This is a genomic window from Xenorhabdus siamensis, assembly GCF_037996745.1.
Taxonomy (GTDB): Bacteria; Pseudomonadota; Gammaproteobacteria; order Enterobacterales; family Enterobacteriaceae; genus Xenorhabdus; species Xenorhabdus indica.
In genome coordinates, this window is record NZ_JBBMXE010000006.1 from 115,344 (window position 1) to 173,014 (window position 57,671).

The 57,671-nt window shown below is 40.5% G+C and carries 52 protein-coding genes, 3 pseudogenes and 1 riboswitch (1 of these 56 only partly in view); of the genes and pseudogenes, 20 read left to right on the forward strand and 35 right to left on the reverse strand.

Annotation, left to right across the window (positions count from 1 at the left end):
• The first annotated feature begins 133 nt into the window (after positions 1 to 133).
• Complete coding sequence (locus tag AAC852_RS06600; RefSeq protein WP_340620337.1) at positions 134 to 1,522, forward strand: L-cystine transporter; 1,389 nt, start codon at positions 134 to 136, stop codon at positions 1,520 to 1,522.
• Between the two features lie 217 nt (positions 1,523 to 1,739).
• Here the strand turns inward: AAC852_RS06600 and htpX are convergent, their stop codons facing one another.
• The 8 genes and pseudogenes from htpX to ftnA form a co-directional block, all read right to left on the reverse strand.
• Complete coding sequence (gene htpX / locus AAC852_RS06605) at positions 1,740 to 2,624, reverse strand: protease HtpX (RefSeq protein ID WP_340620338.1); 885 nt, start codon at positions 2,622 to 2,624, stop codon at positions 1,740 to 1,742.
• Between the two features lie 196 nt (positions 2,625 to 2,820).
• Positions 2,821 to 4,932 carry a carboxy terminal-processing peptidase gene (gene prc, locus AAC852_RS06610; RefSeq protein WP_340620339.1) on the reverse strand — a complete coding sequence of 704 codons (2,112 nt, stop codon included), beginning with the start codon at positions 4,930 to 4,932 and terminating at the stop codon, positions 2,821 to 2,823.
• A gap of 19 nt (positions 4,933 to 4,951) precedes the next feature.
• Positions 4,952 to 5,665 (reverse strand): RNA chaperone ProQ, encoded by a 714-nt coding sequence (gene proQ / locus AAC852_RS06615; protein ID WP_340620340.1) that lies wholly within the window; start codon positions 5,663 to 5,665, stop codon positions 4,952 to 4,954.
• Positions 5,666 to 5,760: 95 nt separating this feature from the next.
• Positions 5,761 to 6,258: a GAF domain-containing protein gene (locus AAC852_RS06620; RefSeq protein ID WP_340620341.1), complete on the reverse strand. Its 498-nt coding sequence runs from the start codon at positions 6,256 to 6,258 to the stop codon at positions 5,761 to 5,763.
• Positions 6,259 to 6,884: 626 nt separating this feature from the next.
• Positions 6,885 to 7,256 carry a YebY family protein gene (locus AAC852_RS06625; protein ID WP_340620342.1) on the reverse strand — a complete coding sequence of 124 codons (372 nt, stop codon included), beginning with the start codon at positions 7,254 to 7,256 and terminating at the stop codon, positions 6,885 to 6,887.
• A 150-nt stretch (positions 7,257 to 7,406) separates the two neighbouring features.
• Positions 7,407 to 8,313: pseudogene (copD, locus tag AAC852_RS06630) on the reverse strand (copper homeostasis membrane protein CopD).
• 2 nt (positions 8,314 to 8,315) lie between these two features.
• On the reverse strand, positions 8,316 to 8,702 hold the full coding sequence (gene copC, locus AAC852_RS06635; RefSeq protein ID WP_340620343.1) for a copper homeostasis periplasmic binding protein CopC: 387 nt from the start codon (positions 8,700 to 8,702) through the stop codon (positions 8,316 to 8,318).
• A gap of 219 nt (positions 8,703 to 8,921) precedes the next feature.
• Positions 8,922 to 9,425, reverse strand: a complete 504-nt coding sequence (ftnA, locus tag AAC852_RS06640; RefSeq protein ID WP_340620344.1) for a non-heme ferritin — start codon at positions 9,423 to 9,425, stop codon at positions 8,922 to 8,924.
• 329 nt (positions 9,426 to 9,754) lie between these two features.
• On the opposite strand from ftnA, the gene AAC852_RS06645 reads away from it, so the two are divergent.
• Positions 9,755 to 9,985, forward strand: coding sequence for a DNA polymerase III subunit theta (locus AAC852_RS06645; protein WP_340620345.1), 231 nt, complete (start codon positions 9,755 to 9,757; stop codon positions 9,983 to 9,985).
• Positions 9,986 to 10,031: 46 nt separating this feature from the next.
• On the opposite strand, the gene pip is transcribed toward AAC852_RS06645, so the two are convergent.
• The 3 genes from pip to AAC852_RS06660 form a co-directional block, all read right to left on the reverse strand.
• Positions 10,032 to 10,985, reverse strand: coding sequence for a prolyl aminopeptidase (pip, locus tag AAC852_RS06650; RefSeq protein WP_340620346.1), 954 nt, complete (start codon positions 10,983 to 10,985; stop codon positions 10,032 to 10,034).
• A gap of 79 nt (positions 10,986 to 11,064) precedes the next feature.
• Positions 11,065 to 11,436 (reverse strand): protein YebF, encoded by a 372-nt coding sequence (gene yebF / locus AAC852_RS06655; RefSeq protein ID WP_340620347.1) that lies wholly within the window; start codon positions 11,434 to 11,436, stop codon positions 11,065 to 11,067.
• Positions 11,437 to 11,537: 101 nt separating this feature from the next.
• Positions 11,538 to 11,720, reverse strand: coding sequence for a YoaH family protein (locus AAC852_RS06660; RefSeq protein ID WP_340620348.1), 183 nt, complete (start codon positions 11,718 to 11,720; stop codon positions 11,538 to 11,540).
• A 167-nt stretch (positions 11,721 to 11,887) separates the two neighbouring features.
• On the opposite strand from AAC852_RS06660, the gene pabB reads away from it, so the two are divergent.
• The 8 genes from pabB (at position 11,888) to mntP (ending at position 20,168) form a co-directional block, all read left to right on the forward strand.
• The gene (pabB, locus tag AAC852_RS06665; RefSeq protein WP_340620349.1) at positions 11,888 to 13,258 is read left to right on the forward strand and encodes an aminodeoxychorismate synthase component 1; all 1,371 of its coding nucleotides are present in this window, start codon (positions 11,888 to 11,890) and stop codon (positions 13,256 to 13,258) included.
• Positions 13,255 to 13,824, forward strand: coding sequence for a CoA pyrophosphatase (locus tag AAC852_RS06670; protein ID WP_340620350.1), 570 nt, complete (start codon positions 13,255 to 13,257; stop codon positions 13,822 to 13,824). The genes pabB and AAC852_RS06670 overlap by 4 nt, the downstream gene beginning before the upstream one ends.
• Before the next feature lie 172 nt (positions 13,825 to 13,996).
• On the forward strand, positions 13,997 to 15,361 hold the full coding sequence (locus AAC852_RS06675) for an L-serine ammonia-lyase (RefSeq protein ID WP_340620351.1): 1,365 nt from the start codon (positions 13,997 to 13,999) through the stop codon (positions 15,359 to 15,361).
• A 603-nt stretch (positions 15,362 to 15,964) separates the two neighbouring features.
• Complete coding sequence (gene manX, locus AAC852_RS06680; protein ID WP_340620352.1) at positions 15,965 to 16,930, forward strand: PTS mannose transporter subunit IIAB; 966 nt, start codon at positions 15,965 to 15,967, stop codon at positions 16,928 to 16,930.
• Positions 16,931 to 17,014: 84 nt separating this feature from the next.
• Positions 17,015 to 17,812, forward strand: a complete 798-nt coding sequence (locus tag AAC852_RS06685; RefSeq protein WP_340620353.1) for a PTS mannose/fructose/sorbose transporter subunit IIC — start codon at positions 17,015 to 17,017, stop codon at positions 17,810 to 17,812.
• Between the two features lie 13 nt (positions 17,813 to 17,825).
• Positions 17,826 to 18,683, forward strand: coding sequence for a PTS mannose transporter subunit IID (locus AAC852_RS06690; RefSeq protein WP_340620354.1), 858 nt, complete (start codon positions 17,826 to 17,828; stop codon positions 18,681 to 18,683).
• Positions 18,684 to 18,779: 96 nt separating this feature from the next.
• Positions 18,780 to 19,238, forward strand: coding sequence for a DUF986 family protein (locus AAC852_RS06695; RefSeq protein ID WP_340620355.1), 459 nt, complete (start codon positions 18,780 to 18,782; stop codon positions 19,236 to 19,238).
• 165 nt (positions 19,239 to 19,403) lie between these two features.
• A riboswitch (yybP-ykoY riboswitch) is annotated at positions 19,404 to 19,577 on the forward strand.
• Between the two features lie 6 nt (positions 19,578 to 19,583).
• On the forward strand, positions 19,584 to 20,168 hold the full coding sequence (mntP, locus tag AAC852_RS06700) for a manganese efflux pump MntP (RefSeq protein WP_340620356.1): 585 nt from the start codon (positions 19,584 to 19,586) through the stop codon (positions 20,166 to 20,168).
• 69 nt (positions 20,169 to 20,237) lie between these two features.
• Here mntP and rlmA read toward each other — a convergent pair whose 3' ends face one another.
• On the reverse strand, positions 20,238 to 21,053 hold the full coding sequence (gene rlmA / locus AAC852_RS06705) for a 23S rRNA (guanine(745)-N(1))-methyltransferase (protein WP_340620357.1): 816 nt from the start codon (positions 21,051 to 21,053) through the stop codon (positions 20,238 to 20,240).
• A 336-nt stretch (positions 21,054 to 21,389) separates the two neighbouring features.
• On the opposite strand from rlmA, the gene AAC852_RS06710 reads away from it, so the two are divergent.
• A complete protein-coding gene (locus AAC852_RS06710) occupies positions 21,390 to 21,620 on the forward strand; it encodes a hypothetical protein (RefSeq protein ID WP_340620358.1) in 231 nt (76 codons plus the stop codon).
• Here AAC852_RS06710 and AAC852_RS06715 read toward each other — a convergent pair.
• The 8 genes and pseudogenes from AAC852_RS06715 to guaB all read right to left on the reverse strand — a co-directional run.
• A pseudogene (locus AAC852_RS06715) lies at positions 21,617 to 22,195 on the reverse strand (MFS transporter); the annotation flags it as partial. The gene AAC852_RS06710 and the pseudogene AAC852_RS06715 sit on opposite strands and share 4 nt — an antisense overlap.
• Positions 22,196 to 22,479: 284 nt before the next feature.
• On the reverse strand, positions 22,480 to 23,088 hold the full coding sequence (uhpA, locus tag AAC852_RS06720) for a response regulator transcription factor UhpA (protein ID WP_340620359.1): 609 nt from the start codon (positions 23,086 to 23,088) through the stop codon (positions 22,480 to 22,482).
• Positions 23,089 to 23,240: 152 nt separating this feature from the next.
• Entirely contained in the window at positions 23,241 to 24,617 is a 1,377-nt protein-coding gene (uhpT, locus tag AAC852_RS06725) for a hexose-6-phosphate:phosphate antiporter (protein ID WP_340620360.1), read from the reverse strand.
• A 267-nt stretch (positions 24,618 to 24,884) separates the two neighbouring features.
• Entirely contained in the window at positions 24,885 to 26,048 is a 1,164-nt protein-coding gene (locus AAC852_RS06730; RefSeq protein ID WP_340620361.1) for an AAA family ATPase, read from the reverse strand.
• A gap of 144 nt (positions 26,049 to 26,192) precedes the next feature.
• Positions 26,193 to 26,948 carry an OB-fold protein gene (locus AAC852_RS06735; RefSeq protein ID WP_340620362.1) on the reverse strand — a complete coding sequence of 252 codons (756 nt, stop codon included), beginning with the start codon at positions 26,946 to 26,948 and terminating at the stop codon, positions 26,193 to 26,195.
• A gap of 278 nt (positions 26,949 to 27,226) precedes the next feature.
• On the reverse strand, positions 27,227 to 27,430 hold the full coding sequence (locus AAC852_RS06740; RefSeq protein WP_047684229.1) for a hypothetical protein: 204 nt from the start codon (positions 27,428 to 27,430) through the stop codon (positions 27,227 to 27,229).
• 311 nt (positions 27,431 to 27,741) lie between these two features.
• Positions 27,742 to 29,319 carry a glutamine-hydrolyzing GMP synthase gene (guaA, locus tag AAC852_RS06745; protein WP_340620363.1) on the reverse strand — a complete coding sequence of 526 codons (1,578 nt, stop codon included), beginning with the start codon at positions 29,317 to 29,319 and terminating at the stop codon, positions 27,742 to 27,744.
• Positions 29,320 to 29,400: 81 nt separating this feature from the next.
• The gene (gene guaB, locus AAC852_RS06750) at positions 29,401 to 30,867 is read right to left on the reverse strand and encodes an IMP dehydrogenase (protein ID WP_340620364.1); all 1,467 of its coding nucleotides are present in this window, start codon (positions 30,865 to 30,867) and stop codon (positions 29,401 to 29,403) included.
• Positions 30,868 to 31,038: 171 nt separating this feature from the next.
• Between guaB and xseA the strand changes: the two genes are divergently transcribed.
• Both xseA and AAC852_RS06760 read left to right on the forward strand, forming a co-directional pair.
• On the forward strand, positions 31,039 to 32,406 hold the full coding sequence (gene xseA, locus AAC852_RS06755) for an exodeoxyribonuclease VII large subunit (RefSeq protein ID WP_340620365.1): 1,368 nt from the start codon (positions 31,039 to 31,041) through the stop codon (positions 32,404 to 32,406).
• Between the two features lie 128 nt (positions 32,407 to 32,534).
• The gene (locus AAC852_RS06760) at positions 32,535 to 33,014 is read left to right on the forward strand and encodes an Hcp family type VI secretion system effector (RefSeq protein WP_047684239.1); all 480 of its coding nucleotides are present in this window, start codon (positions 32,535 to 32,537) and stop codon (positions 33,012 to 33,014) included.
• 26 nt (positions 33,015 to 33,040) lie between these two features.
• Here AAC852_RS06760 and AAC852_RS06765 read toward each other — a convergent pair whose 3' ends face one another.
• The 9 genes from AAC852_RS06765 to maeB all read right to left on the reverse strand — a co-directional run bounded on the left by AAC852_RS06765 (position 33,041) and on the right by maeB (position 44,199).
• Positions 33,041 to 33,460, reverse strand: coding sequence for a WapI family immunity protein (locus AAC852_RS06765; protein WP_340620366.1), 420 nt, complete (start codon positions 33,458 to 33,460; stop codon positions 33,041 to 33,043).
• A gap of 13 nt (positions 33,461 to 33,473) precedes the next feature.
• Positions 33,474 to 34,178, reverse strand: coding sequence for a hypothetical protein (locus AAC852_RS06770; RefSeq protein WP_047684244.1), 705 nt, complete (start codon positions 34,176 to 34,178; stop codon positions 33,474 to 33,476).
• A gap of 208 nt (positions 34,179 to 34,386) precedes the next feature.
• The gene (locus tag AAC852_RS06775; RefSeq protein WP_340620391.1) at positions 34,387 to 36,141 is read right to left on the reverse strand and encodes a TonB-dependent receptor domain-containing protein; all 1,755 of its coding nucleotides are present in this window, start codon (positions 36,139 to 36,141) and stop codon (positions 34,387 to 34,389) included.
• 80 nt (positions 36,142 to 36,221) lie between these two features.
• Positions 36,222 to 37,106, reverse strand: a complete 885-nt coding sequence (locus AAC852_RS06780) for an IS982 family transposase (RefSeq protein ID WP_340619422.1) — start codon at positions 37,104 to 37,106, stop codon at positions 36,222 to 36,224.
• Positions 37,090 to 37,614 (reverse strand): Plug domain-containing protein, encoded by a 525-nt coding sequence (locus AAC852_RS06785; RefSeq protein ID WP_422824261.1) that lies wholly within the window; start codon positions 37,612 to 37,614, stop codon positions 37,090 to 37,092. Before AAC852_RS06785 ends, AAC852_RS06780 begins: the two co-directional genes overlap by 17 nt.
• A 123-nt stretch (positions 37,615 to 37,737) precedes the next feature.
• Positions 37,738 to 39,927, reverse strand: a complete 2,190-nt coding sequence (locus AAC852_RS06790) for a S9 family peptidase (RefSeq protein ID WP_422824262.1) — start codon at positions 39,925 to 39,927, stop codon at positions 37,738 to 37,740.
• 23 nt (positions 39,928 to 39,950) lie between these two features.
• Complete coding sequence (locus AAC852_RS06795) at positions 39,951 to 40,712, reverse strand: energy transducer TonB family protein (protein ID WP_340620367.1); 762 nt, start codon at positions 40,710 to 40,712, stop codon at positions 39,951 to 39,953.
• 154 nt (positions 40,713 to 40,866) lie between these two features.
• Complete coding sequence (locus tag AAC852_RS06800) at positions 40,867 to 41,769, reverse strand: ChaN family lipoprotein (RefSeq protein ID WP_340620368.1); 903 nt, start codon at positions 41,767 to 41,769, stop codon at positions 40,867 to 40,869.
• 150 nt (positions 41,770 to 41,919) lie between these two features.
• Entirely contained in the window at positions 41,920 to 44,199 is a 2,280-nt protein-coding gene (gene maeB / locus AAC852_RS06805; protein WP_340620369.1) for an NADP-dependent oxaloacetate-decarboxylating malate dehydrogenase, read from the reverse strand.
• A gap of 553 nt (positions 44,200 to 44,752) precedes the next feature.
• On the opposite strand from maeB, the gene AAC852_RS06810 reads away from it, so the two are divergent.
• From AAC852_RS06810 to AAC852_RS06830, 5 genes are all read left to right on the forward strand, one after another.
• The gene (locus AAC852_RS06810; protein ID WP_340620370.1) at positions 44,753 to 45,388 is read left to right on the forward strand and encodes a response regulator; all 636 of its coding nucleotides are present in this window, start codon (positions 44,753 to 44,755) and stop codon (positions 45,386 to 45,388) included.
• Between the two features lie 456 nt (positions 45,389 to 45,844).
• Positions 45,845 to 46,306 (forward strand): ArsC family reductase, encoded by a 462-nt coding sequence (locus AAC852_RS06815; RefSeq protein ID WP_340620371.1) that lies wholly within the window; start codon positions 45,845 to 45,847, stop codon positions 46,304 to 46,306.
• A gap of 11 nt (positions 46,307 to 46,317) precedes the next feature.
• Positions 46,318 to 47,445 carry a succinyl-diaminopimelate desuccinylase gene (dapE, locus tag AAC852_RS06820; protein ID WP_340620372.1) on the forward strand — a complete coding sequence of 376 codons (1,128 nt, stop codon included), beginning with the start codon at positions 46,318 to 46,320 and terminating at the stop codon, positions 47,443 to 47,445.
• Positions 47,442 to 48,119: a M15 family metallopeptidase gene (locus AAC852_RS06825; protein WP_340620373.1), complete on the forward strand. Its 678-nt coding sequence runs from the start codon at positions 47,442 to 47,444 to the stop codon at positions 48,117 to 48,119. The genes dapE and AAC852_RS06825 overlap by 4 nt, the downstream gene beginning before the upstream one ends.
• A 30-nt stretch (positions 48,120 to 48,149) precedes the next feature.
• Positions 48,150 to 48,359, forward strand: coding sequence for a YpfN family protein (locus AAC852_RS06830; protein ID WP_340620374.1), 210 nt, complete (start codon positions 48,150 to 48,152; stop codon positions 48,357 to 48,359).
• Here AAC852_RS06830 and AAC852_RS06835 read toward each other — a convergent pair.
• Complete coding sequence (locus AAC852_RS06835; protein ID WP_340620375.1) at positions 48,289 to 50,565, reverse strand: tRNA(Met) cytidine acetyltransferase TmcA; 2,277 nt, start codon at positions 50,563 to 50,565, stop codon at positions 48,289 to 48,291. The genes AAC852_RS06830 and AAC852_RS06835 overlap by 71 nt on opposite strands.
• Positions 50,562 to 51,014, reverse strand: coding sequence for a DUF441 domain-containing protein (locus AAC852_RS06840; protein WP_340620376.1), 453 nt, complete (start codon positions 51,012 to 51,014; stop codon positions 50,562 to 50,564). Before AAC852_RS06840 ends, AAC852_RS06835 begins: the two co-directional genes overlap by 4 nt.
• A gap of 263 nt (positions 51,015 to 51,277) precedes the next feature.
• Here AAC852_RS06840 and AAC852_RS06845 point away from each other — a divergent pair, with 263 nt between their 5' ends.
• Positions 51,278 to 51,655, forward strand: a complete 378-nt coding sequence (locus tag AAC852_RS06845; RefSeq protein WP_340620377.1) for a hypothetical protein — start codon at positions 51,278 to 51,280, stop codon at positions 51,653 to 51,655.
• A 134-nt stretch (positions 51,656 to 51,789) separates the two neighbouring features.
• Here AAC852_RS06845 and purC read toward each other — a convergent pair whose 3' ends face one another.
• From purC to dapA, 3 genes are all read right to left on the reverse strand, one after another.
• Positions 51,790 to 52,503: a phosphoribosylaminoimidazolesuccinocarboxamide synthase gene (purC, locus tag AAC852_RS06850; protein ID WP_340620378.1), complete on the reverse strand. Its 714-nt coding sequence runs from the start codon at positions 52,501 to 52,503 to the stop codon at positions 51,790 to 51,792.
• 104 nt (positions 52,504 to 52,607) lie between these two features.
• Positions 52,608 to 53,654, reverse strand: a complete 1,047-nt coding sequence (gene bamC / locus AAC852_RS06855; RefSeq protein ID WP_340620379.1) for an outer membrane protein assembly factor BamC — start codon at positions 53,652 to 53,654, stop codon at positions 52,608 to 52,610.
• A 16-nt stretch (positions 53,655 to 53,670) separates the two neighbouring features.
• A complete protein-coding gene (dapA, locus tag AAC852_RS06860; RefSeq protein WP_340620380.1) occupies positions 53,671 to 54,570 on the reverse strand; it encodes a 4-hydroxy-tetrahydrodipicolinate synthase in 900 nt (299 codons plus the stop codon).
• A 246-nt stretch (positions 54,571 to 54,816) separates the two neighbouring features.
• On the opposite strand from dapA, the gene AAC852_RS06865 reads away from it, so the two are divergent.
• Complete coding sequence (locus AAC852_RS06865; protein ID WP_340620381.1) at positions 54,817 to 55,374, forward strand: glycine cleavage system transcriptional repressor; 558 nt, start codon at positions 54,817 to 54,819, stop codon at positions 55,372 to 55,374.
• Positions 55,375 to 55,487: 113 nt separating this feature from the next.
• Here the strand turns inward: AAC852_RS06865 and AAC852_RS19935 are convergent.
• Positions 55,488 to 57,671, reverse strand: a pseudogene (locus tag AAC852_RS19935) (amino acid adenylation domain-containing protein); its annotated part runs 6,342 nt beyond the window's last position; the annotation flags it as partial.

The window sequence follows — 57,671 nt, forward strand, 5'->3', positions numbered from 1 at the left end:
TTATAAGAAAGCTAATTCTTATATTGATACCATGCATAGTTAATAGAATATATGGTGCAACTTCTTGTTATAACCTGAAGTAAGCATATCCCATACAAAAAAATCATATTAGTCAGAATATTGGAGACTGGGGATGAATTTACCACTCATTATTAATGTGCTGATTTTCGCAGCACTGCTCGTAGTATTAGCTAAAACGAGTTCAGATCAATGGAGCCTATCCAAGAAAGTGCTTATGGCCCTGATTGTAGGCGTTTTTTTCGGATTGGCATTAAATGTGATTTATGGTGCACACAATCCTATTGTGAAAGAATCAATTAAATGGTTCAACATTGTCGGTAATGGTTACGTACAATTGTTACAGATGGTCATTATGCCGTTGGTTTTTGCCTCCATACTGAGTGCAGTTGCACGTCTGCATAAGGCGTCTTCTTTAGGCAAAATCAGCTTACTGACTATCGGTACTCTACTGCTCACTACCGCCATTTCCGCTTTAATTGCTATTGTTATCGCCAATATGTTTGGCTTGACCTCTGCTGGATTAATCCAAGGAACGCAAGAAACTGCGCGTCTGTCGGCGATTGAAGCAAACTATATTAATCGAGTATCAGATCTGAGTGTACCGCAATTAATCCTCTCTTTTATTCCTAAAAATCCATTTGCAGATCTCACAGGAGCAAGTCCAACTTCAATTATCAGTGTAGTAATTTTTGCAACATTCCTGGGAATTGCTGCATTACAAATGATAAAAGATGACCGCGAGCGTGGTGAGCGAGCGCTTATTGCTATCGATACTATGCAGGCATGGACAATGAAACTTGTCAGACTGGTTATGCGCCTCACTCCATATGGTGTAATGGCTTTAATGACTAAAGTTGTTGCCAGCTCCAATATTCACGATATCGCACAATTAGGTAATTTTGTTGTTGCTTCCTATGTCGCTTTAGCTCTCATGTTTGTTGTACACGGCGTTCTTCTGGCATTAACAGGCATTAATCCACTGAAGTTCTTCAAAAAAGCAGGCCCTGTACTGACATTTGCCTTTACCAGCCGTTCGAGCGCTGCCAGCATTCCGTTAAATGTTGAGACACAAAGCCGTCGTCTTGGTGTTCCGGAATCTATAGCCAGTTTTTCCGCTTCATTCGGAGCAACTATCGGTCAAAATGGCTGTGCCGGTATTTATCCTGCTATGTTAGCAGTAATGGTTGCTCCAACTGTTGGAGTTGATCCTCTTGACCCACTATGGATCGCAACTCTCATTGGTATCGTGACAGTCAGCTCTGCTGGTGTCGCGGGTGTGGGTGGTGGTGCTACATTTGCTGCACTTATTGTTCTACCTGCAATGGGATTACCTGTAACTTTAGTCGCCCTGTTGATCTCTGTTGAACCTCTTATTGATATGGGCCGCACAGCATTAAACGTCAACGGAGCAATGGCAGCTGGCACAATTACCAGCCAATTAATGGGTAAGACTGATAAAAAAACATTCGAACAAGATGAAGTAATATTGCGTCAATCTTAATCAAGATCAATTCATTATTCTCTTCCCTCATCTTTGTATTTCAGTACAAAGGTGAGGTTCAAAATCTTATCCTCTTCTTTTTCCTCCAACCCAACTTTCTCAGTTCAATTCCATTTTTTTCTGATAAACACCATCAAAAAAGCCGGGGTTCAGATGAACGCCGGCTTTTACTTTAATTAATTTTTTAAAGCTCTCATCTAAAAATCAGAGAAGAACGTTACTTTAAATACTCACCGCTACGCAGAGCTTCAATGCGTTTATCTAATGGAGGGTGAGATAAAAATAGCTCGCTAAAACTTTTAGATTTACCATTAATACAAAACGCCATCATGCTGCCTTCTTCCTGAGGCTCATAACTGGTTTTGAGACGTTGTAATGCAGCAATCATTTTTTCACGTCCAACAAGTTTTGCTGACCCTGCATCTGCGTGAAATTCACGGTAACGGGAGAACCACATGGTAATAATGCTTGCAAGAATACCAAATACAATCTCCAGAACCATAGAAAGGATCATATAAACAATAGGATTACCGTTACTGCTGCTTTCGCTCTCATCATCGCTGCTGGACAGGAAGCTTGCAGCCGCTTGTGCGATGATACGAGAAATAAAGATAACGAATGTGTTTACAATCCCTTGCAATAACGTCATTGTTACCATGTCACCATTAGCAATGTGGCTAATCTCATGAGCAATTACAGCTTCCGCCTCATCACGACTCATGTTATTCAGTAATCCAGTACTAACAGCAACCAAGGAAGCATTACGACGAGCTCCTGTCGCAAATGCGTTAATATCAGGTGCATCATAAATGGCAACCTGTGGCATGGTAATACCAACCTGATTAGACTGGCGACGGACGGTTTCCATCAGCCAAAATTCCATTTCGTTAGATGGCTTTTCAATAACCTGACCACCAACAGAACGTAATGCCATCCATTTCGACATTAACAAAGAAATAAATGCACCACCAAAACCAAACAATCCAGCCATTATCATGAGACCAGCTACACTACTTCGCTGAACTCCTGTGAGTGAAAGTATTATCCCAAACACTATCATAACAGCCAGGTTAGTGAGCAGGAACAAAGCAATTCGCATCATATAAATTGGCTTCCTATAATAATCAAACAGTTCAACTAAAAGTAAATCATAAGATGGGGGCTGAGCCCATATTATTCAATTTTTTTAAGATATTAAGCGACAGAATCGACGTAACTTTACAATATTATATAAGATCCAGCCAGTAATAGAAAAGCCGACTATCAAGCCGGCTTTTTATCCATAACGAAGTTTGAAATCACTTCGCCTGAGTCATTTCAGCAGGCTGATGAGACAAATCTAAAGCAATCTGTACTGATTCATCTAAATAAGGATCTGGATCTTTATAATCTTTTGGCAAATCATCAAGTGATGTAAGTGACTTCTTCCCTTCACGTTTAAAACGCTCATTAATGCGATTTAATTTAATCAACTCATATTCTTTATTTTCTTTATCTCGCTCTGCATAGTTCAATGAATAAACACCATGACGCTCTTTTAGCACCTTATAATAGGCAATATCCTGATTGATATATTTGAACTCAGGGTCATTAGTGATACGCTGATGATGCAATTTGGTCAATAGTGGTACTAACTCTGAAATTTTCTTTGAAGAAGTATAACTTGCCGGTTGAATACTATCCCACGGCAGGGCATTGTCTTCCTGACTTTCACTTATGTCAGATGGCTCTTTCCCTGTTGGCATAAGGATATCAGGTGTTACGCCTTTAAGTTGAGTACTACCACCATTCACCCGATAAAATTTCTGAATAGTATATTGTACCGAGCCAATCTCCGGCCAATCAGGACTTAGCATCTGATCATAAATGCGATTCAAAGAACGATATTGTTGAACAGTTCCTTTACCAAAAGTAGGCTCACCAACAATTAATCCACGCCCGTAATCTTGCATAGCAGCCGCAAAAATTTCAGATGCGGAAGCACTTCGGTTATCCACTAAAACAACCAAAGGCCCTTTATAATAGATTGCCTCATCAGTATCCGAATCTTCTTTAATCCGACCTGTATTATCTCTAATCTGCACAATCGGCCCCTTTGAGATAAACAAACCAGAAAGTGAGACAGCTTCTGTTAGCGCACCACCACCATTAGCACGTAAGTCAATGACAATTGCAGAAACATTTTGTTTCGCCAATTTTTGCAACTGTACTTTTACATCATTTGTCAGACCAACATAAAAACTTGGTATATCAAGGATCCCAACCTTCTCTTTACCAACAGTTTTAACTGACATCTTAACTGCGTTATCTTCAAGACGGATATTTTCACGCGTTAAAGTGATAATGTGATTTTTAGCGCCTTTTGTACTTGGGATGACTTCAAGACGGACTTTACTACCTTTTGGCCCCTTAATTAGAGCAACAACATCTTCCAGACGCCAACCAACAATATCTACAATTGGTTTACCAGCCTGCCCCACTCCAATAATTTTATCTCCAACTTTGAGTAAATTACTTTTAGCGGCTGGCCCTCCCGCAACCAGTGAGCGGACAGATACATGTTCATCATCATACTGCAAAACAGCCCCAATGCCTTCAAGAGAAAGGCTCATCTCTGAATTGAACTGTTCTGTATCACGAGGAGAGAGATAACTAGTATGCGGATCTATTTCACGAGCAAAAGCCATCATAATTGTTCGGAAAACGTCTTCACTTTTACTCTGAGTAAGGTGTTTCAATAAAGTCCGATAACGTTTTGTCAGTACTTCTTTGATCTCTTTGTCATTTTTATCTGACAATTTGAGATTTATCCAATCGGATTTAATCTTGGCATCCCAAAGATTATTTAATTCTTCAACACTCTTAGACCAAGGTGCTTTATCACGTTCGGTTTCAAGTGTATCGTTACCATCTAAATAGATGGGCTTTTCCAATCGGGAAAGAGCATATTGATAGCGTTCAAAACGGCGTTTCTGCTGTAAATTAAATAACGCGTATGGAAGATGTAGATCACCATTTTCAAGCTCTTTGCCTAAGAGCCCTTTTTGCGCAGCAAATTGTGTAATATCTGATGCCAGAAAAACGTTGTGTCCATAATCCAGCATATTTAGGTAACGATCAAAAACCTTACCTGAAAAATCAGCATCCAGACTAAAATGGCGGTAATGAGAACGGAGAAAACGGGAAACGATCCGTTTACTCACTGTCGGATGTTGTAGCTCTGGCTTTAGATCGGGTAACTGATTGATAGTAACAACAAGGGGATTATTTCCACCTGCTGTACCAATACCAGCTACATCAGAATTAGTGGCATTGTTATTACGGCTTACACTGTCATTAACAGTGCTTGCGTGCCCTATACCAGAAAATGATAGTCCTAAAACGAAAGCCAAAGTAATGAGTTTGTTCATGCCCAAGTTGGCCTCCGTATCAGAACTTTAAGTGTTCTGCGCGTACAATCATTGCCAAACCAGTAGGTAATTGCACTCTTACACCATCTTTTGCAATTTCCAGCACAGAAGCATCCATGAGGCTTTTTCCTACATTCACTTTGATTGTCTGACCGACTTTCAGAGAGGAAACATCTGTTACTGACGTTAATTCAGGTTGTGCAATTTTTTTGGTCGTTTTATCTGCTGGCTTACGTGATTGTTGCAGATGATCCTGCGAACGTGATGGACGCTTTTCATCTTTTTTACCTGCTGACGGGCGACGACGAGGCGCTGCCTTTTTATTCACAGGACGTTCGCTTTTCTTATCAGATACGTTTTCTGTTTCACGTTTTTTGGCACGTTGTTCAGCTCGTTGAGCTTGTACCCGAGCTTTAGCTTCCGCTAATTGCTGACGCGCATGTTCAATATGTTCAGCTTCCAATTCGCCACACGCATTACCATCAAGGTCAACACGCTGAGCACCTTCTTTAACTCCATAAAGGTAGCGCCAACTGGAAGTATACAAGCGCAGAGCAGAACGGAGCTGTGTTTTACTTAAACACTCTTCGCCCTGAATACGTTCAACGATATCCTGAAAGATCCCGATTTTTAAAGGACGTGCTTCGCCTTCTGCGGCAAAACAAAGCGGGAATCGTTCAGCCAAAAAAGCAATGATTTCTTTACTACTGTTCAACTTAGGTTGATTTTCCATGAAATTTCCTGATTACAACGGTTTTGCCAACCAGCGCAGGCATGAACAGGCGACATTATAATAGTGTTGCTGATAAATGCCACGTCATACATAGGTTAAGTTACATTCTGTTGCAGATATTTTGGCACAACACATTGCCCCAAATGCTCACAAAGCCTGCTAACAAGCGCTTTTAAGCCATGTTCATCATGTTCGTCAAACCGATCAAAAACCGTGCTGTCAATATCCAAAACGCCAATAACTTGCCCATTAATTTCCAAAGGAAGGACAATTTCAGCATTACTGGCAGCATCACAAGCTATATGACCGGGAAAAGCATGTACATCGGAAATACGCTGGATACAATTCCTTGCTACAGCGGTTCCACATACACCTTTCCCTATAGGAATACGAACACAAGCAATTTTACCTTGGAACGGCCCTAAAACTAGGGTATCACCATCTACCAAGTAAAAGCCAACCCAATTAACATCACCCAAACGTTCATATAACAATGAACTTGTATTTGCAAGAGATGCGATCAAATTATATTCGCCTGATAATAGAGCTACCAAGCTATCTGATAGTTCCCGATAGAATTCACGTTTGTCCATACACACCTATACAATAGCCAGACAAGAAACAATTTAATAACAATAAAACAACAAGATAGGTTTCCCAAGGACTTCAAACCATTCTGATAAATCTTCAACTATCCTTATAGCACTGTCCCAGAATACCGCCTGAATCTCAGAATTAAAATTTTCTTTTAATATTTTACCAGTATTCACTTATGAAATTCAGTTAGTTATCACAGCTTATATTAGAAAAACACCTAATTTGCAGCCAAAATCGTGCTCCTGCTCATATTATTATCAAACACTTCACTAAAAAACGAGTAATTGGCCACTTGCTATTTAGGCATTTATTTACCGCCACGCTATATCTTGAAATCCATAAGGTATATTGAATAGATTATACAAGTTAAGAAAAAGAGATGATCTTGAGAAAAAAGAGTGAAATTATTCAATTCTCATGGAAAACATAACAAAAAAAGGCCAAGCTCACTCCTCTACTCGGCCTAGGGAAAATGGCTCTGTTTAGAGAGCCGTGCGCTAAAATGCCATTGAGACGTAGAACAACTTACCTCTTAAAGAGTAGTTGACACACGGTAAATTACCAAATTTTGTTAATTATTTAGCTCGTTAATTAACATATATATCAGCAGTAAAAATTACGGTTATTTTTTATCGCTTGCTTTACCATTATTTGTTTGATCATTGCATAGCACCATAGCCGCTTTCTGAAATGGCTCAATACTCATTTTTCGGTTGCGATGTTCAGGATCATCTAAAAGTATTGTACTTAGCGGGGTTGCAATAACTTGGTTATTTTTCATCATTTCTACTGCGCGCTCATTGAGTGGATATTGCATAAGCGTACTGGGGTTGATCACAAACAATGCATTTCCTGAACGACAATCGAGCATAACCTCCTCACGAGTAAAAGCCCATTGTTTCCCAAACTGTAATTTACTAATGGTTTGTATTGGAGCAGCAATCCCCTGGAAAGAGAAAAATAAAAAAGATAAAAACCAAAATATTCGTTTCATCATCATCCCCCTGATAAACATATATAAAACTGAATTCTACCGCCCTTTTTCTTGTTTATATACCCATTGTCTTACAAGTTGCAGCTTTATTGGTCACAACTTAAAAATCATACTTAAAAACCATATACGTATATCCAAGCTATTCAAGGATCACACAGGAGGCTCTGTCGCAAAGATAGCAACACACAATAAAGCAACAGTTCCCAGAATAATTTCCAACCAACTGTTCACTATTAGTAATTCATAACGTCCTTTCTGCTTTAATTTGGGCACCAGAATATAACGATTGATTAAGGCCAAAAGAACCATAGCTGTGACAAGTATGATTTTCAGCCATAGCATTGATTGATATTCGGAAGCAGAGGCATCAAAAGTCAGCCAACCAGGAATTAAAATGGCACTGCTTATAATTCCTGTGACAATCACCAAAAAAACAGCTATGTGCCCGTAGTCAGAAAATCTCCTCATTGCAACTACACTTTCAGCAAACAGGCTATTCTCCATGCTATAATTATCTATCTGGTGAAAAGCTGAGTTTGGTTTGGAAAAATCATTTAGTCGCAAAAATTGCAGGCATAGCAAAAAAGGCCATAGCCCTCCAAACCAATAGCCGGCACTAAGCAAATGAACAATCTGATTCACCTGAAGTAGCAAACCAAGCACCCCTTCATACATAGTAGCATGACCAATGAAAGCATGGCTTGAAAGCAAAATGACAGAGCAGCCTAATAATAAGAAATTCTTTGTCTTAGAATCTCCAGCATCAGTACGTAAAAAGAATATTCCCACAACAGCAAGTGCAGCAACCAATAATTGCCATTGCCATACTTTACCAAAGGAAGTTGCTAACACTGCCTGCCATATTTCAAACTGATAAACGTCGTGCCAGCCATCCCCCATTAACCCCAATTGCCAGACCGTCTCTCAACCGTTTTTTAATCAAAATTAAAAAATGGCCTGAGGCAAGTAGAGTAGTAAACAAGCTGAACCCAAACATCAGCATAACTACCACAAAATGCAAGAATCGGCAGAGTACGTATAACGCCTCAAGTGAAATCATTATCTTACAGTAAAATTGTAAACACCCTTCGTTTTATGACCGTCGACAGAAAGAACACTCCAGTCAACACGATATTCCCCTGCTGCTAGTTTGTCCTCTACAGGCAGGATTAGTTTGGTTTTAGTCGCAGGATCAAGTACTAGCTTACCTGTTTTAATCTCTTTTTTTTCTGGGCCAATTAATTTTACTTTACTAAACCCAAGTTCAATACGCTCTGAGAAACTCAGAGTTATAGCTTGTGGTGCGGCTTCCACCGTTGTATTTTCTGCCGGAGTCTGATCTTTCAAGTGAGCATGGGCTAAAGCCTGTTGGCAGGACATACCGACAAACAGAACAACCAAAGCAGACAAATTGCTCCAGAATGAACGGATATTAAAAATAGACATAATAGGCAACCCTTTAATATACAGATGAATTTTTATGCTTAAAGGGGATTTTATAACAAACGATAAATTTAATCTGTGGTGAAAGTCCTGACCTGTGAAGCACTGCGCAAAAAACAAAAATAGGAGATAAAATGAAAAAAGCGTAATTCCTGCTTAAAAATAAACAAAAAACAGGAATTACGGTAAAAATCATGCAGATTAATTTATCTTAGTGCTTTCTTAAGCATGAGCTGGAACTGAGAGCCCTTTCAAATCTTTATCCAGTAAAAATAAAGAATTACCACTTTCACCCACCATATCCAGTTTATCTAAGATAGATTTGAATAATTTTTCTTCTTCGTGTTGTTCAGCCACATACCACTGTAAGAAGTTAAATGTAGAATAATCCTGGGTTGTCATCGCTAAGTGCGCCAATTTATTGATCTCTTCCGTGATCAATTTTTCGTGTTCATAGGTTTGATTGAACACATCAGAAATAGAATTAAATTCAACAGGTGGAGCCTGAATAGCCCCCAGTACAGGCATTGCTCCTGTATCGCCCAGATAATCAAATAAACGCTGCATATGTTGCATTTCTTCTTGTGAATGGGTTCTCAGAAATGCAGCCGCACCTTCGTAACCTTTATCACCACACCATGCACTCATTTGCAGGTACAAATTAGCAGAATAAAACTCCAGATTTAATTGCTCATTTAATTTAGTGATCATTTCTTGTTTTAACATTAGCCCACCTCCTAGAACTTTATTAAATTATCCATATTATGCCCATTAAAAATCAATAAAACAAAGATAAATTTTTAAATTACAACCAGTTGATATTTAATAAAATATTTTTATTTTATAGCAAGAATAAATCTCATTAAATATAAGAAAATAAGAATCAGTTTTATTTGATTAAATATTTAATCAAAGAATTAATATTTAATAAAAATGAGAATTGATATTATTAATATTTAAGAGATGTTTTTTTATGCAAATAATGTCTTGCCAAATAAGGAAGACTCAATTAATTTTAACCTCTGGGAATGCATAGCACTTTGGGAGAGGAAATAGTGGAGCGTAACTTAGCCAAGTTATCTAAAAATGAGATGGATAAGGTCAATGTTGATCTGGCAGCATCAGGGGTTGCATTTAAAGAGCGCTATAATATGCCTGTCATTCCAGACACTGTTGAGCAAACTCAACCACAACACCTACGGGAATATTTTCAACAACGATTGAACCACTATCGCCAACAATCGAGATATTTGTCTCGCTTACCTTATGAGCCCAAAAACCGTTAAATATGAAAAAAGAGGTAACCACCGCATAAGCGAGTGGTTATCACACCTATTTTCCAATAAATTTATCAGTTGCTGCAATTAACTGATGCAAAATTCCCGGTTCATCAAAGGAATGGCCTGCACCTTCTACAATATAAAACTCTGCCTCTGGCCATGATTTCGCCAGATCCCAGGCATTCTGTAACTGGCATGCCATATCATAACGCCCATGAATGATGACTGCGGGAATATGCCTGATAACGTCAACATGATCTAATAACTGCTGTGTCTCATCTATAAAACCGTTATTGATAAAATAATGGTTTTCAATACGTGCAAACGCCAACGCAAACTGTTCTTCTGCAAATGAATCTGCATGTTCAGAAGGTAATAGTGTGACAGTTTCCCCTTCCCAGGTACTCCATAAACGGGCAGCTTCCAACTGCACTGCGAGGTCATTACTCGTGAGACGTTTGTTGTAAGCCTTTATCACATCAGTACATTCTTCTTCAGAAAGAATAGAAAGTGTACGTTCCCACTTTTCCGGAAAAAACCGGGAAGCGCCTTCCTGATAATACCATTGCAATTCTTGAGGCCGGAGTAAAAATATTCCCCTTAATATCAATTCTGATACAGAATTCGGATGTTTTTGTGCATAAGCCAGAGATAACGTTGACCCCCATGAACCACCAAAAACCAGCCACTTATCAACCCCCATCTGCTTACGTAAACGTTCAATATCATCAATCAGGTGCCATGTTGTATTATTTTCAAGACTTGCATGAGGCTTGGAACGGCCACAGCCACGCTGATCAAATAACATGACATGATAATGTTCCGGATTGAATAACTGCCGATGATAATTTGCTATTCCCCCTCCGGGCCCTCCGTGGATAAATACCGCAGGTTTACCTTCAGGATTTCCGCAAAGCTCCCAGTAAATTTGGTGCCCATCCCCAGTATCCAGATAGCCGGTTTTATATGCGTCATAAGCTGGATAAAGTTTTCGTAATTCCGTCATAAAGAAACCTCACTCATTAAATAAAACGGGATACATTTCTAGTATCCCGAATACATTTGAAGCTGTCATGACAATTTGTTTATTTAACTTCACGATAACTGATAGTCTCTTTTTGACAATCAATTGTGGCATTGTAACTTTTGTCTTTTTTGGAACCCCGGACAATGAGCGGAATCTGTAACGTATCTTTATCACCAGTAATATCATTGACATTTACCCACGCAACGGGTTTTCCTGTGCCCAGTTGTTGCCTGTCTTTATCCCAATGATTAAGACGATTTTGTAAAAAATCTCGCTTAACTTGCGCTGCAATTTGATCTTTAGTCAAGTTCTTACAGGAAACAAATTTAGCCACATGATCATTTTCAGCGGCTGATGCAGCAAACGAAAGGAAAAACGCAACAGTTACACTCAATAACCTAGTACGATGAATAAATTGATTTGTCTTCATATTACCTCCTATTACCATCCAAATCATATGGATTAAATGTTCGGTTAAACTAACATGTAATAGAAAGTAATTATGTGAGTTTTGTTAAAAATGCGTTACTGTTATTTTACATCATCCTCAAATAAAACATGGATCTGCTCTTTGTCCTGATGCTTTTCCCGCAGCGCCTGAGCAACAATAGCAATGGCTTCTCCACTTCCCATCCCTTCAGAAATAAGTTGATGGATCCTTTCTACCGCGACTTGCTGCTCTTCATGGGATAATGCTGGCATACCTGAAAACATAGCCTTAACCTCAAATATACGATAATAATTAGCGACAAGCTGTGATTATATACTCAATCAATTTCAAGTTGCAGTGTGACAACCCGTGAACAGGTATACCATTCTATGGTACTCTCCGCGCATTAATCAGTTATTTTTTCAATTGCCCAGCCAATACGGGTTCCTCCATGAAGATTGCATTACAAAAACGTCAGTTACCTTATTCTCCTAATCTTGCTACCTGTTATTTCGCTCCGCTCTCTGCCTCTCCCTGGGCAATGTTGTTGCATTCAGGTGCCGCCCAACATCCACATAATCGTTTTGATATTCTTGTGGCTGAACCTATTGTGACTCTTGTAACACACGGGGAAGTGACAGAAATCAAAAGTCATGATGCCGTTTCTTATTCGCAAGATGATCCCTTTCTATTACTGAAAAAGTATCTTCATGCCTGTAATCTTACTGCACAGTTTGATCCCGACCTACCATTTCAGGGGGGAGCACTGGGAATATGGGGATATGACCTCGGACGACGAATTGAAAAGTTACCCACCATGGCCATTAATGAACTGAATTTTCCAGATATGGCTATTGGGATCTACGATTGGTGTCTTATTATTGACCATCATCAGAAAAAAGTGACTTTACTCAGTTACCACGATATTGATAACCGCCTGGCATGGCTAAAATCACACACCAAAAATCAAGAAACCGATTTTGCTCTCACCAATTCATGGCAATCCAATATGAGTGAACAGCAATATCATGAAAAAATCGCTCAGATCCACCGTTATCTGCGTGATGGCGATTGCTATCAAGTCAACCTGGCCCAACGTTTTCATGCCGATTACCAAGGTGATGAATGGCAGGCATTCGAGCAACTGAATGAATGTAACCGTGCTCCTTTTTCAGCTTTTATTCGCTTGCCCGAAAATTGCATTATTAGTGTCTCACCTGAACGATTTTTATTGTTGGAAGATAAGAAAATCCAGACCAGACCAATCAAAGGAACGCTGCCGCGCGATCAAGATCCGGAAAAAGATCAATTGCAAGCTGAAAAATTATCCAACTCCCGAAAAGACCGCGCCGAGAATCTGATGATCGTTGATCTCCTGAGAAATGATATCGGACGTGTTGCAACACCAGGGTCCGTCAAAGTTCCGGAATTATTTATCGTTGAACCTTTCCCGGCAGTGCATCATCTCGTCAGTACCATTACAGCCACACTACAAGATAAGTATCACGCAACCGATTTACTACGGGCTTGTTTTCCTGGTGGTTCCATCACTGGTGCCCCAAAAATTCGCGCTATGGAAATTATCGAAGAATTAGAACCACATCGCAGACATGGATATTGTGGCGCTATTGGCTATATTAGTTTCTGCGGTACAATGGACAGCAATATCACTATACGTACTCTGTTGACAGAAAAAGGAAAAATATACTGCTGGGCTGGTGGTGGTATTGTTGCAGATAGCATTGCGGAAAAAGAGTATCAGGAAACATTCGATAAACTTGGACATATCTTGCCTAAATTAAGGGAACCCCAACTATCATGACATCTCTTTCTGATTTTATTCATCGGTTTCAATTGCAACTGCCTGTACAACCAAAGTATCTAAGCAATAATCAGCGGAATGCCGCTGTATTATTGCCAATTATTTGTAAGCCAGAGCCAACACTTTTATTGACTCAACGAGCCAAAAGCTTACGTTCACATGCGGGGCAAGTTGCTTTTCCCGGTGGCGCAGCTGATCCGGAAGATCATTCATTGATCGCTACAGCTTTGCGTGAAGCAGAAGAAGAAGTCAACATTCCACATCATCAGGTACAAATTCTGGGACAACTCGCCCCATTGGACAGTAGTGGCGGGTATCGTGTCACACCTGTCGTCGGGTTGGTTTCACCTCCTTTTTCTTTTCAAGTCAATCCAACAGAAGTAGACCGCGTTTTTGAAATTCCACTTTTTGATGCACTCTCTCTTCCTTGCTATCGATATTTGGATATTAAGCGGCGAAACCGACAGCATCGGATCTATTTTTACTGGTATCGTGAACAGATGATTTGGGGATTAACCGCTGCCATTATTTACCAACTGGCACAGCAAGTTCAAAAATCACTCTAGGAACGCTTGCGAGAGGTTATAAATTTGCTCATTTATCATCCAAAATCATATCAATAGCTATTATAATTAAAAAAAAACTGTAAACTCCTTTATCAACACCACTAAATAACAGTAAAGTAACGCGCTTTAATTATAAATATACTATATATCTTTCTTCTCTAAGGAGTCTGGCGTGATTAGCGTTTTCGACATGTTTAAGGTGGGTATCGGCCCATCCAGCTCTCATACTGTTGGCCCTATGAAAGCAGGAAAACAATTTGTCGATGATCTTGTAAACCAGGGGCTGATGTCCTCTATCACGCGTGTAGCTGTTGATGTGTACGGCTCACTTTCATTAACCGGGAAAGGTCATCATACGGATATCGCCATTATCATGGGGTTGGCTGGTAATATGCCCGCTACTGTTGATATTGATTCAATCCCTGGTTTTATTCGTGATGTTGAGCAAACTCAACGTTTGCCGCTGGCAAATGGTTTACATGAAGTCGATTTTCCTCGTGACGGAGGTATGAATTTCCGTAGCGATAACCTTTCATTGCATGAAAATGGTATGCAGATCCATGCAATTGCAGGTGACAAAAATGTTTACAGCAAAACTTACTACTCCATTGGTGGTGGTTTTATTGTTGATGAAGAACATTTCGGTAAGCCATCCCAGGATACCAAACCTGTGTCTTACCCATTCAGCTCTGCTGCTGATTTGTTGATGAATTGCAGCAAAACAGGGCTGTCTATTTCTGGCTTGATGATGAAAAACGAGCTGGATTTGCATAGCAAAGAAGAAGTTGCTGAATACTTTGCAGATGTATGGGACACCATGCGGGCCTGTATTGAACGAGGCTTGAATACAGAAGGCGTTTTACCTGGCCCTCTGCGTGTACCTCGTCGTGCAGCCGCTCTGCACCGTATGCTGACATCATCAAATAAATTGTCTAATGATCCAATGAATGTTGTTGATTTAGTCAATATGTTCGCTTTGGCAGTTAATGAAGAAAATGCCGCTGGTGGGCGTGTTGTTACCGCACCAACCAATGGCGCCTGTGGGATCGTGCCGGCGGTACTGGCTTATTACAACCATTGTATTGAGCCTGTGACTCCAGAACTGTATACGCGCTACTTCCTAGCATCAGGTGCAATCGGCATCCTGTATAAGATGAATGCTTCCATTTCTGGGGCAGAAGTCGGCTGTCAGGGAGAAGTGGGAGTTGCCTGTTCAATGGCAGCGGCAGGTCTTGCAGAATTACTTGGCGCAAGTCCTGAACAAGTATGCATCGCAGCCGAAATAGGCATGGAGCATAACCTTGGTTTGACTTGTGACCCTGTTGCGGGACAGGTACAGGTTCCATGTATTGAACGTAATGCCATTGCTTCAGTTAAAGCTATCAATGCTGCTCGTATGGCATTGCGCCGTACCAGCGAACCACGGGTTTCACTTGATAAAGTTATTGAAACCATGTACGAAACAGGTAAGGACATGAACGCTAAATATCGTGAAACATCACGTGGTGGTTTGGCAATAAAAGTACAGTGTGACTAATCAACTCTGTAACTTAATTAATATGTTTATAAGTTAAGCGGTTACCTATTTTAGGTAAAATCTGACTTATCTGAAAAAATCCCTGCTATACAGTAGGGATTTTTTTTGGCTGAAACGGATCAATTAAGTACATTTTTTCTTCTTTCCGGTCTAAGGTATCAAAATTTTTTTATCTAAAAATTAATAAAATGCCATCTAAAATAGTTACAAAAATCATAAAAACGAAAATTTAAAGAAAAATAAGTTAATTATTCCCTATAAGTAAAACAAAAATCTTATTTTAACCTCTCAAAATAGCCTATCTTGAATTTTCTGACTGATAGCAATTTTCTTAAATGCTTCCAATGATAATCTAATGACATATTTTCTTATGTAACGAAATATAAGGCCATGAGAAATGGAATATTTGAGAAGGATCCTCGATAAAATACGATGCTTGTAACTATCATATTCGTTAATAGTTGTCATGATTATTAATAGATATACCCTATGGATTTCAAGGTCTCATCTTGAAAGGTGATGGGTATAGTACAACATATTGGAAGTATTGAGTATGAGCTTGCAATAAATCCGAGTTCAATTGTTACAGAAAGGGGAAAACAAGTGAGTATAGCCATTATGATTGGCACACACGGGGCCGCTGCGGAGCAATTGCTTCGTACCACAGAGATGTTGATTGGAGAACAAGAAAACGTTTCTTATATCGACTTTGTGCCCGGTGAAAATGCCGATACGTTATTCGAGAAATACAATAAGAAACTGGAGTTACTTGATACAACACAAGGGGTCTTATTTTTTGTCGATACCTGGGGTGGCAGTCCATTTAATGCGGCGAACCGTATCGTAATGGACAAAGAAAACTACGAAATCATCACTGGCGTGAACATACCAATGTTGGTTGAAGCCTTTATGTGCCGTGATGATAATCCATCAATGGAAGAATTGGTTTCTGTTGCATTGGAAACAGGGAAAGAAGGCATTCGAGCCCTTAAGACAGAGCCAGCCAAAGAGGCTGATAAACCTGAACCACCCCAATCGGCAGCCCCCATGACTTCCCAGGTTACTGAACCTGTTGCTGGTGGTCACATGAAAATTGCCCTTGCTCGCATTGACGATCGCCTTATTCATGGCCAGGTTGCAACTCGCTGGACAAAAGAGACTAACGTCAAGCGTATCATTGTAGTCAGTGATGAAGTAGCACAAGATACTGTGCGCTCTACGTTATTAAAGCAGGTTGCACCTCCTGGGGTCAGTGCACATGTGGTCGATATTGCCAAGTGTATTCGTGTTTACAATAACCCTAAATATGCCGGTGAACGCGTTATGCTGTTATTCACCAATCCTACTGATGTACTGCGTATTGTAGAAGGCGGTGTTTCACTGGAATCTGTCAATATTGGCGGTATGGCTTTCAAACAAGGTAAAACCCAAATTAACAATGCTATCTCTGTTGATACAACAGATATTAATGCTTTCGAAAAGCTGAATTCTCGCGGTATCGAACTTGAAGCACGCAAAGTTGCCAGCGATACGCGTTTAAATATGATGGATCTGCTCAAAAAAGCTTAAAACAATCAAAACAGATATTTTTTTATTAACCATTACTCAATAACGAAATTCTTACCAAATTACATTTGGTTACAGGAGAAAACAATGGAAATTACCGTTGTTCAACTTTTATTGATATTCATCGTCGCCTGTATTGCAGGCATGGGGTCCATTCTTGATGAATTTCAATTCCACCGCCCATTAGTTGCTTGTACATTGATCGGTCTAGTGCTTGGTGATATGAAAACCGGCATTATCATCGGCGGTACACTGGAAATGATCGCCCTGGGCTGGATGAACATTGGTGCAGCAATTGCTCCTGATGCAGCTCTGGCATCCATTATTTCGGCCATTCTGGTTATCGCCGGCGGACAAGATGTTGGTGCAGGTATCGCGCTGGCAATTCCACTGGCTGCTGCGGGTCAGGTTCTTACCATTATCGTCCGTACCTTAACCGTTGGTTTCCAACACGCAGCAGATAAGGCTGCTGAAAATGGTAACCTACGCGCTATTACCATCATTCACATTACTGCTTTAATACTGCAAGCAATGCGTATTGCTTTGCCTGCACTGGTTGTTGCATTGTCTGTCGGAACCTCTGAAGTTCAGAATATGCTGAACTCTATTCCAGAAGTTGTCACCACTGGCCTCAATATTGCTGGCGGTATGATCGTCGTTGTTGGTTATGCAATGGTGATTAACATGATGCGAGCTGGCTATCTGATGCCATTCTTTTATCTCGGTTTTGTGGCCGCTGTATATATCCAGAATCTCGTTATACTCGGTGTCGTTGGCGCTGTTCTGGCAATCCTGTATATCCAACTCAGTCCTAAATACAACCAGTCACAGACCGCTGCTCCTGCGGGTAATACCCCAAATAACCTTGATAACGAATTAGATTAAGAGGATGAACAATATGTCAGATACAACTAACATGGGGCAGAAAAAACTGACACAAAGCGATATCCGTGGTGTCTTCCTACGCTCTAATTTATTACAGGGTTCATGGAACTTCGAACGTATGCAAGCATTGGGTTTCTGTTTCTCAATGGTCCCAGCTATTCGTCGTCTCTATCCCGAAAATACCGAAGAACGCAAACAGGCTATCAAACGCCATCTTGAGTTTTTCAATACGCATCCTTATGTCGCGGCCCCTATTCTGGGCGTTACGATGGCGATGGAAGAACAACGAGCCAACGGAGCTAATATTGATGATGGTGCAATCAACGGTATTAAAGTTGGTTTAATGGGCCCCTTGGCAGGTGTAGGTGATCCTATTTTCTGGGGAACTGTCCGTCCTGTTTTTGCAGCACTTGGAGCAGGAATTGCTATGAGTGGCAGCATACTTGGCCCTATTCTGTTTTTCTTTTTGTTCAACCTGGTGCGTTTATTGACCCGCTACTATGGAGTCGCCTATGGTTATAAAAAAGGAATGGATATCGTTAAAGATATGGGTGGCGGTTTCCTGCAAAAGATGACAGAAGGAGCGTCAATCCTGGGGCTATTCGTGATGGGCGCGTTGGTTAATAGCTGGACGAAAGTCAATATTCCACTTGTTATTTCTAAAGTACCTGATCCCGTCACAGGAGTCGAGAAGGTAACAACGGTCCAAACAATTCTTGACCAGTTGCTACCCGGTATTGCCCCGCTATTGCTGACCTTTAGCTGCATGTGGCTATTACGGAAAAAAGTAAACCCTCTGTGGATCATTATTGGTTTCTTCGTAATCGGCATCATCGGTTATCATTTCGGTTTTCTGGGCTTAGTTAAATAGTTTTATTAGAAAATTGATTTATTAAAAATATAGGGAGGAAATTTCCTCCCTCATTGATAAAAACAAGAGCTATAAGTTAGAGAATCAGAGGTAACAATGAGCCTGAATGACATCATATTGATGATTTCAATTTTATTAATGCTCGCTTTTGCTGTTTATGACGAAATTATCATCCATCATATCAAAGGCAAGACTCTGTTAAACATAAAATTAAAAAGAAAACATCGAATTGATGCTTTAATATTTATCGCCTTAATTATTATCATTATTTACAATAACGTGATAGCGCAAGGTACTCCATTAACGACGTATCTATTATCTTTTATCATTTTAGTGACAATATACCTTAGTTATATTCGTTCACCTAAACTCATATTCAAAGAAAAAGGCTTTTATTATTCCAACCGATTCTTTAATTATGACCAAATTAAAGCAATGAATTTATCTGAAGATGGTATTTTAATGATAGATTTTGAGTCAAATAAAATATATATTGCTGTAACAAAACCAGATGACTTAGAAAAGATTTATCAATTTCTGCTGAATAAAAAATAACGCTTCCCTGATTCATATTAATTTTAAATAAGGCTGCAACACTATATCAGCCTTATTTTCATCAGCCTTATTTTTTTACCACAAAAGATAATGATAACTATTATCAAGCCATTATTTAACGTATGTAAAATATTTTTGCCTTTTATGCCAAATATGATATTGTCCACCCCAGTCATTGGGGAGTAGCCTGTTCCAGAATTCTTCTGGAAAATTCGTATCAACATACTCGTTTGCATAAAACGTGGTACGAATGCCAAATCGGTTGGCAAGACCATAGACACATAACATCACCATTGGTTGGGGGTGATTTATGTGTATGTGGAATACCCAGCCGAGGTTATTTTAATGAATCTCTATACAACTCTTACCCTCGCATTAGCTCTATCCATGGATGCCTTCGCTGCTGCCATCAGTAAAGGAGCAGCTCTTCATCGCCCACATTTACGTGAAGCAATCCGCACTGGCCTCATTTTTGGTTTAGTTGAAGCCAGTACTCCTTTAATCGGTTGGTCTCTGGGGCTTTATGCCAGCCAATATATTATGGAATGGGATCATTGGGTGGCATTCTCATTATTGTTTATCCTTGGTTGCCGGATGATTGTCGAAAGTTTCAAACGTGAGCCGGAAACCACGATTAAATCCACAACACCCCGTCGCTATAGTTCATTAACATTAATATTTACCGCCGTTGCAACCAGTCTGGACGCAATGGCAATTGGTGTTGGTCTCGCCTTCTTACAGGTAAATATATTACATACCGCAATGGCCATCGGAATGATGACAATGATTATGGCTACTCTGGGAATGCTAATCGGACGCTACATCGGGCCATTATTAGGTAAACGTGCAGAACTTATTGGTGGACTGGTATTAATTGCTATTGGTTTCAATATATTATTTGAGCATCTCAAATTATTTATGTATGCCTGAGAATATTAATATTTTCTGCGGAATAGATATTTTTCAGATATCTATTCCGAATCCAACCTTATATACCTATTAAATACGACGATAAACTTTCAACGTAAAATCAACTTCACAATTAAATGACTGCGTAGCTATCAAATTACTTTTGACCTCTTCAGAAGCCCGCCAGGCAAACGGCGTCATCTGTAATAAATTATAGGATTGTTCACCATCCAATTGCATTTCATAGGCCAGAGTTTCCGCCGAAACCAATTCAAAACCTTCCAGTTGTTCAGTATTCTCAGGATGCAGATGAACTTCCTGATAAATTAATTCTTTCAATTGATATAAATGACGCGGACCCGGTGTAACAGTCAGGACAATGCCTTCTGATTTTACTACTCTGGATAATTCTGCCGCTTTGCAAGGAGCATAAATTCGTAAAATCCCATCAAGAGAGCTATCCGTAAACGGCAATCGATGGCTGGACGCCACACAAAAGCTGACATCCGGGTAACGTTTAGCCCCATAACGAACGGCGATTTTCGCCACATCCAAGCCATACACTGTAATATGCCGTTTAAGGTTCAACGCCTTTTGTACCGATGCAGTGTAATAACCTTCTCCACAACCAATATCCAGCAATGCCTTAGTTCGTTCAGGTAAAAAACGATCAAATAATTCAATAACTTTTTGTTGTAGTGTCTGATAATAACCTGCTTGTAAAAACGCCCTTCTCGCCTGCATCATCTCAGCACTATCACCCGGTTCTTTTGAACGTTTATGCTGAACTGGTAGTAAGTTAACATAACCTTCTTTTGCACAATCAAACTGATGATTCTTTTCACAGCGCCATTGATGATGGGAAAACAGCAGTGGCAAATGACATAACGGGCATTGATAAGACATAACATTCCGATGGGATAAAAGACAGAACAAAGAGTTACTATACCATGTTTCATTTAGCATGTTTTTATAAAACCGAGGTGATATCAGATTGACTGCTAACCCTCTAAAATCCATTATATCCCTCACAATAAATTAACATTTGATTGAGCGGTTAAAGGTATGTCATTTAATGATCTGGAAACTAAACGCCTTTTGTTAAAGAAATTGGCTTATGATGATGCTTCTCAAATTTAACAAAAGTTTCCTCACTGGGATATCGTAAAATATTTAGACAGTCACGCCGTACCCTGGTCATATCCTGATAATGGCGGGCAATATTTCGTCAATAACATTGCTATGCCAGTAATACAAGATCAAAAAGCCTATATCTGGTCACTCAGAATTAAAACTAATCCTAATGAGCTGATTGGTATCATCGGGTTATATAACAAACACGCTGAAGGCATGAAAGTTATAAGAACCGAAACAAAAGAGTATGTATCGGGTAAATATGATTGTGAAATATGGGAGTTAACTAAAGAAGATTGGTGTCATCGACAGCAATTACGCCTCAGTGAGAACAGTTAACTCTGCTCCCTTTGCCGGGGAAATTGGGCTTGCAAAAAAGGCAGTAATAATAAGCCAATCATGACAGCACAAACAGAAATAGTAATAAATAAGCCAGTCCAGTGGTAATTTTTTAAGATAATTGCAAATGGATAGCCACCCAGCGCTGCACCCGTATAGGCAAATAAGCCAACAAATCCCGTTGCTGCACCCGCTGAATCTTTATGCGAGCATTCTGCTGCGGCCATACCAATCAATAGCTGCGGGCCAAAAACGAAAAATCCAATAGTAAAAAAACCTAACGATTGGAAAACTAAATCGGTCATGGGCATCAACCATAACGCAGCCACTGATAAAAAAATACCTATTGAAAATATTAAATTAATAGGGCCACGATTGCCGCCAAATAATTTATCAGAACCCCAGCCAGCAACTAGTGATCCTATAAATCCGCCAACTTCAAAGAGCGATACGGCAAAATTTGCACTTACCAAATCATAGTGATGGTATTCAGTCAGATAAAGAGTTACTACAATCACAAATACCATAACAGACAATCGTTGCCATTGATTACCACGGTAATAACGGCCGGCAATCCAAACAATAGGAAGGCTCACTATGCTGGCAGTTAACACGGTAAGCCATTGGGGCTGCCTAATTAATAGCGCCAGACCAATAGTAAGTAGCCATTCTGTACCATATAATACCGGTAAATACCGTTTGGGAATATGCAAAGCGATGCCAAGACGCAAGGCAAATGGAAAAAATAAAATAGCCAGCTCTAAATCATTAACAAAATAGTAGGCTATCACCCACAAACAGAACCACCAGCAAGAAAACAATAACCCGCCGCAAAACGAATTGATCAGGTATCGATACATTAGATATCACTAGAAGCAAAATAATTCGCTAAGCCCACGTTATTTGTCACACCCAATTTACTCATCGCATTAGCCCGATGAACATGGATTGTTTTATGACTCAAGCCTAACTCAACCGCCACCTCTTTAACGTCCATCCCTCTGGCAAGCATTTCTGCTACTTGCCTTTCCCTCTTAGTTAAATGTTGTAATGAAGCAGGGTTATTTTTTGCTGAAGTCAATTTAAGCACAATATCCGGGGTGAAATAACAACCATTATTCGCAATAGTACGTACAGCCTGTACCAATTCATCTGGGCTACAACGTTTACTAAGATAGCCACGTGCTCCCGCCTTTAACGCACTTTCCACCATTGTGGCTGAATCGTGGACACTCAACATAATACAGCCAATACCGGAAGGAATATCCTGTAATAATGAAAGCCCACTTTCATCTGTCATTGAGATATCAAGAATACAGACCATTGCTCCAGATCCAGGAAGCCCATGCCTCGCTTCGGCACACGAACTAAATTCACCAACAACCTCAATATCAGGTTCTAAACTCAATAACTGAGCAAAACCAGAACGTACCACTACATGGTCATCGACTAACGCTACTTTAATCATCGTTATTTATTATCAGATCAGAAAAACTGCATAAATTACTCTCATTAATATAGCTGTGCAATAAACTAAGAGCGGATACGTTTCGCCCAAAGACGCTACTGTGGATGAAACAGTAGCGTCAGAACATTTTCTATAGAATTTACTGTAACTTCCTACTGTAACTTCCTGCTGCTTCGGATTTTTCGCTCTTCAGCAATGGCAACAAAAACAAGTAAGCCGATACAAATAAATGCAGAAACATCAAGTGCCGCAAAAGTGCCTTTCCATCCCGTTAAACCCAAAATAGGCACACCATCTGCAATCATCCCCAAGCCCAATTTAGCAAAGCTGTCACCGATTAAATACGCAAAAGTACCTTTAACACCATCTGCAACGCTAATTGCCTTTTTGGGTACAAAACCAACGGCGGCCACACCAATCAACAACTGTGGGCCAAATACCAAAAATCCGAGTACAAACAGGGAGCCTAAATACATAATCTCGCTGGTTGCATGTTGATAGAATTCAAGGCTAACAATGATTAAGCCTAATGAGACACATGCGACCAGAGCACGACGACCATTTGCCAAATCTGATAAATAACCCCACATTAGCGTTCCCACTAACGCGCCGACTTCAAACATAGTAAAGCCAGAAATCGCAATCTCTTTAGAGTGCCCTAGCTCCTGATATGCATATACTGTTGACCATTGGTCAATACCAATCCGCACGATATAAAGGAAAATATTGGCAAAGCAAAGAAGCCAAATCACTTGGTTTTTCAGGACATATTCAACAAAGATCTCACGCTTGGTCATTTTGTTTTCTTCTGCCGCAATATCTTCTTCGCTGACCTTCTCACCAAACAATTCTTCAACTTTACCCAAACCGTAACTTTCCGGTGAGTCGCTACCGTAACGTAAGCCGATAAAACCGATGATCAACGCAATGATAGAAGGGAAAATAAACATCCCTATCACATGACCGTCAAACAAATAGTTAGCACCAAACAATGCAACCCCTGCAGCGCCTGCACCACCAACGTTATGTGACATATTCCACAGTCCAAGATAAGTTCCCCGCTTACTACGGGGTGTCCATTTGGTAATAGTGGAATAGCTTGCCGGGCCTCCTATACTCTGAAAAAAACCACTCAAAACATAAAATGCTACCATCAAGAAAACACTGATGCCTGAATTGCCCATACTCATACTAAAACCAAGCATGGCAAGGCCAGATAAGATCAACATAAATGGCAAGAATTGCTTAGTATTCTTCCCATCAGCATAGTAAGCGACTAAGGTTTTACCAACACCATAAGTAATAGAAAAACCCAACCCTATCAGACCAAGCTGGGTCATCGACAAACCATAAGTGGAAACCATATCGTTCTGGGCAATATTAAAGTTCTTTCGCACCAGATACATAGCCATATAACCAATAAAAACCACCAAATAGGACTGTATAAAGGGCTTAAACCACATTTTGCGGCGTATTTCGATTGGTAAATCCAACGTCGGTTGACGGACTTGTTCAAGAATTTTAAACATGTGAAATCCTCAGATAATCACGATAAAAAGAGCCTTTTTAATGCAGGTGGAAAAAAAGTGGATCGCTGAAACGCGAAATTTTTCGTAGGAATTGTCGTTACTAGCAGTATAAAGAAGTGATAAAAAGTTGGCTTGAGCTATAGTCTTAGTTAAGCTAGGAATATTTCCTAGCTTTAGGTTTATCTACTGTAAAATGTGAAAAGAGTCACAATCTCTGTGTGATAAGGTGTGATTGGTAGAGAAAAGTACGGCTCAGAAAACAAGTTATTAATTCTTATCTGGCCAACGCCATAACGGTTCTTCTAACATATTTATATCAGTCACATGGGTTTCACCAAGTTGCTTTTTGAGTTGAATATGCTGACAGTGTGAAGATTGCTTTAGTGCCGCAATCAAGACTGGTGAATGTGAAATGACCCACACTTGTGTTTGACTGGATGCCTTTATAATCAATTTAGCTAGTGAAGGCAAAAGTTCTGGATGGAGACTCGTTTCTGGTTCGTTTAATACCATCATTGACGGTGGGCGTGGAGTTAGTAATGCCGCGATCCATAATAAATAACGCAGTGTTCCATCTGACAATTCCGCACCAGAAAGAGGACGGATTAAACCATGTTGCTGAAACTGTATAGTAAACAGCCCTTCTGTGGAGCGAGAAATTGCTACCAAAGCGCCTGGGAAAGCATCATCAACAGACTCATCCAGCAATTGTGCGTCACCAATTTCACGAATTGTTTGCAACGCAGCAGCCAGATCACGTCCATCATGACGCAATACAGGAGTTCGTGTCCCAATCTGCGCCTTACGAGCCGGAGCATCACTATCAGTACGGAAATGATCATAGAAGCGCCAACCACGAATAAATTCACGCATATGAAAAACTTCCGGAGCAGTTAAAGGATCAGCCAGCTGATCAAACATGCTGGTAAAATTGTTAATGTGTCCTGATACGATTTGCCATCTTCGGCCTTCCCGAACCCGGATGATCGGGCCTTTGCGCTCAACCAGTAAACCAGCCGGATGATAACATTCTCCACCCCAAATACCTTCTTGTTTAATTTCAGGATCTAACGCAAAAGCAGACTGTGACGGCTCAGGTAAACCAAGGGAAATAGAATAACCAAATGAATCTGTTGCAAATCCGAGACGTAACCGCTTTACCTCTTTTCTCACTCCCCCTTGCACTACCCCTCCCGCACGCGCTGTTCTCGAAAAAGTTTCCGGCCCTGCCCAAAACGCAGAGTCCAACCCACCTTCAAGTGCCAGAGAATTAACAACACCACCTTGTGCTGTCTCAGATAGCAAGCGTAGTGCGCGGTATAAATTAGATTTACCGCTACCGTTTGCTCCTGTAATCACATTAAGGGGACCAAGTACGATACGAAGATCGCGAATAGAACGATAATTATTGATAGCTAATGCTGAAATCATAATGTTCCAAATGCAAATTATTGGGGGAAATTCACCATATCAGATTTCAACCGCTGTGTATGAGAGGCAGTCGGTATAAGTTTACGATAATCAGTTGAAGGCATAATATCCATAATGATTCTGATCGCTCTAATCGAAGTCCGTTTATTTTTGATTATCCAACATTTTTTTATACTGTTCTATTTGCTCTTTGTTTTCTGCTGCAAACTTTTTCCACTTTGGATTATTTGCTTGTTGCAGGCAAGATATATCAATTCTCTTACAAATAGAGAAGTTGTTAGTTGATAAACTAACTAATTTTGATAACACCACTATAACAACACCTTTCTTATTAGATTCATCCCTATCACCATTAATTGCCTTATTAACTTGGAATACCAGAGACTGGATTACTTGCTCTTTCGCGTTACTTTCTGGTATGCAATCCTTCACAACAGGCTCACCAACGACCGTCCCAACCACTTCGCATGCCAGGGTAATCTTTTGCCCCTTATGTAATTCAAGGACATAATCTTGAAAATTATTACTTAATGTTACATGCACAGTATCTAAGAAACTGCCGGCACTTAATGCAATAAACGATTTACCATCAGAAGGATAATTATTTATACTTTTAATTTTTCCGGAAATAATAACTTTTTTATATTTTAATTCTCTGTTTGCTCTTACTTCATTTTCAGAATATTTTCTGTATAAATCTCTTGCAGTTATGTACTTATATCCATAATCACTGGATACCTTACCGCCAGAAAATAACTTATTGACATCATTATCAACTAAAGATTTCGCAAACCTCGCATCATTCTCAGTAAAAGGAATAATTTTGCTGCTTGCCAACGCCATTTGGCAAAATAATACAGAGGCAATGGCAATACCTATTAACATCATTTTTTTATTCATAATCAACGACCTAATGTGAATATGATAAATTCAATTTTTTGTATGAGACTCAATTCACATTACATTGAATAATAGTCGATGTAAAATATAATATTTAATTATTATTATCACTATATACGTTATTGTTAACTAACAAAGCACATAGAAAAGATAAATATATGCAGGCATAGCAGTTCTCATTGACTGGATGGAACAATCAGTGGATCACATGATGCTATGCCTGTCCATTTTTCGGGAACTTCTTAGCGCTGAAGCAAGTTATTAAATATGGTGGTATATTAAAGTTGGTATATTCCAACAATAGCAACTCTTGCTACAGAGCTATCCAATTCTGTAGCATGGGTTAAAGCATTATTTTCCAATAGACCTAGAAAATCAGCAGCCGAGGTTTTGCTCATATCAATATCCAGCGCGATTTGAGTACTCACTGAAGTGTCATTATTACTATCAACACCATTATAAACAACAATATACTTATCCATACATTCTCACCCCTTATTTTTTCTTATATACGCTACATCGAGTATTTTTTTGCCATTTAATTAATACTTGTTTTAAATTTTATTTAAAACTGCCCTTAGCTTAGAGCCAGAATACATGAATTAATTTATCATCTCGCGTAGCATCTGACTATTACGATTATTTTACCACTTACTATATATTTTTATAATACCGAGAGAAATGACCTGCTAGTACAGTGTGATTTTGTGAGATATGAGTATAAAAAGACCCTGATTTCAGGGTCTTAATTAAAAAATCATGATAATTTGGTGAGACTTAGGAAAGCTTTAGATTATTCCCACTCGATTGTTGCGGGCGGTTTACCGCTGATATCATAAACAACTCGCGATATGCCATTGACCTCATTAATAATACGATTCGATACGCGACCCAGGAAATCATATGGCAAATGTGCCCAATGCGCGGTCATAAAGTCAATGGTTTCTACTGCACGCAGAGATACAACCCAGTCATATTTACGGCCATCGCCCATTACACCAACAGAACGAACTGGCAGGAATACAGTGAATGCCTGACTGACTTTATTATACAAGTCCGCCTTATGCAGTTCTTCAATAAAGATAGCATCGGCACGACGCAGCAAGTCACAGTATTCTTTTTTCACTTCACCCAGTACGCGAACACCAAGACCTGGCCCTGGGAATGGGTGACGATACAGCATGTCATATGGCAGGCCCAGTTCCAGACCAATGCGACGAACTTCATCTTTAAATAGCTCTTTTAGTGGCTCAACCAAACCCAGTGTCATATCTTCCGGCAAACCACCCACATTGTGGTGAGACTTGATCACATGCGCGTTACCTGTCGCAGAGGCCGCAGATTCGATAACGTCTGGATAAATCGTGCCTTGCGCCAGCCATTTGACCTGAGTCTGTTTTGCAGCTTCTTCATCAAATACATCAATAAACACATGACCAATAGTTTTGCGTTTAGCTTCTGGATCATCAATTCCCGCCAGCGCAGAAAGAAAGCGATCTTCCGCTTTAACATGGACAATATTCAGGTCAAATTTACCCGCAAACATTTCCATCACCTGATCGGCTTCATTCAGGCGCAGCAGTCCATTGTCTACAAATACACAAGTCAAACGCTTACCAATTGCACGGTTTAGCAATAGTGCTGTTACAGAAGAATCAACACCACCAGACAACGCCAGAATAACGTGATCATCACCAATCTGTGCACGCAGACGTTCTACGATATCGTCAATAATAGAAGCTGGCGTCCACAGCGCTTCACATTGACAAATATCCAGCACAAAACGTTTCAGGATATTCAAACCTTGATGAGTATGAGTCACTTCCGGGTGGAATTGCACACCATAAAAACGTTTTTCATCATGTGCCATGATAGCAAACGGGCAGCTATCCGTACTGGCTACGGTTGTGAAACCTTCGGGAATAGCTGTTACTTTATCGCCATGGCTCATCCACACATCCAGTATCGGCGTACCTGATTCATTCAGTGCATCCTGAATACCACGAAACAGCTTACTGTCACCTTTGATCTCAACCTGAGCATAGCCGAATTCACGTTCATTAGAATTAGAAACTGCTCCACCCAGTTGCATGGACATGGTTTGCATACCATAGCAAATTCCCAATACTGGCACGCCTGCGTTGAAGACATACTCTGGTGCACGTGGACTATCGTTTTCAGTTGTGCTTTCGGGACCACCAGAAAGGATAATGCCGTTCGGGTTAAATGCACGGATTTGTTCTTCGGTGACATTCCATGTCCAAAGTTCACAATAAACACCAATTTCACGAATACGGCGGGCAATTAGCTGTGTATATTGCGAGCCAAAATCAAGGATCAGAATGCGATGTTGATGGATATTAGTTGTCATTCGAGGTGAATTCCCAAAACAAGTGGCAATAAAACAATAAAAGTCAGTGACCCGCAATTGCGGGCCACCTGAGTAAATAAATTACAAACCTAAACGATAGTTTGGTGATTCTTTGGTAATAGTCACATCATGGACGTGGCTTTCCTGAATACCAGCACCACTGATGCGAACGAATTCTGCTTTAGTTCTCAGTTCACCAATCGTGGCACAACCCGTCAATCCCATGCAGGAGCGCAAACCACCCATTTGTTGATGGACGATATTTTTCAGCAGTCCCTTATAAGCAACACGGCCTTCGATACCTTCTGGCACCAATTTGTCAGCCGCATTATCAGTCTGGAAGTAACGATCAGAAGAGCCTTTGGACATCGCGCCCAAAGAACCCATTCCGCGATAAGATTTAAATGAGCGGCCTTGGTAAAGTTCGATTTCACCCGGAGATTCTTCTGTACCCGCCAGCATTGAACCTACCATCACACAGGATGCACCCGCTGCAATGGCTTTGGCAATGTCACCTGAGAAACGGATACCACCGTCAGCAATGACTGGAATCCCTGTTCCTTCCAGTGCTTCCACTGCATCAGCAATTGCAGTAATTTGCGGAACACCAACACCAGTAACGATACGAGTCGTACAGATAGAGCCTGGACCAATACCGACTTTAACTGCGTTCACTCCTGCTTCTACCAGCGCTTTAGCACCTTCACCCGTCGCTACGTTACCACCGATAATTTGCAGATCAGGATACTTGGCACGAGTTTCGCGGATACGCTGCAAAACACCTTCTGAATGGCCATGGGATGAGTCAATCAACAGCACGTCTACACCCGCGGCAACCAGTGCATCAACACGCTCTTCGTTGCCCGCACCAGCACCAACCGCAGCACCAACTCGCAGACGCCCCTGCTCATCTTTGCAGGCATTCGGTTTACGTTCTGCTTTCTGGAAATCTTTCACCGTAATCATGCCAAGCAAATGGAAGTTTTCATCAACAACCAGCGCTTTTTCAACACGCTTCTCATGCATTTTCTGCAACACGACTTCGCGGGCTTCACCTTCTTTTACAGTGACTAAACGCGCTTTCGGCGTCATAACTGCTGTAACAGGCAGATCCAAATCAGTCACAAAACGGACATCACGACCAGTAATGATACCCACCAACTCATTCGCTTCCGTCACTACCGGGTAACCAGCGAAACCATTACGTGCAGTCAGTTCATTGACTTCGCGCAATGTCGTTTGTGGCGTTACAGTTACGGGATTAGCCACAACACCACTTTCATGCTTTTTCACGCGGCTGACTTCTTCAGCCTGACGTTCGATAGACATGTTTTTATGAATGAAGCCAATTCCCCCTTCCTGTGCCAGTGCGATAGCCAATGCAGATTCCGTCACGGTATCCATTGCCGCAGAAAGCATAGGCACGTTCAGGCGAATAGTAGATGTTAATTGCGTGGACAGATCTGCTGTATTAGGCAGAACTGTAGAGTGGGCAGGAACCAACAAGACGTCGTCAAAAGTTAATGCTTCTTTTTTAATTCGTAACATGGGCAATATCTCACCAAGCTATGTGGCAATAAGGGATAAAATATTGCCGCGGCATTATACAGGCCGTAATCGGTTGCCTCCAGCATTTTCTGAAAAAATTTCTTGATTAGTAATTATGAGTAGTTATTATCAGTCAATTAAGTCCTTGTTTTAAAATTTGATCTAGCTCACATGTCACTGCCAACCAACACTGGAATTTTTTCTGTTAGTCGTCTGAATCAGACGGTTCGTCAGCTATTGGAGCTGGAAATGGGTAGAATTTGGCTAAGTGCTGAAATTTCTAACTTTTCCCAACCTTCTTCCGGGCACTGGTATTTCACGCTGAAAGATGAACGGGCGCAAATCCGGGCAGCGATGTTTCGCAGTTACAATCTACGAGCCGCATTCCGGCCACAAAATGGTCAGCAAGTGTTGGTCAGAGCACAAATCACCCTGTATGAACCACGTGGTGATTATCAACTGATAGTAGAAAGCATCCAACCTGCTGGTGACGGATTATTGCAACAACAATTTGAAGTATTGAAACAGAAACTCGCCGCAGAAGGATTGTTCGAGCAAATCTATAAAAAACCGCTACCCTCACCTGCCAAACGCCTTGGAGTGATCACCTCAGCCAGTGGCGCAGCATTGCACGATATTCTGAATATTCTGAAACGTCGTGATCCTTCTTTACCTATTATTATTTATCCTACTGCGGTTCAGGGTGCAGAAGCTCCATGGCAGATTATTCAGGCTATTGAACTGGCAAATACCCGACAAGAGTGCGATGTTTTAATTGTTGGGCGTGGTGGCGGTTCGTTGGAGGATTTGTGGTGTTTCAATGACGAGCAGGTAGCACGTGCGATATTTCAGAGCCAAATACCTATCGTCAGTGCTGTTGGACATGAAACCGATGTCACAATTGCAGATTTTGTGGCTGATTTGCGTGCTCCGACGCCTTCTGCGGCGGCAGAATTAGTTAGCCGTAATCAAATTGAATTGTTGAGACAAGTTCAGTCCCTGCAACAGCGTCTCGAAATGGCGATGGATTACTTTTTTGCCAAAAAGCAGAGGATTTTTAATGGATTACAACATCGTCTCCAACAACAACGGCCTGATTTGCGGTTGGCACGTCAACAAAATCGTTTATCTGAATTACGTCAAAAATTGATCGATGGTTTATTACGCTGCCTGAAACAAAATTCAATTTCCTATGAAAAATTAAATCAAAGACTTTTACAAAATAGCCCTGAGCAAGAAATACGACATTATAGCCAACATATTCAACAATATGATTTTCGGCTCAAACAGGCAATAGAGCGACAGTTATCCCGTTATAAAGAGAGATTTGCGGTTTCCTGTTCACGCATGGAGGCCGTAAGCCCGTTGGCAACGTTGAGTCGTGGTTATAGTATCAGTGAAACTCCAGATGGGAAGTTGTTGAAGCAGGTTAAACAGGTCAAAGTTGGTGATTCGCTGAAAACCCGATTGCTGGATGGCTGGGTTGAGAGTCAAATAATCCAAGTGAAAAAAGTTAGTCAGAGAAAAAATAACTTATAAAAGTGTCTTATCTGTTTTGTGATAAGTTCCAATAAACTTTATAAGTTTGGCGTGGTGTATAAAGAAACTCAACATATTATGATGAAAAACCATAGAGATTATGAACAATAACTCAGGATATACACTGTATGGCCAATTTAATTTATTTAACATTAACAGGGAAGAAACAAGGACTTATTTCTCAAGGCTGTTCAACTTATGCTTCTATAGGAAATCAATATCAGCAACGCCATGAAGACGAGATATTCGTTTTATCAATTAGGCATAGCATAATTAGAAATCAAAATGTTATGCATCATCCTCTGGAATTTATAAAGCTTATTGATAAGTCTTCTCCGTTGTTAGGAATGGCAATTTCAGATAATGAAAAACTGGAGGGGATCTTTGACTTTTATAGAACATCAATGGATGGTAATCAAGAAAAATACTACACTATCCATTTAAGAGATGCATCACTTGTTGAAGTCTCTACTGATTATCCTCACTCTATTACTCATAATGATCGACAACCGCAAGAAATAATATCCATAATTTATAAAGACATTATGTGGAAAAACCATGCTGCAAATACTTCTGGTTACAGTATCTGGAGTGACAGGATCTTATGATATTCAGATTAGCAGCATTATCGCTGCTAATCTTGCAGCAATGATCTCAACCCCTGAATAATCAATGGAATATAACTTTGATCAATTCTGGTTGTTCCAGACAACACAATTTCTGAGCGAATATCACTTGAAAATTCAAAACCTAATGTATAACTCCCAATTGCATCATTAGCTTTGGATAATTTAAGTTTAATCATTCCTTCCATAGGACAAAAAGTTAGAGAATAATTTTCCTGATTTTTTTCTGATTCGATAATTTTATTAATAAAATCATTCAATTCTCCAGTAAATATATTCCATTCAGTCGCAAAACTTATCCCCTTGGATTTAAATTCAACATATAAATTTATCGTAGACTGATAATATTCATATTTATCTTCACATGCAGAAGCTTTATCTAACAAAAATATTTCCAGCATTATATCTTCATTTTTTATTACTAACATAAATCACCTCAAACTACTTATACAGAAAATGAACTATCGTCCAATTTTTCTCATCTACAACAACTTCGAGATTATACTCTTTATTCTCATATTTATGGGATTTGCTATTATATCTATTTTTATACATCTTTATCTCATACCTTTGAAGTTTTACTGATGATTTCCCTATAGAATCAGGCATACGTTTACCATAGCGTATAGCCTTTTCAAGAATATGTACAGGAACATACCTTCCGGGTTCACGCATATGTTTTGCGGGCACTAAGGCAAATTTGATTTTTTTTGCTGATAAACCTATCTTTAAGCGACCTTTCAGTATATTAATTAAATGTTCACCTAACCTTATGGATAAGTTTACATATGCACCTCTGCTGGTTAAAGCTTGAAAAAAACGCCCTCCTGAAGCGAGTTTTTTTATTATAAAACCACCAAAGAAAATTAAATCAAAGGGATCTATTAATGGTGTTTCCAGTGGTAATTCATGTAGACCTATATACTCTCCATTGACATCATAAACATCATATACCCCGCCACCTCTACTATAGAGATAGCCAATACAAAGACCTGTTTCATCGTCGATGATAGGAGATGATTTTGTTATTTTATCTTTATTTTTTTGTGGTTCAGTTGAAAAAAACTCATTCCCGGAAAGCGGAGAGTTGAAAGTGTAATATCTCCCATTATCACTAAGTTTTAAATACCCATTTTCATCATTCATTATAATCCTTATGATATTATTTTAATTAGAAATAAAACTTATAAATAAGAATGCATACTATATATAGTATGGCGAACATCTAAAAAATAAACAATTTTAAAATTTGTGGTAATAATAAGAAAACGAAAGATATTTGATACAATAATATATAAAAAAGATATGTGAAAAAGTGGTGCATACGCACCACTATTATTTCTATTAACAGTTATCAGAAGCGAACTTCTGCACTCATAACATAAGTTCTGCCGCGGGCTGTTTGAGCTACAACTTCCCCTTCCGCTATATTTGGTGAAGAATTCATGCGATTCAGTGCATCAGCATAATTTTTGTTAGCCATGTTCTGTACAGAAAATTTAACAGAAATATTCTTATTGATTTGATAATCCGTATATAAATCAATAATGGTCGGTATCTTATGATCTTTTACCATTTTATTACTGATTTCCGCATTTCCATCTACATTAGAATCTTGGTGATAAGACTGACCTGTATATTTCACTATCGCACCAACACGAATTTTTTCTTCCAGTAAACGAACGCCAGTATCTAATGTCATATAACGCTTCGGTAACTGAGATGCGTAACTTGTTCCCATAATACTTGCCGAAAGTGAGGCTGGCTGTTGTGTTTTCTGCTGGCTATATGCTAATAAGCTATAGAATATTCCAGCATCATAATTCGCCGAAAGCTCATAGCCACGCATAGTTACCGGTGTCAGACTATTACCATAAATATATATATTAAAGTTAGGATCAACCCCTCCCCACTCTTCATCTGTCAATGTTCCATCATTTTTACAAATTCTACCTTCTGCACAAACCAGATAAGATTCACTGAAGATATAATTTTTGATTTTGGTATGAAACATCGTTGCTTTTAAACGGAATGAATCCCCTTCTATAAATAAATTCGGACGATAACTATTAAACCCAATCTGATAAGTATCTGCCGTTTCTCCTTTCAGGAATGGATTCATAGAAATTCCGCCTTCATTGGAATAGAAAACTTCCTGTGTATTTGGTGCCCGCATTGCATGAGTATAAGTTATGAATGGCTGGAATGCAGGTGTAATTTCTGCTGATAATAGAATACTTGGATTAAATCCACGTGATTTAATATCTAATTGTGCTTCTCCCTGTGGGAAACAGTTTACTCTCTTATCACAAGCTGGTTTTTTTCCCTTTATGCTGGAGTCTAAATAGCTTAATCCCAAATTAGCGGTATAAATACCATGTTCAATTTTTAACCGACTGTAAATACTTTTAATATCTTGCTTCCCGCTTGGTGAAAATGGATTGCGTTCCTCTGAGGATTTATATTCTCCACTAAGTCCGATACCTGTTTTTCTTTTGTACTCACTGTGCATCAATTTACTACCAAGAGTAAACGCAAAGTCTGTATCACCATAATTAAACCGGCTGGTATTTTTAATATCAATAGCATCAGATTTATTATGTGATTCACCTTTACCTAATCCACTCATAGGATTAACAAAGGACTGTTCATTCTTTCCTGAACTAAGTAAAATCTTAGTATCAATTAATTCACTAAATGGTGTGTAGTGATATTTCAAATAATAATCATAGCTATCGACATGACGTTTAGTAAACTTATTATGATAAAAACGTCCAGACAACTCCAAATCATGAAAATCATTTAGCTTAATATTTATTTTCATCAATTGTGAATTTGGTCTCTGTTTAAATGCCTTATCCGTACCAAATTCTTCGCTGCTGATACCCATGCCATTTTTGTAGTGAGCATCAATACTGTGACCACTAACAGCAAGCATAGCACCAATGGAACCTTCTGAGCTGAATGCCTGCGTTTTTCCTGCAATGGCAATCATGCCGTTTTTACCTATGCCATTAGTACCATAAGTTGATTTAGCCCGTATACCCAGTTTGTTGCCCCCGAAAATAACATCATCAATCCCAATGGTACGAAAGTTAGCACTTCCCACCAACGCATTGACTGAATCACCATCGTTAGCCTGCCCACGATCAATATCTGTCCGGATAATAAAATTAACCCCAATTCCGCTTAAGCTATTACTGAAATATCTTCTTCTGAGTAGAAAATTTTCAGTGATGGCTTTTTCTCTTTAAGGCAGTAAGCAATCAATCCCGTTAAAATGGTTAACAAAAAACCGGTTATACTTCGGTGACGAGAATGTTCTAATTGAGAGCCGTTTTTTAATTGTCCATTAATCGTTTCAATGATAAAACGCTTTTTAAGCATAACCTTATCCCACTCAGCCAGTGCAAGCGCTTTCATGTTGCGGCGCTTTTTCGTGATAAAGGTGATATCCGTTTTAGCTAAATCATCCGCCAATTCCTGACTCAGATATCCTTTGTCGCCGTAAAGAGAACCCGTGAGATCTTTTGATAATTCGCGTACAGGCTCCCTATCATCCACATTACCCGGGGTCACTTTAAGCGCTAAAATTTCGCCCAGATGGTTAATAATCAGGTGTAATTTGAACCCATAGAACCATCCCATTGAGGTTTTTCCGCGTTGCGCTATGCCCTGAAAGACCTTATGACGAGGAATACGGATGTTATGACAAACGCGCAAACTCGTGGAGTCGATAAAAGCAATGCCTGTCGGTTTTCCTTTTAATTGAGTCAGATAACTGGATAAGGGGACCAAAACGGACGGGGCAACGCTGATAAAACGGGTATAACTGAGCAAGGAGGGGAAGTCGCGGTGATGGTATTGCCAGATATGCTCCAAATAAAAGTTTTTAAAATCACGGTAATGCGACCGCTGAAAGAGGATTAAAATTGTCATGATTTCACTGGGATACATGCGGCCTTGTCTGCGGCGCAGGCGGTATCCGTTATCGAGACAAAACTGCGCCCACTGGGGGATGAAAAGACGACAAAAGTCGTCGACATCGCAGAAAATTTCAACTAACTTGTCCATGGCCTGTTCCTCCCCGGAGTCGTTTTAGGCTTTCACCAAAACTTTGCTCCTGGAACACAGAATTCAGGTTAAAATTAGGGTCAATCAAAGTACCAAACTGATTATAAGGCATTCCCCCGTGCCCAAATGAATTCGGAGCTATACCATAAAAACTCTGGCTAACACCGTCTACCATCATATTGACACGGCCAAAACCACTTAATCCACGGATATTGACAGCGACTGTTCCCTGACTTGCATCCATCTGAGTGTAAGTCCCCGGCAAACTCCGCAATACGCTATCCATAGATTCAAGTTTATTATCTTCCCCTACAGAACTATAAGCACCGGGTTTTTCCATTGCTTCAATTTGCGGCGAATTCTTATTATCCTGAGAACCTGAAACTTTCAGTGTGCTAAATCGCATGACTTTTTGATTTTTATTGTCATTTGTATTTTCAGCATAAGCCAATCCCTGAAGCCCAATAAATACTGCGCTGGCTCCAGCTATTTTTGCCATGATTTTCATTAATATCATCCTAAATCAAAAAATATTCATTAAGGCTCACATTGCTTCGCAAATTTGGCGATAAAAAATCTGGACACTGATAAAGAATTATCAGCATCCATAATTATTAATATATATTTTTTATTAATCTTTTAAGGTTGGAAAATATGTTTTAGCATCATCCAACATAAGCAGAAAACTATAATCAAGAGCGATATCATTTAATCGGTTAAAACGCCCCGGATTTCCACCATGACCGGTATCCATGTTGGTTTCCAATAACAACAGGCTATTCCCTTTTTTCATTTCCCTTAATTTAGCAACCCACTTTGCAGGCTCCCAATATTGTACCTGAGAGTCATGTAAACCCGTCGTCACTAATAAATGAGGATAACGCTGGTGTTTAATATTATCGTAAGGGCTATAAGATTTAATACGGAAATAAACTTCCTTATTATTCGGATTTCCCCACTCGTCATATTCACCTGTTGTTAAAGGAATAGATGGATCAAGCATGGTAGTCACAACATCAACAAAAGGAACTTTAGCAATCACACCACGGTATAACTCCGGTGCCTGATTAATCACCGTCCCCATCAGTAAGCCGCCTGCACTGCCACCTTCCGCATAAACACGCTTACTGTCACCATATCCATCAGCAATTAATGTCTTAGTCGCATCAATAAAATCGTGGAAACTGTTCATCTTATTTTCGAGCTTACCTTGCAGATACCAGTTCCGGCCTAAATCGCCACCACCACGTATGTGCACCAAAGCATAAACAAAACCACGATCCAAAAGACTCAACATTGGAGAGCTAAAATACGGGTCCATGCTGATGCCATAAGCACCATATCCATAAATCAGAATTGGGTTCTGGCCTTTTTCAAACAGAGACTTACGGTAAACCAGAGAAACAGGGACTTCCACACCATCTCTGGCTTTTATCCAGATACGCTGGCTTTCATAGTTCTCTTTATTGAATCCTTTAACTTCTTGCTGTTTCAGCAATTCACGTTCGCCCGTTTGCATATTCCATTGGAATACAGAACTTGGAGTTGTCAGAGATGAATAGCTATAACGCAGTAAATCAGTATTTGGCTCCGGGTTATAACTTAGTGATGCCATATAGGCTGGATCGTCAAACTTAACCCGTTTTTCCTGCTGCGTTTTCCAGTCAATCTGACGGATTGAAGTTAATCCCTTTGTACGCTCCTGCACCACTAACCAATTGTTGAACAGTTCAAAATCTTCTAAATCAGTATTTTCCTGTGGCGCAATCACCGTTTCCCATGGCTTATCGAGAGCTTCTGTCCGGTATAAACCAAATAATGGATTTTCATAGTTGGAGCGGATATAAAATTGGCCACGAAAATGATCAACATAATATTCACGTCCAGCCTGACGAACAGAGAAAATCTGTGGTTCTAATTGTGGGTTATTAGCATCAATCAGTCGATATTCTGACGTTGAATAACTGGTAACCGAAATCAGAATATAATCAAGAGAAGTACTTTTCGAAATTGACAAACGGAAGCGATCATCATCTTCTTGATAGATTTTTTTATCCTGCTTCGTGTCTGTACCATATTGATGGCGAAATAGCTGGTAAGGCAGCAGGGTTTGTGGATCTCTGCGTACATAAAACAAAGTATTACCCTCATTAGCCCACAAAATATTGCCTGAAGTATTTTCTATGACATTATTCTGCCATTCATTATCAGCAAAATTTTTGAAAGAAATTTGGTAGTTACGACGGCCTTGAGTATCTTCTGCTACAGCAATACGCTTATTGTCACGAGTAATCGTAAATCCACCGATTTGATAAAACTTATGGCCTTTTGCTCGTTCGTTACCATCAACCATTACCTGCCAGTCAGTTGAATTATCAACTGGCTTACGCTGATAGATTGGAAAATCTTTTCCTGCCTGATAAACGGTACGATAAATATAACCATTGTAAGTATAAGGAACTGACTGGTCTTCTTTACTCATTCTGCCAGTCATTTCGTTATACAGTGTTTTCCGCAACTCTTGCCCAGATTCCAGCACCTCTGCGGTATGCTTATTTTCAGCCGTCAAATAATCAATGACTTCTTTATCCTGACGGTTATCGTCACGTAACCAGTAATAATTATCAATACGAGTATCACCATGAATAGTTATTGCATGTGGCTGTTTTTTTGCCATAGGCGGCACCATGTTTTCCTCCATCGCGATGGTCGTAACACTATTACTTAATAAACTTCCCCCCAACAAAAAACTAAGTATGATCCTTTTTGTTAGCACGGCTTTTTGGTTTTTTGGTGAAAACACCGTTTTATACTGTGACATGCCATTCGTCCTATTTTTTATTGTTAGTGAGATAAAGTGAAATCAATTGGCAGTTCAACTGTAACACTGCCATTGGTTAAAATGACATCAGGTGGAGCTGGTAAAGGCTGTGCTCTTTCCAATACAAGCTTTGCTTCTCTGTCAAGTGAGTTCGTCCCGGAACGTCTTACTAATTCATTGTCAATCACTGCACCAAATTGATTAACTGTAAATTTCACCATTGGACGCCCTGTCCGTTTTCTTCTCTGGGCATCCGCCGGATATCTTTTGTAACGGTTTAAATAGCCACTAACCTCAGCCTGCCAGACTGCTTTTGCATCAGCAACTGCATTCGAGTTACTTTCATAAGAGGCGGCTGTTCGGGAAGTCACATTATCCGCTGTAGCGCTACTGGTTGTTGGCGCTGAACTACTCTGGGATTTTTCACTTTCCTGCTCTTTTGCCTTCACTCGCTTAACAGGTTGGGCTTTTTTAGGTGCATCCTGCTCTTTTTGTTTTTTCTTTGGCTTATGAACTAAAATCTGTGCTTCTTCATTCACCGCCAATTTGGGCATACTGATTTCATCAACCTTGCTTTCCTGCTGATGGCTGGCAACAGATAATAATTGTTCAATACCGATTGGCTGTTTTTCGACCTTATGTATTGCTTCTGTCTGTAGCGAGACTTCCATCATAACCGCAGGTGGAGGCAAAAATTCCTCAAGATCAAGATCCTGTGGTTTATAAATCAACCATCCAACCAATAAGGCATGAAGTGTGATAGCAGCGAGAAAAGATTTTGTCACGTGACCAACGTGAGTGGTTTGATACGTTGTATACGTCAACATTTTTTATGGCACATTATGTCAAAAATAAATGCAGATAATGATAATCAATTGAATATATAAATGAAAACTATTTTTATTTATTAAGTTCACCACATCCTTGTGATAGTTACAACTAATTAGTTACGTTGCTGGTCACTTTAGGGGTAAACCAGACAAAATCAGCATATTCGTTGTTCAAAGAAACCCCTTGTTCAGCGATAACAAGCACAACAACCCGTTCATTGGGCGCTATTTTTTTCACATGCTGAGGTACTCCCATCGTTTTTACAGCGTGATACCCTCCCGCAAATAACAACGCTGGTGATGGCGCTTTAATCAATTGTTCTGCCATTCGCTGATCACGTAATTGCTGAATTTTGCTCATAGCAGAGAGGTATAATTCATCTATATTTCCACCATGGGAATTTTTGATAGTTTCATCGATACGTTTTTTGACATCATCAGAGATTAGTGAAGTTCTATCTCCAGCCCTGTAATTTTTGTATGCCTGATCGACTTCACTACGATCCAAGTTTGCCGCTAACAATGGGTAAGGGGCTTTCATCAGCTCCACAACCAGTTTTCCATATAACTCCCAAGGCCAGCCTTGCTGCCACGCTAATAGATTCTTAATGCGCTCATCTCTGACTATTGGATTTCCCTGCAACCAGCTTTTCACTTTGTTCACTTTCTCTTGCTGGTCTGGGTTTATCATTTCCAGTAGTACAGAGCCATGAGGGCGTTTTTGCTCAAGTTGTTGAACCAGCCATAACTCGATTTGGTGGTGATAAGGATTATCGTGTTTTTCACCCACAATGATTCTGGGATAGGTTGCCAATTGTTCGAGCAATTCATCAGAATTGATAGATTTGCCTGCGTTCATATCAAGCAAAACACCTGATTGGGTTAACTCACTGGGAAGAGATTGTTTTACTTCTTGAGAGTTATTTTGAGTGGTAGTCAATGATGTTGCACAACCACCAAGCAGGAAAGCACATACCAAAAAAGTTGTTTTTATATAAATAGATTTTTTCATTGATATTCATTATCACATTAAAAATTTTCCTGCATATTATAGATAATGAGAATTATTTACAAACAAAATACCCCGCCAGGCGAAAGCCCGGCAGAGCGGCTTACTTATTCATCCTGTTTATTACTTCAACCAGGAATCAATACGAATGAGTTATAGAGGGTCCGTTTGTGCTTCAACCACGGCCAATGCCACCATGTTAACAATGCGACGAACAGAAGCGATCGGGGTCAGTACATGTACTGGCTTTGAAACCCCCATCAATACCGGGCCAACCGTTACACCATCTGAGCCGGTAACACGTAATAAGTTATAACTAATACGTGCCGCTTCCATATTCGGCATAATCAATAGATTAGCAGAGCCTTTTAATGGACTGTCAGGCATGATGTCACGACGAATACTTTCTACCAAGGCCGCATCACCATGCATTTCACCATCAATTTCCAGTGACGGAGCCATTTGCTGTACCAGTTCCAGCGTCTTACGCATTTTTTGTGCAGAAGCACAATCAGAAGAACCAAAACTTGAACGCGATAATAAAGCAACCTTTGGTTCAATACCGAAGCGACGTACAGTTTCAGCCGCCATCAGTGTGATCTCAGCCAATTCCTCTGGTGTCGGATCTTCATTGACATAAGTGTCAGCAATAAAGGTATTCCCCATTGGCAACAATAAGGCATTCATTGCACCAGCTGTACACGCTCCTTGACGGAAACCAAGGACATCTTTTATAACTTGATAGTGTTCACCATAGCTGCCAACCGTACCACAAATTAGGCCATCCGCTTCACCACGATGTACCATGATGGCTCCGATCAATGTCGGATTACCAATAACTGCACGACGAGCCTGTTCCTGAGAAACACCCCGGCGTTTCATCAGTTGGTAATATTCCTGCCAGTATTCTTTGAAGCGCGGGTCATTTTCGTTGTTGACCACTTCAAAATCTTTACCAGCTTCAATATGAAGCCCTTGCTTTTTGATACGCATCTCAATCACACTTGGGCGACCAATCAGGACAGGGAATGCCAATCCGAGAGATACGAGTTCCTGAGTTGCATGCAGCACCCGAATATCTTCCCCTTCCGCCAATACAATGCGTTTCTTCTCTTTTTTCGCCTGAGCGAAAATCGGCTTCATAAATAAGTTGGTTTTGTAGACAAACTCACTCAGTTTTTCAATATAAGCGCCAAAATCAGTAATAGGACGTGTTGCAACACCAGAGTCCATCGCCGCTTTCGCTACAGCAGGCGCAATTTTTACAATCAGTCGTGGATCAAATGGCTTTGGTATGATGTATTCAGGGCCAAAGAACAGATCCTGATCGCCATATGCAGAAGCAACTTCCTGACTCTGTTCAGCCAATGCCAGATCTGCAATTGCATGCACACAGGCCAGTTTCATCTCTTCATTAATGGTGGTTGCCCCAACATCCAGTGCGCCACGGAAGATGAATGGGAAGCAGAGCACATTGTTAACTTGATTAGGATAATCAGAACGGCCAGTGCAAATAATCGCATCAGGACGCACAGCTTTTGCCAGTGGTGGCAAAATCTCAGGTTCCGGATTTGCCAAAGCCATAATGAGCGGATCTTTCGCCATGGTTTTGACCATCTCTGGTGTCAGAACACCCGGTCCGGAACATCCGAGGAAAATATCAGCATCAGGAATTACATCAGCGAGTGTGCGGCTACCGTTATCTTCAATAGCATAATCAGCTTTGGTTTTTTCCATGTTTTCTTCGCGACCACGATAGATAACACCTTTCGAGTCACAAACAACAATATTTTCACGTTTTAAGCCCAAAGCCACCAGCAGATTCATACAAGCAATGGATGCCGCACCCGCACCAGACACTACCATACGCACTTTACTGATGTCTTTATTAACAACACGCAATCCGTTAAGTACTGCCGCAGTACAAATAATTGCCGTACCATGCTGATCATCATGGAATACAGGAATTTTCATCCGCTCACGAAGTTTCTGTTCAATGTAGAAACATTCTGGCGCTTTGATGTCTTCAAGGTTGATACCACCAAAAGTCGGCTCCAATGCCGCAATGATATCGATTAATTTATCAGGATTGGACTCATCAATTTCAATGTCAAAAACATCAATGCCAGAGAATTTTTTGAATAGCACCCCCTTCCCTTCCATGACAGGTTTACCCGCCAATGCCCCGATATTACCCAGCCCCAATACGGCACTACCATTGGAGATAACAGCCACCAGATTACCACGTGCAGTATATTTATAAGCCGCCAATGGATTTTCGGCTATTTCAAGACAAGGAGCTGCGACACCGGGCGAATATGCTAAGGCTAAATCACGCTGTGTAGTCAGCGGCTTAGTCGGAGTAACAGTGATTTTCCCCGGTTGCGGGAATTCATGAAAATCAAGGGCACTTTGTTTTAATTTTTCGTCCATCGTCTGATCCTTTGTGAGTCATGTCTAAATAAAAATCTGCTCAGTATAATAGTTAAGGAAGGTTAGATCATGATACTAACAATATTTTTGTTAATAGCCACTGGAAAAAATGATCATAAAATGACCTATTAATGGTTTCATATTCGCCAATAGTATATAGAAATACCTCAATTATACTCATAGAGAGGTATTCCCATTTTCCATTCATTAATAACCCACTAAATTAATTAAGAGAGACATCTAAGAAACAACTTAAAATGAGTTTACAAAAACAAAACATAATCTATAAAATAATCGTAGTCATTTGATTTAGAAAATTATTAGCAATTAGGGAAACTCATTTTCTTACGCCTGTGAATTTTATTTCACCTAAATGGATAAACCTGTTTGCGATATTTCTTTTTTTATATCAGGATATATTTTCAGAATCTCTATTATAGATGATTCAATATACTCCATAAAAATCACACAGCTATTTAACATAAAGCAGAATTCTGTTTTTTTATGTTTTATCAAAACATAAGATCTGCATTTCTATTATGGGAGAAGGAACATGCATAATCATACAGTCATGATAGTCGATAATCATCCTATCATTCGTCATGGTTTAAAAGGGTTGGTTGAATCAGAGCGCGAACTCATTGTGACTGCTGAGACAGATAACGGCGAAGATGCCATTAATATCGCTTGCCAAATAAAACCAGATATTATTTTAATGGGGTTGGAAATCAACGGCTTTTCCGGGATTGATACGATTAAGTCGCTCCGCCGCAAAGGGCTTGATTCCTACGTTCTGGTACTTTCTGATTCAGCTAACCGAAGCGACGTTTATGATGCTGTTGATGCAGGTGCGAATGGTTATTTATTAAAAGATATTGAACTAACCCCCCTGCTGGTTAACATAAAAAAAGCTGTAGACGGGCAAGCAGTATACAGTGAAAAAGTTTACCAATATTTATCTACTCGTCATCTTTATGTTGATCCTTTATCAAAATTAACTAAACGTGAATTAGACGTTTTAAAAGAAATCTCAGAAGGGATGACGAATAAAGAAATTGCTGATTTTCTTTTTATCTCAGAAGAAACTGTGAAAGTTCATACCCGTAACTTATTGAAAAAACTTAAATCCCGCTCCCGTCTCGAAGCTACCATCATCTATCTGAAACATAGAAAAGCAGATTTAATATAACACTTGATAGTCAATCTCTATAATAGAGAGACACAATTTCCCTGTTGATAAAAATCAGGGAAATTGTGAATTAAAACAGATAAAAGTTAATTATAATTAATTCAATATAATTCATAGTCAATTATATTATAATAAATACAATTATTGTATTTATTCGAAACTAATATTTTGTAATTAATTTATTTATGAAATATATATATGGAAATTATGCCTGATGGTTCTTAAATTACCGTATGTTGTTGAATGAGTATAAGCAGCCAGAACATTATTTGACAGACAACCAGGCAAAATACAGAGTTTGGTTCAGCCAGAGTATATGAAAGGTTCGTGTTATCTGGATAAAATGGCAAATTTGCCGCATTATACCCAAAGGACTTCAAGATGTGACCAACAAAGCGGCAACCTGGCAAATGACAAGTCTATGCCGGATATGTAAACAAAACTAAGGATCTCATAATGTCAGATACCACTCCTCAAAAAACATTCACTCTGTACGGTATCAAAAATTGCGATACTGTGAAGAAAGCACGTCGTTGGTTAGAAGATCAAGAGATCCCATATCAATTTCATGACTACCGTGTTGATGGCTTATCTCCAGAACTACTGCAAATATTCATTGAACAAGTGGGTTGGGAAGCTTTACTGAATACCCGCGGCACAACCTGGCGCAAATTGACTAATGAGCAGAAATCCACTATCAACAACGCTGAAACAGCTAAGGCACTGATGCTGGAACAGCCCGCTATCATTAAACGCCCACTGTTAGTTTCAAAACCAGTAATAGTTTCAAAACCAGTAACCTCAAAACCATCAGCATCGGAAGCAATAGCATCAGCAACAGAAAGCTACTTACTGGGTTTCAAGGCTGAACAATACCAACAGTTTTTTTCTCATGATTGTTCTCTTACGGCTAAATAAGGGATTACATAATGACTTGTCCAGTGATTGAACTGACTCAGGAATTAATTAAGCGGCCTTCCGTCAGCCCCGATGATCAGGGCTGTCAGGAACTTTTGATCCAACGTCTGCAAAATGTAGGTTTTACAATAGAAAGGATGCCTTTCGGTGATACTCTGAACTTCTGGGCCTATCGTGGAAGCGGGGTAACCTTTGCTCTCGCAGGGCATACTGACGTTGTCCCCGCGGGTGATACCTCTGAATGGCAAAGCCCACCATTCGAGCCAATTATCCGTAACGGTATGTTGTATGGTCGTGGTGCAGCAGATATGAAAGGCTCCTTGGCTGCGATGGTAGTTGCGGCAGAACGCTTTGTTGCTGATAACCCTAATCATCAGGGCCGCCTTGCTTTTTTGATGACTTCAGATGAAGAAGCTAATGCAGTAAATGGCACTGTCAAAGTTGTTGAAACATTAATGTCACGCCATGAACGACTGGATTATTGCCTGGTAGGCGAGCCTTCCAGCCAGAAACGTCTCGGTGATATGATCAAAAATGGACGCCGTGGCTCCCTGACCGCCAATGTAACCCTTCACGGCATTCAAGGGCATGTTGCATATCCTCAATTCGCTGATAATCCTATTCACCACTCACTCCCCTTCCTACAGGAGTTAGTTAATACTCAATGGGACGACGGTAATGAATTCTTCCCTGCCACCAGTATGCAAATCGTGAATATTCTGGCAGGTACGGGAAGCAATAATGTCATACCGGGTAAATTGCAGGTTCAGTTTAATTTCCGTTTCAGTACCGAATTGACAGACACCGAGATCCGCCAGCAGGTCGAAGATATGCTGAAAAAATATGAGCTAACACATGAAATCGAATGGTGGTTATCCGGTCAGCCTTTCCTGACCTGTAAAGGGAAACTTGTTGATGTTACGGTTGAAGCCATCAAACATTATTGCGGATATCAGCCAGAATTATCGACAAGCGGCGGCACATCTGACGGGCGCTTTATTGCCAAAATGGGCGGGCAGGTTGTGGAATTGGGGCCTCTTAATGCAACTATTCACAAAACAAATGAATGTGTCAGCGTGTCTGATTTACAGGAATTAAGCCTGATCTATCAACGTATTATGGAGCAATTAATCAAATGATGACGCCTGAAATGCTGACTGGTGTATCAACAGATCACTTGGTGACACTATCTGGTAATCATCGTTTACAATTTGATGCCACCAAAGCATTCCTTGCCATGCAACGAGACGCTGCCAGGGCAGGCTTTAAGTTACAGCCCGCCAGCTCTTTTCGTGATTTCATACGCCAACAAACTATCTGGAATGAAAAATTTCGGGGTCAACGACCAGTATTAGATGTCAACAGCCAGCTTCTTGATATTACTCAAATGACCGAAGGAGAAATTTGTGAAGCTATTCTCCGTTGGTCTGCCTTACCAGGGGCCAGCCGTCATCATTGGGGAACTGAGCTGGATATTTATGATCCTTTTCTGCTGCCACAAGGCAAACAGTTATTATTGGAACCGTGGGAATATGAAGATGGTGGTTATTTTGAACCACTATCTGATTGGTTAACTGAAAATATGTCACGTTATGATTTCTATCGGCCATTTACCCATGCCACGGTGCGAGGTGTGTCTTATGAACCATGGCATATTAGTTACTGGCCGCTGTCTCACGAAGCCGAAAGTTTATTCAATGAACACGTTTTATTAGACGTCTGGCAGGATCGTGACATTGCCGGCGTTAATTGGTTGATTGCAAACCTCTCCTATGTTTTTGAAAAATACATCAAAAAAATAGAAGAGATTTAAGGACAATCATAATATTTAGAGGAACCTGTTATGCACTGGCTAATGGATTATTGGTGGGTAGTTCTGTTGTTACTCGCAGGCATTATTATCAATGCGATAAAAGAACTGAGCCGTATCAATACAAAGCGTTTTTTGGATAACAAACCTGAACTCCCTCCTCACCGGGATCTTAACGCTGCATGGGATGATGAGAATGACTGGCCCCAGGCGGCTGGCAAGAAGACAAATCACAAGAAATAACTCGACCTTTCCATTGCCTGGCAAGTGTTTCATCAATACTTGCCAATGCACTTGCTGTCTCTTCTCGCCAGCATTTTAACAACGCTTTACGTCCATTCAGAGACAAATTACTCACACATTGCTCAATCTCGATCTTCTGTTGGAGGTGTTTTCTCAATGCAGGCAGAGCCAAATCATTTGCTAACAATAAACGTTGCAAAGCAAAATAAGAAGCGGATAAAGGGCGATGTGCAAATGCAAAACCCGCCAGCTCTTGCCAATCATTCTCATTAAGTTGATTATCATCTTGATGAACAATAGGCAAAACAAACCCAATCAATGGCTCCAACCAATTCGCATCACGGGATAATTGTTGCTGTGCAGACTGAGCAAGCCGTATCCCTTGTTCACTCAACGGCAAAATAGCCATCGCGGTATAGCAACCGCTGCTCGCTTCAAGGTGTGTTCCCATCCGCACTAGTCGAAAACCGCATTTTTGCCAAAGTGCCCAAAGTTCAGCAGTGTAACCAAAACTGACCGACAAGAAGTCCAGGTTTTGCTCGTGTGCTGACTGACATTGTTGAGTAATCAAACACTGCGCGATGCCAAGACGACGATATTGTGCTTGTACAGCAATACGACTGACTCTTTGTGATCGCATTGTAGCAGCCTGAGGAAAACCACTGTGCGCTGCCAGCGATTGAGCCACCAGATTTCCCCTTGGACGGCGGCGGCCAGCCCATATTTCATGTGCCAGTGCCGGTGACAACCCTCCTTCATTCACCATCCACAGTGCACCAATCAGATGTGGGTTATCATGCATAACACAAGAAGACATAGCAGCCAGAAATGTCATTCCATTGCCATCCAACAAACGACGCAAATCAAGAGGAGAAGTTCGATAATGGGCACTTGTTAATAACCCATAGAACTGGCGCAATAACCAAGGTTGTTGTAACCACGTTGCTTGTTCAATGAAATTGAAGGATAAGTTTTTTTCAATATCAAAATGAGTCACTTGTTGAGAAAACAATCGGCTATCATCAATACCGCTATCAAATAACAATGCGCTATCCAGCCATGTTTCTAATGGATCATTTTCGGCCCAGCGCATCGGTGTTTTCAGCTCTCTGATATGACAATCGGGTAAAGCAGAACAGAATTTCAATAAAAATCCTCGTCCGGTGCCTTCATAACCCTGTACAGTCGTAGTTAATAGTACACGTGGGAAATGCCGAATAAGTTCCGCTAACTGTGGAATTGGAATTGCAGCCGCCTCATCAATTAAAAGCCAGTCTGCCGCTATCTTCTGTTCTGCACTATTGTTGTCTATTACCTTGTTGTCTATGATCTTGTTGCCTGTGCTCTGACATTCTTTCAATCGAAGAAATTTCAGTAAGTTATCGGCCGACCAGAATTGTGTTTCCCGTTCACTAGAACCAGTATCAGAATGATCAAAATCGCCGGAATAACAACGAATAACTTCTGTCGTTACTTTTGCTGGTGCACATAACCAACATTTTCCTTGCCACTGACGCACCAACATTCCGGCAAGCGCAGACTTTCCTCGCCCACGCGGTGCAGTGATCACCCAAACACCTTGTGAAACTTGTAACAACTGTTCAAGGATCAACTGCTGACTGATTGTCGGATTACCATCTGGCATGTTCCACGGCTGAGTTTGAGGCAATAACTCCGGCTGAAAAGACGTTTCTTGCCGCCATAATAAACAATTCGGAGAAGTAAGGAGTTGCCATTGAATATGCTGAATAAAGCGTGGTGTGGGGATCACACCAGCAGACTCATTCCAGCGGGAGCTATCTTCATCTGGCAAATTAGCCCATTGTTTCCAGACAGGGACGCGCATCACCAGCCAGCTTCCTGCTTTCAGTGTCCCCGCCAGTATCGCTAGCGCTTCAGCATTAAAGCCACGGGTTGCATCAAAAACCCCATGTAAAAATTCTCTTCCCAATAAACCAACCGATTTTGTCGGTTCAACAGCATTTGTGGGTTCAACAACACCATGAGTTTTAATCGTATCGGAAGTGTTGATAACATCATAAGCGTTGGAAGTCATTGTGATCCAATCTCCCTGAAACACCCCTTTCAAATAAGTGACGATCTGTTCACTCCACTGACTCTCACCGCTTAATACCAGCAAACGGCGCTGTCCTTGTCGTTGCATTTGTTCTTGCAACGCTCTCCATTTCAAATCCAGTTCTGTCATGATTTGCCAATTACAATGGACAATATGCCTGCCGCAATCAATGGGCCGACCGGAACGCCTTTAAACAATGCTACACCTAACACCGTACCAACCAATAATCCCGCGACTGTAGCAGGTTGATTTGACATCAGGGATACACCCCGGCTACCTAGCCACGACACAAGAACACCGACGACAATAGCGAGCAACGATTTCCAATTTAGGAATGAGCTGAAAATTTCTTGTACAGAAATTTTCCCACTGGCGATAGGAGCCATGACTCCTACTGTGAGAATCAAAATACCCAGTGTTAAACCATACTTTTCGACCCAAGGGAAAAATTGATTCAGTGGGGTAATGCGGACGACCAGCAAAAACAACATGGCCAATGTTACCGTCATGTTATGGCTAATAATACCAAGCCCAGCCAGTACTAATAAGATAAGTAAAGTGGGATCAATCTGACTCATAAATTCCCTGTTTTCTATAAACCTGTTTTCTACAAAAATAGAAGATCATGCTTTTGACAGTAACCAATGTATTAATTATATGACACAGAGCAGAATAATAGCCTAATTGTCTGGCATGTCAGCAAACCTATTGATGTTCGGTAGAAATATACCAACGAATAACTATATTTTCATAATAAAATAGTTGCTAAGATATCCTTAATCTTTCAAGTTACCTCTATGATAGATATTAATGATTTTATTAAGGTGAATGCGGAAAGGTTGTGGGGAATACCTCGCAAACAGGATGCGTTCTTACAGGAAATATGAAAAAATCAGCGCTTTTAATCACTATAAGTATGCTATTAACAGGTTGTACCACTCAATGGGTACCCGCAAGGAGTAATCCCACACCTTTTCACGAAGCAAATGCAGAGTGTAATATAAGCGCTATGCAACAATTTCCAGTGAAAAACGAAGTGGCTCAAACCTCCCACCTTCAAACAGTCAAAAATTCCTGTGGTAAAGATTGTTTTTATGAACAAAGTGTTCCTATGACCCAAAGTTATATCATTGATGTCAACACACGCCCCAGGAATCAGGTTTACCACTTTTGTATGCAGCAAAAAGGCTGGCAACAAAAAACAAAATACCTGCTGTAACCCGTGGCAACTAATACATAATTGCTTTCATACACTTTATTTTTCAAGTTGCAGCTTTATTAGCTGCAACTTGAAATTTATTGGATATAGATATTGCCAATTAGCTACATCCATTTAAGTAATCGTTTGCGTTATCAGTCTAAAATAATGCCTATACGGTGAGCTACCTCTTCATACGCTTCAACTAAGCCACCAAGACTTTGGCGAAAACGATCTTTATCCATTTTATCCATCGATTGCTTATCCCATAAACGACTACCATCTGGTGAAAACTCATCACCCAATACGATTTTCCCTTTGTACAGACCAAATTCCAGCTTAAAGTCCACCAATATTAAACCGGCATCATCAAATAATTGACTTAAAACTTCATTGGCCTTGTAACTCAGACGCTTCATCTCAGCTAAGTGTTCCTTGCTGACCCAGCCGAATGTTTCGCAATACGATTCATTAACCATCGGATCATGTCTGGCATCATCTTTCAGGAACAAATCAAACAAAGGTGGATTCAGAACCATCCCCTCTTCCACACCGAGACGTTTCACCAGTGAACCTGCCGCACGATTACGAATAACACATTCAACAGGCACCATATTCAGTTTTTTGACCAGAGATTCATTCTCTGATAACAACTGTTCCATCTGGGTCGGAATACCTGCTTCTTCCAATTTACGCATAATGAAATAGTTGAATTTATTATTCACCATTCCTTTACGATCAAACTGTTCAATGCGTTCACCATCCAATGCTGATGTATCATTACGGAATTCCAGCACAAGCAGATCAGGATTATCAGTAGCGTATACTGTTTTTGCCTTTCCACGATACAACTCAGCTTTTTTCTGCATATTACACTCCAGAGATGCGACATCTTTAAACGGAAAATTAAACAAAACATCTAACCTAAAACATTTCACTCAAATATATAAAGGGGCTTAAGCCCCTTTATATGTTATTTGTTTGTGGTCTTACTAAATGCTGCTTGCAGCACCGCGACCATTTGATCATTTTCGGATTGAGTCAGTGGCTTACCTTTCTCGCTAATAAATTGCAAACTGCTTCGGTTATCCAGATCACCTACCTGTAATTTGTAGTTTCCTGTACTGATAGTCGGTGCCTCAACACCTAATGCTTCCCAACCTGAAGAAGATAATTCCTTATACGTTAGCGCTATCGCGCCAGTCGAACGGGTGCGATCGGTAACTTGCATACCGATGCTTTCCAATGCATATGGCAGCCTGTTCCAGACCGTATTGTATGGTGCACGGACAATAATTCGTGGCAACCCTGTGTTATCACTACCGCTCTGTACCACCAAAGCACCAGTATATGGAGTGCCCTTCTGAGCCAACAATTCTTGTTGTTCACTCAAACCACTAACCAGTTCGTTAAGCATTAATACGTTGTAATACTGGATTTCCAATGGATTGTTGACAACCTTGCCGTTATGTTCCAAACCTGCATTTGAAACAGTCAAGGTTATTTGATAACCCTGCTGAGCAACCGAAATATGGTAACGTCCCTTATAAGGAACATTTTCATCTGACCGTGGCCACAAAATCCAGTCAGTTGTCAACGTCTTAGTGGCATCATTTCGTTGACTGACCTGATAACCTTTCTTAGCTAAGAAACTATTCACTTGTGACCACAATTTGCTGTATTCAGGCGTATTTTCAAGCAACAGCTTACTGCTTTGTGCACTATTTTCAACACGCGATCCTGTCAATAACGCCAACGCCTGCAATGGTGGACGTATATCAACAGCTTTTCCAGTAGCTCCTTGTGAAGCCACTGGAGGAATATCATATTCACTATTTTGTAGTGGTAAGTTCATCCCAGCGGGAATATTTAATATCTTCAGAGGAGGAGTTTCAAGATAAGACTCATCCCCACTTACCTGACGTTTATAGCGCTGATCGCTGGAGCAGGCTGCCAGCAAAACGACCAATGACAGGCCAGCAACCTTCATGACCTTCGATTTTTGCAATAATGTTGCCATTAAAATTCCCTAAATTTTACAATAATTCAGCCACTTTCAAGGCATTCTCAACTGAAATTTGCCCTTCTTGCGTCAATGAAATCATTGGCAGACGCAATGTATCATCGGCAATTAACCCCAGTTTATGACAGGCCCATTTAGCTGGCGCCGGGCTAGGTTCAACAAATAATTTATGATGCAATTCCATCAGTCGGCTGTTCAGGCTACGCGCTTTCGCAAATTCACCGCGACGAGCCAACTCACAAATTTGTGCCATTTCTGCGGCGGCCACATTCGTTGTTACAGAAATAACCCCTTTTCCACCAAGATGCATGAAATCGAGAAAACTTATATCATCACCACTTAGCAGAATGAAATTTTCATCATTAACCAATTCTCGGATCTGACTGACACGACTTAAGTTCCCTGTTGCTTCCTTAATTGCGACAATATTTTTCAATTTCGCCAAGCGTGCAACAGTCGATGGCAGCAAATCACATCCAGTACGAGATGGTACATTATACAGAATTTGTGGTAAGTCGGTATTCTCAGCTATCGCTTTATAGTGCTGATATAAACCTTCCTGTGATGGTTTATTATAATAAGGTGTCACAGACAGGCAACCAACAACTCCCGTATTTTCAAAGCATCGGGTCAGCGAAATTGCTTCCGCAGTCGCATTTGCGCCTGTTCCGGCAATAATCGGAATACGGCCATCAGCTAATTCAAGTGTTGTCAGTACAACATCTACATGCTCATCATGGGTAAGTGTGGCACACTCTCCGGTTGTCCCAACAGAAACAATTGATGATGTACCACTGGCGACATGATAATCAATCAATTTTTTCAAACTGGCTTTGTCAACCTGACCAGTTGAATCCATCGGTGTGATTATTGCAACCATACTGCCCGTAAAATCGAAGTGACCACTCTCCATTACCATTTCCTCTTAACTGAACCTTACACTGCAAACAAGAAAATCATGGTACTTTCTTGTCATAAGGAAGGAAACTCTTTAACCATACGATTTCAATGAATTTTGTTAATACCAAGTGTAGACGATTAAACAGAGATTATAATCATGCTCTTTCTCCCATAAATGCCATTGACCTTCTTCTGATCATTTTTTATGTTTAATAACGACATGTATAGCAGACATCTACCCTGGATAAGGAAAATCGCTTTGCCAAAATCAAAACAACATTTTTTAGTGATCACCGCTCTCGGCGCAGATCGCCCTGGTATTGTCAATACTATTACCCGCCTTGTTAATACATGCGGCTGTAATATTGAGGACAGCCGTCTGGCAATGTTTGGCGAAGAATTTACCTTTATCATGTTGCTATCTGGTAGCTGGAACTCGATTACCTTGATTGAATCCACTCTACCCCAAAGCGCGGCTAAACTTGAATTACTTGTTGTGATGAAACGTACTCGCAGCGGCGCTCAGACAAAATTTCCTTCAATGGTTTCAGTCCGGGTAGATGTAGATGATTCTCCCGGTATTGTTGAACGTTTCACTAATCTGTTCACAACCCAGAATTTCAATATTGCTGAACTGGTATCAAAAACCCATCCGGTTGATGAAAATATGCCCGCTCGTTTGCAGATCCAAATTACAGGCCATAATCCACTGGATGATAATGGGACTGTATTTAAAGAAACCTTTTATCGCCTGTGCACCGAATTGAATGCGCAAGGCAGTATTAATGTGCAGGAAGCGTTGGATGGTAAGGCTTGAATACACTCGGCCACGACAGGAATTGGTCCCAGAGCAGATTTTCCGCATGAACATTTTTGGTTAAAATCCCACCTTACTTTATCGAATAAAAATAAGGTGGGATCACCGGATACTTACCTTGCTAACGCCGTATTGAGCGCCTGAGATAAAACAATTCTATTTTCTTTCTCTTCAAATAAACTGGAATGATTACCAGGTATAGCAATCAATCGCATTAAAGAAGCTGACATCACTTCACTCCATCCTAATGAACAGTCCATAATTAAAGACGTCTGTTCGAAGTCTGTGGAAACTGACATAGATGAAGGTATAGAAGGTATCAAAGGCATAGCAGGAGAAGTATCCATCGCATAGAACTGATGTAACGTCACTGTCAATGCTTCTGGCACATAATCTTTCACTATTTGCGCATAATTTTCTCTCTGTTCCATCTGTTTTGCGGCCAAATCTGAACGCAAATTTGAGGGATACAATCCTAATTTCTGAGCAAACTCAATTAATTGTACCCAATTTAATTCATCAGCTTGTGGATACAATGCTGCTATCGCTTCAGAATGTCTGTTGCCTGATTGCCTTTCCAACTCTGCCAGAAATTGATGTTTCTGCGTTCCCTGTTCCCTGAAACAGTGAGGAGCATATGTATCAATCAGTCCGAGGAAATTGACCTTATCACCACTATTCAACAGTTGCTGAGCAATAGCATAAGCCAGTATCCCACCAGAAGAGTAACCACAAATCCGGTATGGGCCTTCAGGCTGAACGGCTTTCATAAAGGTGATAACTCTGGCGGCCAGCATTTCCATTGTCGATATCAGTTCCTCATTCATAGAGGGCCAGGGTAAGGCATAAATCGGATAACCTGACTGGATATGTTCAGTCACCCCGAAAGCATAGGAATAATCACCTATTCCAGTGGGAACAAAGAATAAAGGCGGCAGTGTTCCGCCAGAACGTACAGTAACTGCCCTGTTTTGTGGCTGAGACAATCCGTCTGATATGATTTTTGCAGCCAGTTCTGCCAGCACTGGGAATTGGAACAGCGCATTCAATGTACAATACAGACCACGTTTTGTTGCAAGGTTTATCATTCTCATAGCAAGTAAGGAATGACCACCCAATACGAAGAAATTATCATACCGGCCCACCTGCTCAACGTTCAGCAACTCTTGCCAAATTGTTGCAAGGGTAATTTCCGTCTCCCCTTGTGGTGCTTCATACACCTGACGGGCAAATGCCGCTTCGCCCGGTGCCGGCAGTGCGTGGCGATCCAGCTTGCCATTTGGTGTTAACGGCAGTGTTTCCAAACGGACAAAGGCTGCCGGCACCATATAATCAGGTAAAAGAGCACTCACATAATTACGCAGATGATTAACCAACTCGTCATCGGGTTTTGCCACGATATAGGCAACCAGACGCTGCTCCTGCCCTTCTCCCAATGCCAGTACCACAGCGTCATTCACTGCCGGATGCTTTGTCAGTATGGTTTCAATTTCTCCTGGCTCTACCCGGAAGCCCCGGATTTTGACCTGATAGTCATTGCGTCCCAGGAATTCCAAATTGCCATCCGGCAAGTAACGCGCCAAATCGCCGGTTCGATACATTCGTGCATCAGGTTTATTACTAAATGGATCAAGCAGGAAACGTTCAGCCGTTAGTTCTGGCCGATTCAGATACCCCCGTGCTACCCCCACTCCACCAATATATATTTCTCCAATACAACCTAATGGCACAGGTTGCCCATATTTATTCAGCAAATAAATACAAGTATTACTTATCGGTTGGCCAATTGAACAAGTATCCTCTGGGGAGAATATCTCCTGACAAGTCGCAATCACGGTATTTTCAGTAGGACCATAAGTATTTAATAACTGTAGGTGGTGGGTTTCCTGTGCAAACCAATCCTGAGTAGCCCGCTTTTTCACCGCCTCGCCACCAATAATGATTAATCGGAGGCAATCCGGTAACTGCAATGTATTATTTCTGGCTGCCAGTTCAGACCAAAACAGGGTCGGTAATGACATGATCGTGATACGGTACTGCCGGGCCAAAGAAATAAATTCTTGTGTAGAAGATAACCAACTATCATTACGTATCACCAACGTAGCCCCATGACATAAGGATGAAAAAAATTCTTCGATTGATGTATCAAATGCAAATGATGAAAATTGCAGCAGCCGGTCTTGCTCTGTGACAGCGTAGATCTGATTAAGACCGAGAATACGTTGATAAACAGCCTGATGTTCCACCATCACCCCTTTCGGTATGCCGGTCGACCCTGAAGTATAAATCACATACGC

Excerpts from the sequence above, each read along its gene's own strand:
- AAC852_RS06600 (WP_340620337.1), top strand. The coding sequence starts at position 134 with ATGAATTTACCACTCATTATTAATGTGCTGATTTTCGCAGCACTGCTC.
- htpX (WP_340620338.1), bottom strand. The coding sequence starts at position 2,624 with ATGATGCGAATTGCTTTGTTCCTGCTCACTAACCTGGCTGTTATGATA.
- prc (WP_340620339.1), bottom strand. The coding sequence starts at position 4,932 with ATGAACAAACTCATTACTTTGGCTTTCGTTTTAGGACTATCATTTTCT.
- proQ (WP_340620340.1), bottom strand. The coding sequence starts at position 5,665 with ATGGAAAATCAACCTAAGTTGAACAGTAGTAAAGAAATCATTGCTTTT.
- AAC852_RS06620 (WP_340620341.1), bottom strand. The coding sequence starts at position 6,258 with ATGGACAAACGTGAATTCTATCGGGAACTATCAGATAGCTTGGTAGCT.
- AAC852_RS06625 (WP_340620342.1), bottom strand. The coding sequence starts at position 7,256 with ATGAAACGAATATTTTGGTTTTTATCTTTTTTATTTTTCTCTTTCCAG.
- copC (WP_340620343.1), bottom strand. The coding sequence starts at position 8,702 with ATGTCTATTTTTAATATCCGTTCATTCTGGAGCAATTTGTCTGCTTTG.
- ftnA (WP_340620344.1), bottom strand. The coding sequence starts at position 9,425 with ATGTTAAAACAAGAAATGATCACTAAATTAAATGAGCAATTAAATCTG.
- pip (WP_340620346.1), bottom strand. The coding sequence starts at position 10,985 with ATGACGGAATTACGAAAACTTTATCCAGCTTATGACGCATATAAAACC.
- yebF (WP_340620347.1), bottom strand. The coding sequence starts at position 11,436 with ATGAAGACAAATCAATTTATTCATCGTACTAGGTTATTGAGTGTAACT.
- AAC852_RS06660 (WP_340620348.1), bottom strand. The coding sequence starts at position 11,720 with ATGTTTTCAGGTATGCCAGCATTATCCCATGAAGAGCAGCAAGTCGCG.
- pabB (WP_340620349.1), top strand. The coding sequence starts at position 11,888 with ATGAAGATTGCATTACAAAAACGTCAGTTACCTTATTCTCCTAATCTT.
- AAC852_RS06670 (WP_340620350.1), top strand. The coding sequence starts at position 13,255 with ATGACATCTCTTTCTGATTTTATTCATCGGTTTCAATTGCAACTGCCT.
- AAC852_RS06685 (WP_340620353.1), top strand. The coding sequence starts at position 17,015 with ATGGAAATTACCGTTGTTCAACTTTTATTGATATTCATCGTCGCCTGT.
- AAC852_RS06690 (WP_340620354.1), top strand. The coding sequence starts at position 17,826 with ATGTCAGATACAACTAACATGGGGCAGAAAAAACTGACACAAAGCGAT.
- AAC852_RS06695 (WP_340620355.1), top strand. The coding sequence starts at position 18,780 with ATGAGCCTGAATGACATCATATTGATGATTTCAATTTTATTAATGCTC.
- mntP (WP_340620356.1), top strand. The coding sequence starts at position 19,584 with ATGAATCTCTATACAACTCTTACCCTCGCATTAGCTCTATCCATGGAT.
- rlmA (WP_340620357.1), bottom strand. The coding sequence starts at position 21,053 with ATGTCTTATCAATGCCCGTTATGTCATTTGCCACTGCTGTTTTCCCAT.
- AAC852_RS06710 (WP_340620358.1), top strand. The coding sequence starts at position 21,390 with ATGCCAGTAATACAAGATCAAAAAGCCTATATCTGGTCACTCAGAATT.
- uhpA (WP_340620359.1), bottom strand. The coding sequence starts at position 23,088 with ATGATTAAAGTAGCGTTAGTCGATGACCATGTAGTGGTACGTTCTGGT.
- uhpT (WP_340620360.1), bottom strand. The coding sequence starts at position 24,617 with ATGTTTAAAATTCTTGAACAAGTCCGTCAACCGACGTTGGATTTACCA.
- AAC852_RS06730 (WP_340620361.1), bottom strand. The coding sequence starts at position 26,048 with ATGATTTCAGCATTAGCTATCAATAATTATCGTTCTATTCGCGATCTT.
- AAC852_RS06735 (WP_340620362.1), bottom strand. The coding sequence starts at position 26,948 with ATGAATAAAAAAATGATGTTAATAGGTATTGCCATTGCCTCTGTATTA.
- AAC852_RS06740 (WP_047684229.1), bottom strand. The coding sequence starts at position 27,430 with ATGGATAAGTATATTGTTGTTTATAATGGTGTTGATAGTAATAATGAC.
- guaA (WP_340620363.1), bottom strand. The coding sequence starts at position 29,319 with ATGACAACTAATATCCATCAACATCGCATTCTGATCCTTGATTTTGGC.
- guaB (WP_340620364.1), bottom strand. The coding sequence starts at position 30,867 with ATGTTACGAATTAAAAAAGAAGCATTAACTTTTGACGACGTCTTGTTG.
- xseA (WP_340620365.1), top strand. The coding sequence starts at position 31,039 with ATGTCACTGCCAACCAACACTGGAATTTTTTCTGTTAGTCGTCTGAAT.
- AAC852_RS06760 (WP_047684239.1), top strand. The coding sequence starts at position 32,535 with ATGGCCAATTTAATTTATTTAACATTAACAGGGAAGAAACAAGGACTT.
- AAC852_RS06765 (WP_340620366.1), bottom strand. The coding sequence starts at position 33,460 with ATGTTAGTAATAAAAAATGAAGATATAATGCTGGAAATATTTTTGTTA.
- AAC852_RS06770 (WP_047684244.1), bottom strand. The coding sequence starts at position 34,178 with ATGAATGATGAAAATGGGTATTTAAAACTTAGTGATAATGGGAGATAT.
- AAC852_RS06780 (WP_340619422.1), bottom strand. The coding sequence starts at position 37,106 with ATGGACAAGTTAGTTGAAATTTTCTGCGATGTCGACGACTTTTGTCGT.
- AAC852_RS06785 (WP_422824261.1), bottom strand. The coding sequence starts at position 37,614 with ATGAAAATCATGGCAAAAATAGCTGGAGCCAGCGCAGTATTTATTGGG.
- AAC852_RS06790 (WP_422824262.1), bottom strand. The coding sequence starts at position 39,927 with ATGTCACAGTATAAAACGGTGTTTTCACCAAAAAACCAAAAAGCCGTG.
- AAC852_RS06800 (WP_340620368.1), bottom strand. The coding sequence starts at position 41,769 with ATGAAAAAATCTATTTATATAAAAACAACTTTTTTGGTATGTGCTTTC.
- maeB (WP_340620369.1), bottom strand. The coding sequence starts at position 44,199 with ATGGACGAAAAATTAAAACAAAGTGCCCTTGATTTTCATGAATTCCCG.
- AAC852_RS06810 (WP_340620370.1), top strand. The coding sequence starts at position 44,753 with ATGCATAATCATACAGTCATGATAGTCGATAATCATCCTATCATTCGT.
- AAC852_RS06815 (WP_340620371.1), top strand. The coding sequence starts at position 45,845 with ATGTCAGATACCACTCCTCAAAAAACATTCACTCTGTACGGTATCAAA.
- dapE (WP_340620372.1), top strand. The coding sequence starts at position 46,318 with ATGACTTGTCCAGTGATTGAACTGACTCAGGAATTAATTAAGCGGCCT.
- AAC852_RS06825 (WP_340620373.1), top strand. The coding sequence starts at position 47,442 with ATGATGACGCCTGAAATGCTGACTGGTGTATCAACAGATCACTTGGTG.
- AAC852_RS06830 (WP_340620374.1), top strand. The coding sequence starts at position 48,150 with ATGCACTGGCTAATGGATTATTGGTGGGTAGTTCTGTTGTTACTCGCA.
- AAC852_RS06835 (WP_340620375.1), bottom strand. The coding sequence starts at position 50,565 with ATGACAGAACTGGATTTGAAATGGAGAGCGTTGCAAGAACAAATGCAA.
- AAC852_RS06840 (WP_340620376.1), bottom strand. The coding sequence starts at position 51,014 with ATGAGTCAGATTGATCCCACTTTACTTATCTTATTAGTACTGGCTGGG.
- purC (WP_340620378.1), bottom strand. The coding sequence starts at position 52,503 with ATGCAGAAAAAAGCTGAGTTGTATCGTGGAAAGGCAAAAACAGTATAC.
- bamC (WP_340620379.1), bottom strand. The coding sequence starts at position 53,654 with ATGGCAACATTATTGCAAAAATCGAAGGTCATGAAGGTTGCTGGCCTG.
- dapA (WP_340620380.1), bottom strand. The coding sequence starts at position 54,570 with ATGGAGAGTGGTCACTTCGATTTTACGGGCAGTATGGTTGCAATAATC.